The organism is Corallococcus sp. CA053C (genome assembly GCF_003611675.1).
Classification (GTDB): Bacteria; Myxococcota; Myxococcia; order Myxococcales; family Myxococcaceae; genus Corallococcus.
Map to the genome: position 1 here is coordinate 1 of NZ_RAWA01000030.1, position 43,724 is coordinate 43,724.

At 71.3% G+C, this 43,724-nt stretch carries 9 protein-coding genes; 3 read left to right on the forward strand and 6 right to left on the reverse strand.

Going from position 1 to position 43,724, the window contains the following annotated elements:
- The 4 genes from D7V97_RS06450 to D7V97_RS06465 all read right to left on the reverse strand — a co-directional run.
- On the reverse strand, positions 1 to 719 hold a 719-nt coding region (locus D7V97_RS06450; RefSeq protein ID WP_147444709.1), incomplete at its 3' end, for a hypothetical protein.
- 10 nt (positions 720 to 729) lie between these two features.
- Positions 730 to 1,887 carry an amidohydrolase family protein gene (locus D7V97_RS06455; protein WP_120609715.1) on the reverse strand — a complete coding sequence of 386 codons (1,158 nt, stop codon included), beginning with the start codon at positions 1,885 to 1,887 and terminating at the stop codon, positions 730 to 732.
- A 3-nt stretch (positions 1,888 to 1,890) separates the two neighbouring features.
- Positions 1,891 to 3,852, reverse strand: a complete 1,962-nt coding sequence (locus D7V97_RS06460) for a radical SAM protein (RefSeq protein ID WP_120609716.1) — start codon at positions 3,850 to 3,852, stop codon at positions 1,891 to 1,893.
- 7 nt (positions 3,853 to 3,859) lie between these two features.
- On the reverse strand, positions 3,860 to 6,046 hold the full coding sequence (locus D7V97_RS06465; protein ID WP_120609717.1) for a TOMM precursor leader peptide-binding protein: 2,187 nt from the start codon (positions 6,044 to 6,046) through the stop codon (positions 3,860 to 3,862).
- Between the two features lie 94 nt (positions 6,047 to 6,140).
- Here D7V97_RS06465 and D7V97_RS06470 point away from each other — a divergent pair, with 94 nt between their 5' ends.
- A complete protein-coding gene (locus D7V97_RS06470) occupies positions 6,141 to 7,814 on the forward strand; it encodes a protease pro-enzyme activation domain-containing protein (protein ID WP_158623294.1) in 1,674 nt (557 codons plus the stop codon).
- An 18-nt stretch (positions 7,815 to 7,832) separates the two neighbouring features.
- Here the strand turns inward: D7V97_RS06470 and D7V97_RS06475 are convergent, their stop codons facing one another.
- Together D7V97_RS06475 and D7V97_RS06480 are read right to left on the reverse strand one after the other, a co-directional pair.
- Complete coding sequence (locus D7V97_RS06475) at positions 7,833 to 8,717, reverse strand: sulfotransferase domain-containing protein (RefSeq protein ID WP_120609719.1); 885 nt, start codon at positions 8,715 to 8,717, stop codon at positions 7,833 to 7,835.
- A gap of 69 nt (positions 8,718 to 8,786) precedes the next feature.
- Positions 8,787 to 10,376, reverse strand: a complete 1,590-nt coding sequence (locus D7V97_RS06480) for an MBL fold metallo-hydrolase (protein WP_120609720.1) — start codon at positions 10,374 to 10,376, stop codon at positions 8,787 to 8,789.
- A gap of 349 nt (positions 10,377 to 10,725) precedes the next feature.
- On the opposite strand from D7V97_RS06480, the gene D7V97_RS06485 reads away from it, so the two are divergent.
- Both D7V97_RS06485 and D7V97_RS06490 read left to right on the forward strand, forming a co-directional pair.
- The gene (locus D7V97_RS06485; RefSeq protein ID WP_120609721.1) at positions 10,726 to 34,779 is read left to right on the forward strand and encodes a non-ribosomal peptide synthase/polyketide synthase; all 24,054 of its coding nucleotides are present in this window, start codon (positions 10,726 to 10,728) and stop codon (positions 34,777 to 34,779) included.
- On the forward strand, positions 34,772 to 43,724 hold an 8,953-nt coding region (locus tag D7V97_RS06490), incomplete at its 3' end, for a non-ribosomal peptide synthetase (protein WP_120609722.1). The genes D7V97_RS06485 and D7V97_RS06490, both read left to right, overlap by 8 nt.

Consider the following 43,724-nt stretch of genomic DNA (forward strand, 5'->3'; position numbering starts at 1 on the left):
GGCGGGCTGGGCAGCTCGCCCCGGAAGCGGTAGGTGGCGCCCGCGCGCGTCTGGTGGCCCCAGCCTCGCGAGCGCAGGTGGAAGAGCAGATCATGCGGCTCCCACTGCCGCAGCGCCGTGAGCGTCTCCTCCGACGCCGGCACGTCCAGCCCGTCCGGCACGAGGATGCCCGTCTCCGCCAGCAGGCGCACGAGCTCGCGGAGCGTGGCGGATTCGATGCCGGTGTTGAACTGGTTGAGCCGCGCCAGCAGCGTGGGGCGGGCCATGTCGAACAGCAGCGACACCACGCGCCGATCATGCAGCGCCGCGGTGGCGTGCACCGTGGGGCAGTCCAGCACCGCGTGGCCCGCCGCCATCCGCGTGTGCGCGAAGCGGGAGAGCTGCAAGGGCACGTTCGCGTCGAACGTCGCGCGCCGGCGCAAGAAGGACGCGGAGGCCGGCGTGAGCGTCATCAATAGGTTGCCGCGCTCCTCCACCGTCCACGACAGCAGGCCGCCGTCCCCCGCGAGATCCAACCAGTACCAGGCGAGCGACGCGTCCGTGCCCGCCGCGGCCGGCACCTCCGTCTCCTGGATGCCGCCGTCCGCGAGCGACTCGAAGACGGCGCGCACACCGGGGGCCAGCAGCCCCAGCCGCAGCGAACGACCCGGGCCTTCCACGCGCGCGTCGTCCGCGTCGGAGCAACGCAGCGCCACGCCTTCGGCGAGCGACAATCTCATGCTGACGGCCTCACGGTTCCGCACCGTAGAACCGGGTCGGGTTTTCCCAGAGAACCTTTCGTAGACGACTTTCGGGCATCAGGTCACGCAAGGACAGCATGGATGCCAGGACATCGTCTCCGTGATCCAGATGCGGGAAGTCGCTTCCGAAGAGCAGCCTGTCTTCGGGCAGATGTCGCATCATGTCGGGCAGGTAGGGCTCGTCCGGCTCCACGGAGACGAAGCAGTGCCTGCGCAGGTAGGCGGATGGAGCCTGTCTGACGGTGGCGGAGACCTCGGCGCCCACGGCCTGGTGCTCCGCGTCCAGGCGCCAGGACCAGTAGGGCAGCCAGCCGCAGCCCGCCTCCATCGCGCCCACGCGCAGTGTGGGGTGGCGCTCCAGCACGCCGCCCTGGAGGAGCGCGAGCAGCCCCATCATCAGCTCCATCGGGTGGGCGCAGGCGTGGTTGGCGAAGCGGGTGTCGAAGCGGTCCGCGCCGGCCGACGGCACGTAGACGTGGCCGCTGCCGTGCAGCACCACCGCGATGGAGCGGGCTTCGCACTCCGTCCAGAAGGGCTCATACGCCGCGTCCGAGAGGAGCCGGCCGCCAATGGGGTTGGGCCGCACCATCACCGCGCGCCAGCCGAAGCCCGCCACCCGGCGCAGCTCCGCCACCATGGCCTCCGGTTCGTGCCGGCTGATGAGCCCCACGCCCCGGAGGCGCTCGGGGTGGTGCGCGCAGAAGCCCTGCAGCCAGGTGTTGTAGACGGCCGCGAAGGCGGTGGCCACGCGGGGCTTCAGCGGCCAGAAGCCCTCCAAGAGCAGCGCGTACGTGGGGAAGAGGGCCGCGACGTCCACGCCGGTGCGGTCCATCTCCGCCAGGTACACGTCCGGCCGCTGGAGCAATTCGTTGCGGCCCAGCTGCCGGTAGGAGCGCGCGGAGAACTCCACCCACGCGCGCTCCGGCATGTGGTTCCACAGGGGCTTGCCGTCCACCTCCGGCAGGGGCTGCACCGGCAGCAGGCCCTGGGGGCCCAGCCGCTCCAGCCGCGCTTGGAGTGACTCCTCCGGGAGCCGTCCGGGCCGGGGGGCGTGCTTGCGCAGGGCCGGCTCCAGGTGCTCCGCCCAGAGGCTCAGCGGCTCCAGGACATGGCGGTCCGCGTCGAAGATGTGGAAGCCGTCACGCATCGCTCACCGTCCCCAACTCGCGAGCTCGTCGCGCACGTCCTTGAGCAGCGCTTCCAGCAGGCCGGTGCGGCGGGCCTGCGTGCGCAGCGCCTGCTCCTCGTCGGCGGCGAGGGCCACGAGCGAGCCGGGGTGCCCGCCCCGGGCCGCCACCGCCGCGTCGCACAGCTCGCGCAGGAATTCGTGGTGCTGCGGCTGGAGCGTCTGGAAGCCCTCGCCCCAGCGGGAGACGAAGTCCACCAGCACGTCGCGTGACGCCTCGGGCACGTCGCGGCGGTCGGGCAGGTCGCGGCTCAGCCGCACGTACAGGTCCGGGAACACGTCGCGCATCGCGGTGGCGAAGGTGGCCGGGACGTAGACAGGCTGCGTGTCCGGGACGAAGTCGCCCAGGCGTTCGGCGGCCAGCACCGCGTCGAAGTCGGTGAAGAGGCGCTCGTGCCGGCGGCGCTCGTTCTGGTTGCGCGCGAGGAAGAACACCGCGCGTGGCAGCATCGTGGGCGCGGTGCGGCGGACCTCGGCGAGCGTGTCGCCCAGCACCGCGCGCTCCGCGGACGTGAGGGTCCAGGCGTCGGTGGCCTCGCGCAGGAAGCGGTCGGTGACGGCTTCGGGCCAGGCGGGCTCCGCCACCTGGGGGAAGCGCTGGATGCCGGCGATGAAGCCGCGGATGCGCTCACAGGCGGCGTCCCAGGTGGACAGCCGCTCCACGAGGTCGCGGAAGCCTTCGAGCAGCTGCGGCCGCGTCATCCCCAGCGGCATCACGTTGAGCACGATGGCGCCCCGGTCTCTTGAGTGCGCCTTCCGGGGCGTGGCGAGCCTTCCTTCCGCGCGCAGCCGCGTCCACAGCTTCGTGCCGCGCGGGGCTTGCAGCGGCGCCACCACCACCCACGGCAGGTGCGAGCGCTGGATGTTGGCGTGCAGCGAGTCGAAGACGGCGGGCGTGTCTTGGTCGAACCCGACGATGAAGCTGCCCCGGGGCCCGATGCCGTGCGCCTGGATGCGCAGCAGGTCGCCGATGAGATCCGCGCGCACGTTCTGGTGCTTCTGCGCCTCCTTGAGCGCGGCGGGATCGAAGGACTCGATGCCGAGCACCACGGTGTAGAAGTTGGCGTCCGCCATGCCTTCCAGCAGCTGCGCGTCGCGGCTCAGGTTCATCGTTACCTGGGTGAAGAAGCGCAGCGGGCGGGGCAGGGCGCGGTTCAAGGGCACCAACCCCGCGAGCACCTCCTTCGCGTAGCCCGCGTCCCCGATGAACTCGTCGTCCGCGAAGAAGACGCCCTCCGCGCCCAGCGCCGCGTGGCCCCGGACCTCCTCCAGCACCTGGGCCACCGGCTTGTGTCGCTGCTTGCGACCGTACAGGTAGATGACGTCGCAGAACGAGCAGTCGAACGGACAGCCGCGCGTCGTCTGCACGGAGCCCCACGCGTAGCGCGGGAAGTCGGCCGCGATGCCGTCCCAGCGCGGCGGCGGGCTCTCGCTCAGGGCGGGCTTGTCGATCTGCCGGTACTCGGGCGCGTACTCGCCCTGGAGGTAGTCCGCGAGGAAGCGCGGCCAGGTGCGCTCGGCCTCGTTGACGAAGAGCGCATCGAAGAAGCCCCGGTAGTCCTCCGGCGCGGCGGAGACGGCGGGGCCGCCCGCGACCACGGTGGCGCCCCGGTCGCGGAAGAAGCCGCCCAGGAAGCGCGCCTGGTACGTGAGCGCGGAGTACATCACCGACACTCCGACGATGTCGTAGTCGCCCAGCGGCGTGTCCACGCGCAGCTGGCCGTGCAGCTCCTCGTCCCAGATGTCCACCGTGAAGGTGTCCGGCGTGAGCGCCGCGAGCGTCGCGCAGGCCAGCGGCGTCATCGTCGCGCGCTTCACGAGCCCGCGCTCGGGGTCGAAGTCCTCCGTCTCCCGGTCGACGTGGCGTCGATCCGGTCCGCACTGGACCAGCAGGATGCGGGGCTTGGGAGCAGGGGACGGCGCCATGGCGCGCTCAGAAATAGAAGGGCACGGGGTTGAGCTGGGCTTCGGTCAGGGGCGCGGCCAACCACCCCATCCGCACCGGCACGTCATACAGCCGGCCGGGGCCCAGGCGGGGCCAGAAGTGTCGCAGTCCCGGGACGATGACCTTCACCACGGACAGCCCCACCTCCGGGCGTCCCTGATCCACCACCAGCGTCTCCAGCCCCACGCGGGCCGCGCGCTCGACACAGGCCACCACGTCGTCGCGCAGGTCGTCATGCTCCACGCGCGGGAAGTCGAAGCGGACGCGCGGAGGGGCCCCCTCGTCGGGAAGCAGCCACGAGGGGTCCGCGTGCGCGCGCGTGTCCCACGGCGAGGGGGACGTGTCCTTCGGGTCGTAGCACTGGGCCACCTCCGTGAGCGCGCGCTGCACGGCGAGCTTCGCGTCGAAGTGGCTGCCACACCCGGCCCAGGCGCGTCCGCGCTCCGGGGACAACGCGAGCGCGACGAACACCGGGATGCCCAGGTCGTGCGTGAGGTCGAGCACCCACAGCCGCAGGCCCAGCGTCCGGTAGTGCGCTTCCACGGAGGCGAACCACGGCTCGTTGAAGCTGCCCAGGTCCACGCGCGGACGGCGCAGGCGGTTGTACCACCAGAGCGCCACCGCATCGCGCTCCACCAGCTCCAGGAAGCCCTGGAGGATGGCCTCCTCCACGCAGTTGCCGGCCGCGTTCCCGTTGGAGTTGAAGAGGGCGAAGGGCCCGTCCGCGGGCGACGGCGCGAAGAGGTAAGCGAACGACGTGGGCACGTAGCGGTGCTCACCGTGCGTGAGCGACCACGCCAGGCTCCAGTCCATCGGTTGATCCGCGTAGGGCCGGGGCACGGCGGTGCGCGCATCACGGTGGCTCGCGCCGTCGGGCCGGTTGCTGAACTGCGCGGCGCTGAAGTGCTGGAGCGCGTCCGGGTGCACGGCCTGGGGACCCAGCGACGACGCGGTGGCGTGGACGCGGGGCTCGTCTCCCTGGAACACGGCGCTGTAGCGCTCCAGGGCCTCGCACAGCGCGCCCGCGCGGGCCTGGGCCTCGGTGCGTCCCTTGCCGCTGGCCACGCGGTGGAAGTCGTCGGAGGCGGGCGCGTCCGTCCACGGGCACACGCGGAAGAGGGCGGACTGGACGTGGCCCAGGGGCGCGTCCCCCGGCACCGCGCGCAGGTCGCTCACCACGCCCGTCACGGGACTGATGAGGTGACGGTGGCGCTCCCACGTCTCCTCGGGCGTGAGGATGCGGTGGCCGCCATCGCCGGTGAAGCGCTTGGGGCGCGAGGCCAGCTCCAGCGGTCGCCGCGCGCGCGCCTCCATCCACGTCGGGTCGCCGCAGTCGGGACACTGCGGCCGCCGCGTCACGGCATGCGACTCCAGCTTCCAGGTGGCGAAGTCGAGCGTCCACAGCCGCGCGTGCCTCGCCGTATCCCCGTCCACCACCCACCGGGCCACGAGCGTCGCCGCGAACGACAGCCCTGCTTGCGCCGTGGTGGGCAGGCCGGTGCGCGCCAGCCGGGGCGCGTGCGTGCGTCCTCCCTTGCGCGCCAGGTACTGCTCGACGGGGCGGTTGCCCCAGAGCCGCTCCGTGAGGCACGTCCAGCACGCGCCCGCACCGGGCACGACGACGGGGCCCGCATGACACGCGGAGCCCGTGACCTTCACCGGCAGGAACGCCACGCCCGCGCTCCGGGCCGCCCGCGCGAGTTCGAGCGCCTCCGGGGACAGGTAGTCATCCACCAGCAGGACGTGGCGGTCCGCCTCCTCGCGCACGTCCAGGCCGGTGTCGCGCAGGGCGTCCGTCAGTCGCTCGACGTCCTCGCCCGCGACGGCGCGCACGGCGACGGGCGTGTCCAGCAGCCGTCCGGCCGCGACCGCCGCGTCGATGCCCAACGACTCCCAGAACCCGGCCACCTCCGCGTCGAACACGTCCTCCGCTTCCTCCACGTGTCCGCGCTCCTCCAGGAGCGACAGCGCGTAGAGCACCTCTGGCGCGGAGGCCTGTCCCTCCAGCTCGGCGATGACCTGGGCCACGGTGCGCTCGCCATCCAGCAGCGGCACGACGCGCGCGTGCAGCGCGCCCTCCAGGAGGAAATGGGCGCGCTCGCCCACGAGGAAGACGCGTCGCGCATCGAGCACCTCGACGCGCAGGTGGGGCTTGATGCGGAGGACTCGGTTCATGAGCAGGCGGGCGAGCCTAGCCGGGGCGCGGGGCGCTGGATACGACCGGGAGTGCACGGGAGGCGGCCCGGACGTGCGTGGTAGAAAGCCGGCCATGGTCAGCCTCCCCCTCCTGAAGAGCGCGCGCGTCTCCCCCATTCCCGCGAACCCCCTCCGGAGCCGCGCCCCTGCTGGCACCGTGGAGGTCACGCTGGTGCTGCGCCACGGCGCGCCCCTGCCAACGGTGGAGGAGCTGTGCGCGGAGCCTCCGCGCCGCTCGCTCACGCACGAGGAGTTCGAGGAGAAGTACGGCACGTCGAAGAAGGACCTGGCCGCCGTGAAGCGCTTCGCGGCGGCGACGGGCCTGCGCGTCGTCTCCGTGCAGCGCGACCGGGGCCATGTGCGGCTCGCGGGGACGGCCACCGCCATCCGCAAGGCCTTCGACGTGGACCTGAAGCGCTTCGAGCACGGCAAGGTGTCGTTCTTGAGTCACACGAAGCCCGTCTCGTTGCCGCGCTCCCTGCGCGACATCGTGGAGTGGGTGTTCGGCCTGGACACGCGCCCGCTCGTCACCCACAGCTCGGCGTCCCTGCCCGTGCCCGCGAAGCAGGCGGCGCAGGCGGGCCTTCGCTCGTACACGCCGGAGGAGGTGGGGCGCCTCTACCGCTACCCCGCGACGCAGGGCGAGGGCCAGTGCGTGGGCATCATCGAGCTGACCGGCGGCTACAGGAACTCGGACCTGGTGGAGTACCTGGCGAAGCTGGGCGTGAAGCGGGACGCGCCGGTGACCGTGGGACCCAACACGCCGGGCTTCAGCGTCGCGTCCAACGCGGAGGTCACCATGGACGTGGAGCTGGTGTCCGCGATGTGTCCGAAGGCGCGCGTCGTCGTCTACAACGCGGACTCGAAGGACTACTCGCTGAGCGACTACCTCCGCGTCTTCGCGATGGCCATCAGCGACCGGGAGAACCGGCCGTCGGTGCTGACCACCAGCTGGTCCTTCTACGAGGGCTCGCTCATCCAGAAGGGCGAGGAGGCGGCCTTCGAGCGGCTCTTCCGTGAAGCGGCGCTCCTGGGCATCACCGTGTGCGCGGCCTCCGGAGACCTGGGCTCGCAGGTGCCCACCGAGGGCGGCTCACCCACCGGCGCCATCACGGCGGCGGCGACGAGCTATCCCGCCGCGAGCGCGCTGGTGCTGGGCTGCGGCGGCACGACGCTCGAAGGCGAGGGCGACACGATCCGCCACGAGCGCGTGTGGAACCGCCTGGGCGAGGCCATGTCGATGAGCCCCGTGGGCGCGCCCGTGGCCGCGGGCGCGAGCAGCGGCGGGGTGAGCACCATGAACAAGCTGCCCCTGTACCAGCAGGGCATGAACGTGCCCGAGCAGGTGACGACGACGTGGAAGGACGGCGTGTTCCAGGTGGTGTCGCGCACCCCCGGGCGCGGCGTGCCCGACGTCGCGGCCAACGCCGATCTGCACACCGGCTACCAGATCTACTTCAAGGGCCAGGACGGGGTGGCCGCGGGCACGAGCGCCGCCGCGCCCATGTGGGCCGCGCTCATCGTCCGCCTCAACGAGGCCCTGGGCCAGCGCGTGGGCTTCCTCCACCCCCGCCTGTACGCGCTCGTCAGCGAGGGAGCGCCCGTGTTCAACCGCATCACCCAGGGCGGCAACGGCGCGTGGTTCGCCAGCGAAGGCGCCCTGTGGAACGCGTGCACCGGCCTGGGCTCGCCGGATGGAGAGGCGCTGCTCGCGGGCCTGCGGCGGCTCCAGCGCCGCAAGCACTGAAGCCGGCGCGCGCGCGTCTCAGAACGCGTCGTCGGTGATGCCCAGCTTCTGGCGCATGGTGTTGACGCGTGCGTCCAGCTGGGCCTGCTGCTCGGGCTTCATGGCCTGCTTGCCACGGCCCACGCCGCCCTTGAAGACGAAGCCCCGGCCCGGGGCCAGCGGCTCGTACATCGTCAAGCGCGGGTCGAAGCGGAAGTCGTTCTGCTTCATGTGCTCGAAGCCCGTCCTCTCCATCAGGAGCGGCAGGTCCTCGTCCGCCACGGGGACGCCCAGGAACGCGCCAATGCGGCGCAGACACGTCTCCCGATCCGCGATGAGGTCCGCATAGCGGATGTGCAGCACGTTGGGGTCGTTGCGGTGCGGCCACCACGAGGCCAGGTGCTTGCCCCACTCGTTGCTGCCCACCTGCTGGCGGAAGAAGCCGTCGAAGTCAAGCTGCGAGCCACTCATCAAACAGTTGTGGTGGAAGCGGGACAGGATGCTGTCGGCGGCGGCCCGCGTGACGTAGATGATGCGGCTGTTCTTGGGCGGCCTGAGCGCTCCGTAGAGCAGGTGCGTCTTCAGGATGCGCGGCTCCGCGTACCCGTCCAGCAGCCGCTCCCCGTGGGGCAGCAGCGCCAGCATGTCCACGAACGGCGCCACCTGGAGGATGTGCTCGTACTCACCCCGGCCGCGCGTGAGCAACTGGTAGACGATCTGCTGCATCCACGTCGTCCCCGCCTTGGGGAAGGTGGAGATGTAGATGTCCGTCGGACGGGGCTTCAGCCACACGTAGCGCAGCCGCAGCCAGCGACACGTGTCGAGCAACAACAGCAACACGCCGCGCAGCATGATGAAGAACGCCACCGCCACGTTCAGCACTGCTCGCAACACGGGACGGGACTGGGGAGGACGGGGAGCCATGGGGGCGAATCCATAGCAAACCCCGACCTCCTGAATCACCGGTGCGCGGACGGCCTACCGGGTCACCCGCTACTCCAGGATGCGCTCCATCCGGAGGAAGGGCCGCGAGGCGGGAATGTTCCGGCTACGGCAGACCTCGAGGAACTTGTTCGATTCGATCATCTGCGGGGCCGTCTCGTCGTACTGGAGCACCATGACGTGGCGCAGCCAGGGCTCCTGGCCCATGGCGTAGACGAAGGCCTCCTTCGGCTTCAGGTGGTTGAGGATCTCCGTGGCGCGCGCGGAGTCGGAGCCGTTGAGCCGCCGCGACTGGTCCATCTTGCGCGGCAGGGGCTGGCTGAGCAGCGGGCCGTACATCCAGCTCATCGGGCCGCCCTCGCACTCCATGCCCAGGTAGAGCTCGTCCAGGTTCCCCACCAGCTCCGTCAGGTGCTGGTACATCCGGGGCTCCAGCGCGTTGGAGTCCGCGGCCATCAGCATGGCGCGGCCGCCCAGGCGCACGAGGTGCGCCGTCTTCGCCTGCACGCTCAGGTCGCTGTGCTCGCCGATGAAGGGAATGCCCATCAGCGACCCGCCGGGGATGCGGATCTCCTGCAGGTCGTCGATCTCCACCACGTTGCGGAAGCCCGTCTTCTCCAGCATCAGGCGCAGCGACGGATCCGCCAGCGAGAACGCGTTGGAGCGCGGCACGACGATGGTGCCGATGCGGTGACGCAGTTGCAGCAGCGTCTCCATCATCAGGTGGTCCGCGTGGCCGTGGGTGATGAGGACGTAGTCGATCTTCTCCGGCAGGTCGGCGTGGGTGAAGCGCGCCTGGTCCGTGGGGAACTCGTAGCTGATGACGGGGTCGGTGAGGACGGACACCTCGCGCGTCTCCATCAGCACGCACGCGTGGCCGAAGTAGCGCACGCGCACGCCCGGGCCGGTGTACGGCTCCGGCTTGCGCGGGGCGACCTCCGTGAAGAGGTCCGCGAACGCGTCCGCCGCGGACGACGGCACGCCCAGCATCTCCGCCACCTGGCCGGGGTTGCCCGGCGTGTGGCGCATGCGGAAGAGCGCGTCGAGGCCCTCGTGCCGGAACGGCACCTGGAGCCACAGCGGCGTGTCACCTTCGAGCCGCGGGGTGCTGAAGACGTACTTGCGCGAGTCGCCCGTGACGCGCATCAGCGAGATGCTCTGCGACGACTCCTTGTAGAGGCTGCTGCGGTAGAGCAGGGGCTCCAGGATGCGGGCGTTGGCGCGGTGGGCCAGGTCGTACGTGAGCTCCACGTAGCCGCGCAGCTGATCCGGCACCTTCGCGTAGAGCGGCTCCAGGGACTCACCCTTGGAGCTGGCGAGCAGCTGCTCCAGGTCCGCCAGGGCCTTGGTGTAGGCCAGCATGTCCGCGTGGTCCTTCATGGTGCGCTCGAGCAGCGCCTTCACGTCCGCCACGCGGGAGACGGGGTGGTTGATGAAGGGGCCGCCCATCAGCGCCGGGTTCTGGAGCGCGGCGACGTGCACGTCCGGGTTCGCGACGAACGACTGCATCAACTTCAGGTGCAGCCGCGACACGTACAGCGGCGCCGTCGCGGGCGACAGCAGGTACCACCAGACGTACCACTGGTTGAACAGCGGCTCGATGGCGACATCGGGCTTCAGGTACATGGGGCGGTCGAGCATGGGATCGGAGGGGGCTGGCCAGTGAGGAGGGAGCAGGCTTCCGGCTTCCTCCGGAGTCGCTCGTGTTCCGCCAATGTTGATGATTCGCCCGGTGACTTCAAGGCGCTAACACCCCGCGTCCGGGCCGGGGCTTCAGAGATTCCCTGTTTCAAGCAGGGGCTTTTTACAGCCTGCGCCGGGGAATACGGGGCTGTTCCGACTTCGGATACAGATTTCCAGAGAAAAGCAAGAAGCCCAGGCATGACATTTCTCGCTGGGTTTGTTTGCGGATACAATCTGGCCCCTTGTGCGTGGCCCGGTCCCCCCTGGTTCAGGTCGCGCGCCGCCAGCCATCCCGAGGAAGTCCACCATGCTTTTGGCGAGCCACGCGTCCTCTATTGCGACCTTGCTGGACCTGCTCGATGCGAGGGCCGGGCAGGGTGCGGAGGCGCGGCTCTTCACGTTCCTGGAGGACGGCGAGGAGACGGCGCTGACGTTCGCGGGGCTGCGTGAGCGGGCGCGGGCGATTGGCGCCACGGTGCAGGCGCACGGCGGAAGTGGAGAGCGGGTGGTGCTGCTGTACCCGCCCGGGCTGGACTACGTGGCGGGTTTCTTCGGGTGCCTCGCCGCGGGGGCGGTGGCGGTGCCCGCGTATCCGCCGGATCCGTCGCGGCTGGAGCGCACGCTGCCCCGGCTGCGGGCCATCATCCAGGACGCGCGCGCGACGGTGGTGTTGACGACGTCGTTCGTGCTGTCGATGGCGGAGTTCCTCTTCGAGCAGGCGCCGGAGCTCCGGGACGTGAAGTGGGTGGCGACGGACGCGCTGCCCGCGAACGCGGCGGTGTCCTGGAAGGCGCCGGAGCTGACGGCGGACTCGCTGGCGTTCCTCCAGTACACGTCCGGCTCCACGGGCACCCCCAAGGGGGTGATGCTCACGCACGGGAACCTGCTGCACAACCTGGGGCTGATCCACCATGCCTTCCAGGCGCGGGCGGACAGCGTGGGCGTCATCTGGTTGCCGCCGTACCACGACATGGGGCTCATCGGCGGCATCCTGGAGCCGCTGTACGGGGGCTTCCACGCCGCGTTGATGTCGCCCTTGAGCTTCCTCAAGCGGCCCCTGGCGTGGCTGGAGGCCGTGAGCCGCTTCGGCGGCACCATCAGCGGAGGCCCCAACTTCGCGTTCGACCTGTGCGTGCGCAAGAGCACGCCCGAGCAGCGGCAGGCGCTGGACCTGAGCCGCTGGGAGGTCGCCTTCTGCGGCGCGGAGCCCATCCGGCCGGAGACGCTGGAGCGCTTCCTGGAGGCGTTCGGTCCCAGCGGCTTCCGGCGCGAGGCCTTCTATCCCTGCTACGGGCTGGCGGAGGGGACGCTCATCGTCTCCGGAGGCCAGAAGTCGGCGCCGCCGCTGTCGGTGACGTTGTCGGGCAGCGCGCTGGAGCGGCACCGCGCGGAGGAGGTGGGCGCGGATGTGGCCGGCGCCCGGACGCTGGTGGGCTGCGGCCAGACGCTGCTGGAGCAGCGCATCGCCATCGTGGATCCGGACACGCGCGAGCGGCGCGCGCCCGGTGAGGTGGGCGAGGTCTGGGTGTCCGGCCCGAGCGTGGCGAAGGGCTACTGGGGCCGCGAGGATGCGACGCAGGACACGTTCCAGGCGCGCATCGCGCATGAGGACTCGCTGCCCTACCTGCGCACGGGCGACCTGGGCTTCCTGCGGCCCGACGGCGAGCTGTACGTCACCGGGCGGCGCAAGGACCTGATCATCCTGCGCGGTCGCAACCACTACCCCCAGGACCTGGAGGCGACGGTGGAGGTGGGCCACCCCGCGCTGCGTCCCGGTGGCGGCGCGGTGTTCGCGGTGGACGTGGGCGGCGAGGAGCGCGCGGTCGTCGTGCAGGAGATCGACGTGCGCCGGCTGGGCGGCCTGCGCCAGCAGTTCGAGGCGGCGGACGCGGCGATCGGCGGCATCCGGCAGCGACTGGCGGAGCTGCATGAAGTCCAGGCGCACGCGGTGGTGCTCATCGAGCCGGGGAGCCTGCCCAAGACGTCCAGCGGCAAGGTGCAGCGTCACGCGTGCCGCACCGCCTTCCTCACCGGTGCGTTGCAGGAGGTGATGGCGTGGCGGGAGACGCCGCCCGAGCCGTCCCCCGAGCCGCCGTCCGGCCCGGGCTCCAGCCCTGTCTCGAAGGGCCCCGCGACGGCCGTGGGCGCCGTGGCGCCGGTGACGAAGGCGGGCGCCGAAACGGCGGAGGCGCTGGAGGCCTGGCTGCGCGACGTGGTGGCCCGGCACCTGCGCGTGCGCCGCGAGGAGCTGGACCTCCAGGCGCCGGTGACGCGCTACGGCCTGGACTCGCTCGCGGCGGTGGAGCTGGCGCACGAGGTGACGACGGGCACGGGCCTGACGGTGCCCATGGAGGTGATGCTCCAGGGCCCGAGCATCGCGTCGCTGGCGCGGCAGCTCGTCGCGCTCCGCGAGGCGCAGGGGCCGGGGCGCACGGCGCCGCGTCGCCTGGACGTGACGGGCGACCGAGAGGTGTCCTTCGCGCAGGCGCGGTTGTGGTTCCTGGATCAGTACGCGCCGGGCGACGTGGCCTACAACCTCCCCGCGGCGGTGCGGCTGGAAGGGGCGCTGGACGTGGTGGCGCTGGAGGAGAGCCTCGCGGCGCTCACCGAGCGGCATGAAGCGCTGCGGACCACCTTCCGCGCGGAGGACGGACGGCCGCTCCAGGTCGTCGCCCCGCATGCGGCGCTGCCGCTGGAGCGCGTGTCGTTTGAATCCCTGCCGGAGTCGGAGCGGGAGGCCGCCGCGTCATTGCGGGCCCAGGAGGAGGCGCGTCGTCCGTTCGACCTCGCGCGAGGGCCGCTGGTGCGCGCCACGCTGCTGACGCTGGAGCCGCGCACGCACGTGCTGGTGCTGGTGATGCACCACGCGGTGTCGGACGGCACGTCCATGGCGGTGCTGGTGCGCGAGGTGTCCGCGCTCTACGCGGCGCTGCGCGAGGGCCGGTCGTCGTCGCTGCCCGCGCTGCCGCTGCGCTATGCGGACTACGCCGACTGGCAGCGCGAGGGGCTCACCGGATCCGCGCTGGAGGCTCGGCTGGCGTACTGGAAGGAGCAGCTCTCCGGAGCGCCCCGGCTGCTGGAGCTGCCCACGGACCGGCCGCGGCCCGTCGTGCGCGAGGCCCGAGGTGAGCGCCTGCCGGTGGTGTTGGACCGGGCGCTGACGGACGCGGTGCGGACGCTGGCGGTGCGTGAAGGCGTGACGCCCTACATGGTGCTGCTCGCGGGCTTCCAGGCCGTGCTCGCGCGCCACTCGGGGCAGGACGACGTCAGCGTGGGCACCGCCATCGCGGGACGGGACCGCGCCGAGTTCCAGGGGCTGGTGGGCTTCTTCGTCAACACGCTGGTGATGCGCACCCGGCTGTCCGGCGCGCCCACGTTCCAGCAGCTGCTGGGCCGCGTGCGGCAGACGGCGCTGGGGGCGTACGCGCACCAGGACGTGCCATTCGAGAAGCTGGTGGAGGCGCTCCAGCCCGCGCGCGAGCGGGGCCACACGCCGCTGTTCCAGGTGATGTTCATCCTGCAGGGCGCGCAGGTGGGCGCGCCCGTGCTGCCGGGCCTCCATTCGCGCCTGTTGGACGTCCACACCGGCACGGCGATGTTCGACCTGACGCTGTCGCTCTCCGAGTCCGCGAAGGGGCTGGAGGGCTGGCTGGAGTACGCCACCGACCTGTTCGACGCGGACACCGTGGCCCGCCTCGCCGGACACCTGCGCGTGCTGCTCCAGGCCGCGGTCGCGGATCCGTCGCGCCGGGTGGACGCGCTGCCGCTGCTGGACGCCGCGGAGGCGAAGCATCTGCTGGCGCTGGCCCAGGGGCCGGTCACCGACTTCCCGTCGGACGCCACCGTCGCGTCGCTCTTCGCGGCGCAGGTGCTCCGCACCCCGGAGGCCGTGGCGCTCATCGTCGGGGACACCCGGCTGACGTACCGCGAGCTGCGGCAGCGTGCGCGGGCCGTGGCGCGGGAGCTGCGCGCGCGGGGCGTGGGCCCGGAGTCCGTGGTGGGCCTGTGCGTGGAGCGCTCGGTGGAGCTCGCGGTGGGGCTGCTGGGCATCCTGGAGGCGGGCGCGGCGTACCTGCCCCTGGACCCCGCGTACCCGGCGGAGCGACTGGCTCGGATGTGGCAGGACTCGGGCGCGCGGGTGTTGGTGGGACCGCGCCACCTGGACGGTGTGCTGCCCGTGCCGGAGGCACAGCGGCTCGTCTTGGACGCGGAGGCGGAGCAGGACGCGGGCGTGCTGCCGTCGGGGGACTTCCCGGACGCGGCGCCCCGGCAGACGGATCCGGGGACGCTCGCGTACGTGCTCTACACGTCGGGTTCGACGGGCCGGCCCAAGGGCGTGCTGGTGCCGCACCGGACGGTGATGAACTTCTTCCGCGCGATGGACGCGCACGTGTCCCCGCGCGCGGGCACCTGGCTGGCGGTGACGAGCATCTCGTTCGACATCTCCGTGCTGGAGCTGCTGTGGACGTGGGCGCGCGGCTTCCAGGTGGTGCTCGCGCCGGTGGGCCTGGAGCCCGTCGCGCTCGCGCAGACGCTGGAGCGTCACGCGGCCACGCACCTGCAATGCACGCCGTCGTATGCGCGCGCGCTCGCGGAGGAGCCCCGGGCGCTGGAGGCGCTGGGCGGGCTGGGGCAGCTGCTGGTGGGCGGTGAAGCACTTCCTGGTGCGCTCGCGGCACGCTTGCGGGCACGGGTTCCAGTCCTGCTCAATATGTACGGACCCACCGAGACGACGGTGTGGTCCTCGACGCATCGCGTGGAGGCGGAGCGCTCCGGAACGGTGTCGTTGGGACGGCCGCTGGCCAACACCGGCCTGCACCTGTTGGACGCGCACCTGCGCCCGGTTCCGATGGGCGTGCCCGGTGAGCTGTTCATCGGCGGCGAGGGCGTGGTGCGCGGCTACCTGGGCCGCCCGGACCTGACGGCGGAGCGCTTCGTGCCGGATGCGTTCGGTGGCACGCCGGGAGCGCGGCTGTACCGCACGGGGGATCGCGCGCGGTGGCGGACGGACGGGACGTTGGAGTTCCTGGGCCGCGTCGACCACCAGGTGAAGGTGCGGGGCTTCCGCATCGAGCCGGGCGAGGTGGAGTCCGTCCTCGGGCAGCACGCGGGCGTCGCGGCCTCGGTGGTCGTCGCGCGCGAGGACGTGCCCGGTGACGCGCGGCTGGTGGCCTACGTGGTCGCCCGGCCCGGACAGACGCTGGGGGAGTCCGCGCTCCGGGAGCACGCGCGGCGCCTGTTGCCGGAGTCGATGGTGCCGTCCACGGTGATGGTGCTGGACGCGCTGCCGCTCACGCCCAACGGCAAGGTGGACCGCGCCGCGCTGCCGGCGCCGCAGGCCCCGCGCACGGAGCACGGCTTCGTGGCCCCGGGCACGCCCACGGAGGTGCTGCTCGCGGGCCTGTGGAGCCAATTGCTGCGCGTGGAGTCGGTGGGGCTGCACGATGACTTCTTCGCGCTCGGAGGCCATTCGCTGCTGGCCACGCGGTTGTCCTCCGCGGTCCGGGCCGCGTTCCAGGTCGAGCTCCCCGTGCGCGAGCTGTTCGACGCGTCCACGCTTTCGGCCCTGGCGGCGCGCATCAACGCCCTCCGTCTGGGGCAGGCCGGGGTGCACGCGCCCGCGCTGCACGCGGTGGCTCGCGACGGCGCGCTCGTGCCGTCCTTCGCGCAGCAGCGCCTGTGGTTCCTGGAGCAGCTGGAGCCGGGCAATCCCGCGTACCACATCCCCGTGGCGGTGGAGCTGGATGGCGCGTTGGACGTGCACGCGCTGGAGCGCGCGTTCGAGGCGCTGGTGCAGCGGCATGAATCGCTGCGCACCACGCTGGTGGCGCCGGAAGGACAGCCGTTCCAGGTCGTGGCCGCGCCGTCCCCGGTGCCGCTCGTGGGCAGGGACCTGTCCGCGCTGGAAGACGCGGAGCCGCAGGTGCGGCGCCTGATGGCGGAGGAGGCGCGCCGTCCCTTCGACCTGGCGCGCGGGCCGCTGCTGCGCCTGACGCTCCTGAAGTGCGCGCCCACGCGCCACGTGCTGCTGCTCACGATGCACCACGTCGTCTCCGACGGCGGCTCCATGCTGGTGCTGGTGCGGGAAGTGGCCGCGCTCTACGAAGCCTTCGTGTCGGGGCACGCGTCGCCGCTGCCGCCGCTGTCGCTCCAGCCCGCGGACCATGCGGCATGGCAGCGGGCGTGGCTCCAGGGCGAGACGCTGGAGACGCAGCTCGCGTGGTGGCGCGCGAAGCTCGACGGCGCGTCGCACGTGCTCGCGCTGCCCACGGATCGGCCGCGTCCGGTGATCCAGTCCGCCGCTGGCGCGACGCTCCCGGTGCACCTGTCGCCCGGGCTGACGGACGCCGTGCGCGCGCTCGCACGGCGCGAGGGCGTGACGCCCTTCATGGTGCTGCTGGCGGCGTGGCAGGTGCTGCTGGCGCGCCACGCGGGGCAGGACGACGTGCTCGTGGGCTCGCCGGTCGCGGGAAGGGATCGCGCGGAGCTGGAAGGGCTCATCGGCCTGTTCGTGAACACGCTCGTGCTACGGGCACGGCTGGGCGAGGACCCGTCGTTCCGCGAGCTGCTCCAGCAGGTGCGTGAGACGACGCTGGGCGCGTACGCGCATCAGGCGGTGCCATTCGAGAAGCTGGTGGACGCGCTGCAGCCCCAGCGCGACCTGAGCCGCTCGCCGCTGTTCCAGGTGATGCTGGCGCTCCAGGAGGATCCGCTGCCGGAGCTGCGCCTGCCGGGGCTGTCGCTGCGCATGCTGGAGGAGGAGGGCGCGGGCGCGCAGTTCGACCTGAAGCTGTCGCTCACCGACGCGGCGTCCGGCTTCACGGGCACGCTGGAGTACAACACCGACCTCTTCGACGCGACGACGGTGGCGCGCTGGGCGGAGCACCTGGACGTGCTCCTGACGGCGGCCGTGGCCCATCCGGAGACGCGGGTGAAGTCGCTCCCGCTGATGTCGGTTGCGGAGCGTCACCTGCTGCTCGTGGACTGGAATGCCACGCAGCGCGACTACCCGACCGACTGCACGCTGCACGGGCTGGTGGAGGCCCAGGTCGCGCGCACGCCGGACGCGGTGGCGGTCGACTTCGAAGGCGCGCGGCTCACGTACCGGGAGCTGGATGCCCGGGCCAACCAGCTCGCGCACTACCTGCGCGAGCGCGGCGTGGGGCCCGAGGTCCGCGTCGGCGTCTGCGCGGAGCGTTCGCTGGAGATGGTGCTCGCGCTCCTGGGCGTGCTCAAGGCGGGCGGCGCGTACGTGCCCATCGACCCGTCGGCACCGGCCGAGCGCCTGTCGTACCAGGTGGAGGACTCGGCGGTGGCGGTGCTGCTCACGCAGCAGCACCTGGTGGAGCTGCTCCGCGTGGGGAGCACGCCCGTGGTGTGCCTGGACTCGGAGTGGGTCCACGTGGAGCGGTCGTCCCCTGAGCCGGTGGTGTCGGGCGTCGGGCCGGAGCACCTGGCCTACGTCATCTACACGTCGGGCAGCACCGGCCGCCCGAAGGGCGCGATGAACACCCACGCGGGCATCTGCAACCGGCTGCTCTGGATGCAGGAGGCCTACGGGTTGGAGCCCCGGGACGTCGTGTTGCAGAAGACGCCCTTCAGCTTCGACGTGTCGGTGTGGGAGTTCTTCTGGCCGCTCATCACCGGAGCGCGGCTGCAGGTCGCGAGGCCCGGGGGCCATCAGGACGCCGCCTATCTGGTGGACGTGATGGCGCGCGAGGCCGTCACGACGCTGCACTTCGTGCCGTCGATGCTCCAGGTGTTCCTGGAGGAGCCGGGGTTGGAGCGGTGCACGGCGCTGCGTCGCGTGGTGTGCAGTGGAGAGGCCCTGCCGCTGGAGCTGAAGGACCGCTGCCTGGAGCGGCTGGGCGTGCCGCTGCACAACCTCTACGGCCCGACGGAGGCCGCGGTGGACGTGACCTTCTGGGCGTGCGAGCGCGACGATGGACGCCGCAGCGTGCCCATTGGCCGGCCGGTGGCGAACACGCAGATCCTCATCCTGGACGCGGCGCTGGAGCCGGTGCCAGTGGGGCTCGCGGGCGAGCTGTACATCGGCGGTGTGCAGGTGGGCCGGGGCTATCTGGGGCGCCCGTCGTTGACGGCGGAGCGCTTCGTGCCCAACCCGCACGGCGCCGCGGGGACGCGGCTGTACCGCACGGGAGATCAAGCCCGCATCCTGGCGGACGGGAGCATCGAGTACCTGGGCCGCCTGGACTTCCAGGTGAAGGTGCGCGGCTTCCGCATCGAGCTGGGCGAAGTCGAAGCGGCGCTGGGCCAGTGCCAGGGCATCCGCGAGAGCGTGGTGGTGGTGCGGGAGGATCAGCCCGGCATCAAGCGACTGGTGGCGTACGTCGTGGGACAGGCCGACGCGCGGGTGTCGGTGGACGAGCTGCGCGCGGAGCTGAAGGCGAGGCTGCCGGAGTACATGGTGCCCGCGGCCGTCGTCGTCCTGGAGGCGCTGCCCCTGTCGTCGAACGGCAAGGTGGACCGCAAGGCCCTGCCCGCGCCGGAGGCGAGCACGCAAGCCGTTGAGTCCTATGAAGCGCCGAGGACGAGGACGGAGACCACGCTGGCGGGAGTCTGGGCGTGGGTGCTGGGAGTGGCGAGGGTGGGCGTGCGCGAGAACTTCTTCGCGCTGGGCGGCGACTCCATCCTGAGCATCCAGGTGGTGGCGAAGGCGGGGCAGGCGGGGCTGAAGGTGACGCCGAAGCAGCTGTTCCAGCACCCGACGGTGGAGCAGCTGGCGAAGGTGGTGGAGGCGGGGCGCGGGGCAGTGGGAGAGCAGGGCGTGGTGGAAGGCGAAGTGGCGCTGACGCCGATCCAGCGCTGGTTCTTCGAGAGGGAACTGCCGCAGGCGCACCACTTCAACCAGGCGGTGTTGCTGGAGGCGAAGGAAGGGGTGGAGGCGGAGCGGCTGGAGGAAGCGCTGCAAGCGCTGGTGGCGCACCACGATGCACTGCGGATGCGCTACGTGCGCGGCGCCTCGGGTTGGACGCAACACAACGCCGGCTTGGAGAAGGCGCGCGTGTTGGAGCAGGTCGACCTGTCCGCGATGTCCGAAGCGGATCAGGCGCGGGCGCTCGCGGATGCGGTGGCGCGGACCCACGCGAACCTGGAGCTGCAAGAGGGCTTGTTGCTGCGCGCGCTGTTGATGGAGCGCGGAGCAGGCCGGACGTCGCGGTTGCTGCTGGTGGTGCACCACCTGGTGGTGGACGGCGTGTCGTGGCGCGTGCTGCTGGAGGACCTGGGTACGGCGTACACGCAGCGGCGAGAAGGCCGCGCGGTGGAGTTGCCGCCGAAGACGACGTCCTTCCAGGCGTGGGCGCGCAAGCTGGAGACGTGCGCGCGCGGACCGGAGCTGGAGAAGGAAGCGGCGTGGTGGCTCTCGCAGTCGCAGGAAGTGCCCGCGCTGCCCGTGGACACAGCGGGCGACAACACCGTGGCGTCCGCGCGTGGTGTCGTGGTGGGGCTGGACGCGGAAGAGACGCGGGTGTTGTTGCAGGAAGTGCCTGCGGCCTACCGGGCCAGCGTGAACGAAGTGCTGGTGGCGGCGCTGGCGCGCGTGCTGACGCAGTGGACGGGGCAGGCGCAGGTGCGGGTGGACGTGGAAGGCCACGGGCGCGAGGAGCTCTTCGCGGACGTGGACGTGACGCGCACGGTGGGCTGGTTCACGTCGCTGTACCCGGTGGTGCTGGAGGTGCCGGGCGCGGCGACGCCGGGCGACACGTTGCGCGCCGTGAGGGACACGCTGCGACAGGTGCCGGGCAAGGGCGTGGGCTACGGGCTGCTGCGCTACCAGGGCCCGGCGGCGGTGGTGGCGAAGCTGAAGGGGGGGCCGAAGTCGCAGGTGGCCTTCAACTACCTGGGGCAGTTCGACGCGCTGGCGACGGGCGCGGGCGGCTTCACGTTGGCGAAGGAGTCCTCGGGCCCGGCGATGGGGCAGGGCGGACAGCGAAGCCACGTGCTGGAAGTGAACGGGCTGGTGGTGGGCGGCCGGCTGGAAGTGACGTGGACGTACAGCGAAGCGCTGCACGCACGGGCCACGGTGGAAACGCTGGCGCGCGCGTACACGGAAGCGCTGCGGTCGCTGGTGGCGGGCCGGCAGACGCAGGACGCGGCGAAGTACACGCCGGCCGACTTCCCGCTGGCGAAGCTGGATGCACGCACGCTCGCGCATGTGCAGTCGAAGGTGGACGACTTCGAGGACGTCTACCCGCTGTCGCCGATGCAGCAGGGCATGCTTTTCCACGCGCTGCTGGCGCCGAAGTCGGGCGTCTACTTCGAGCAGCTCTCCTGGGACTTCCACACCGCCCTGGACACGCAGGCCCTGCGGCGTGCGTGGGAGGAGCTGGTGGTGCGCCACGCGGTGCTGCGCACGTCGTTCCTCTGGGAAGGGCTGGAGGCACCGTTGCAGGTGGTGCGCCGTCACGTGACGCTGCCGTGGCGGGAGCTCGACTGGCGGGGCCAGACGGAAGAGGCCCAGCGGCAGCAGCTGCACACCTTCCTGGAAGAGGACCGGGCCCGGGGCTTTGATCTCGCGGAGGGCCCGCTGCTGCGCATCGCGCTGGTGCGCCTGGACACGAACGTCCACCGGTTCGTCTGGAGCTTCCACCACACGGTGCTCGACGGCTGGAGCATGGCCCTGCTGCTCAAGCAGGTCTTCGCGCTCTATCAGGCGCGGGTGCAGGGCCGCGTGCTGCCCAAGGGGCCTGCCGGTGCTGACTACCGGGAGTACATCGCGTGGCTGGGACACCAGGACGCGGCGCGGTCGGAGGCGTTCTGGCGGGCGGAGCTCGCGGGCATTCACGCCCCGACGCCGCTTCCCGGTGACACGCACGCCGGAATGTCGGCGCTTGTGCCGGAAGGCCATGGTGAGCGCTCGCTCACGTTGTCGTCGGAGGCCACCGCCGCGCTCCAGCTCTTCGCGCGGCGTCAGCAGCTCACGCTGAACACGCTGGTGCAGGCGGCGTGGGCGCTGGTGTTGTCACGCCACAGCGGCGAAGCGGAGATCGTCTTCGGCGTCACCGTGTCGGGAAGACCCACGGAGCTGCCGGGCGTGGAGGACGCTCCGGGCCTGTTCATCAACACCGTGCCCGTGCGCATGCGCGTGCCGGCCGAAGCCTCCGTGAGCCAGTGGCTCCAGGACCTTCAGGCCCGCTACACGGAGTCGCGTCCGTACGAGCACGACGCGCTGGTGCGGGTGCAGGGCTTCAGCCAGGTGCCGCGCGGCACGCCGCTGTTCCAGAGCCTCTTCGTCTTCGAGAACTACCCGCTGGACGTGTCGCTCGCGGCGCAGGGCAATCCGCTGGGCATCCGGGACGTGCACGGCGTCGAGCGCAGCAACTATCCGCTGACGGCCTCGGCCATCCCGGGCCGGGAGCTGTCGCTGAAGCTGGCGTACGACCTGCCGCGCTTCGAAGCGGAGGGCATCGAGCGGCTGCTGGGACAGTGGCAGCGGGCACTGGAAGGCCTGGTGGCGGCGGAAGGCGCGCGCGTGGCATCGGTGGACGTGCTGTCCGCCGAGGAGAAGCAGCGCGTCCTGGTGGACTGGAACCAGACCGCTTCGACGTACCCGCGCGAGGCGAGCATCGGAGACATCTTCTCCGCGCAGGTGGCGAGGCGGCCGGACGCAGTGGCGCTGGAGTCCGGTGACGAGAAGCTGACGTACGCGCAGCTGGACGCGCGGGCCAACCAGCTCGCGCACCTGCTGCGGGCACGGGGCGTGGGCCCGGAGTCGCGGGTGGCGCTGTGCCTGGAGCGCGGCGTGGACCTCGTGGTCGCGCTGCTGGGCATCCTCAAGGCGGGCGGCGCGTACGTCCCGCTGGAGGCGGACTACCCGCGCGAGCGGCTGGCTTCGATGCTCACGGATGCGGCGCCGCGCGTGCTGGTGACGACGCGCGCGTTGGGCGAGCGGTTGCCGGTGCACGGGCTGGACGTGGTGCGCATGGAGGAGGCACGGGAGGAGCTGTCCCGTCAGCCGACGCACACGCCGGAAGCGGGCGTGGGCGGAGGCAACCTCGCGTACGTGGACTTCACGTCGGGGAGCACGGGCAAGCCGAAGGGCGTGTGCACGGTGCACTCGGGCGTGCTGCGCACGGTGCTGGACACGAACTACGCGCGCCTGGGCGAGGACGATGCGTTCCTGCTCATCGCGCCGGTGTCCTTCGACGCGTCGACGCTGGAGGTGTGGGGCCCGCTGCTGAACGGCGCGCGACTGGTGGTGTACCCGCCGGTGCCGGTGGGAGACGTGAAGGCGCTCGAAGGGGTGCTCCAGCGTCATGGCGTCACGGTGTTGCACCTGACGGCGGGCCTCTTCACGCAGATGGTGGACGGCAACCTGGAAGGGTTGCGCGGCGTGAAGCAGCTCCTCACGGGTGGCGACGTGGTGTCGGCGCCGCACGTGAAGCGCGCGCTGGAGGTCTTGGGCGTGGCGGTGACGGCCTGCTACGGCCCGACGGAAGGCACGCTCTTCACGAGCTGCCACCGGATGCGGACGGTGGAGGACGTGGGCCTGGCGGTGCCCATTGGCCGGCCCATCGGCGACACGCAGGTGTACGTGCTGGACGCTCGGGGGCAACCGGTGCCCGTGGGGGCGGCGGGCGAGCTGTACGCGGCGGGCGATGGCGTGGCGCGAGGCTACCTGGGCCGGCCGGAGCTGACGGCGGCGGCATTTGTCCCGAATCCGTTCGGTCCTCCGGGCAGCCGCATGTACCGCACGGGCGACCTGGCGCGCTGGCGCGCGGACGGCGTGCTGGAGTTCCTGGGGCGCGGCGACACGCAGGTGAAGGTGCGGGGCTTCCGCGTGGAGCTGGCGGAAGTGGAGGCTGCGCTGGGCCGCTGCGAGGGCGTGCGCGAGAACGTGGTGATGGCGCGTGGCGAGGGCTCGGGCACCAAACGCCTGGTGGCGTACGTGGTGGGCGAAGGCCTGGACGTGTCCCGGGTGCGCGCGGCGATGAAGGCCCAGGTGCCGGAGTACATGGTGCCGTCGGCCTTCGTCATCCTGCCGGCGCTGCCGCTGACCGCGAACGGCAAGGTAGACCGCAAGGCCCTGCCGGAGCCGAAGGACGCAGGCGTGGAGGTCTCGGGCGCGTACGTGGCGCCGAGGACGCCGACGGAGGAGGTGCTCGCGGGCGAGTGGGCCCGGGTGCTCGGCGTCGCGAAGGTGGGCGCGCGGGACGACTTCTTCGAGCTGGGCGGCCACTCGCTGCTGGCGACGCAGGCCATCTCACGCATCCGCACCACCTTCGGCGTGGAGCTGCCGCTGCGGGCCCTCTTCGAAGCGCCCACCGTCGCGGACATGGCGGCGCGGATCGACGATGCCCGGCGCGGAGCGACGTCGGACGTGCGGCCGCCGCTGGTCGCAAGGCACTGGGAGGGCGCGGCGCCGGTGTCCTTCGCGCAGCAGCGCCTGTGGTTCATCGATCAATTCGAACCGGGAAGTGCCTCGTACAACATCCCCGCCGCCGTCCGGCTGGAGGGGGCGCTGGACGTGTCGGCGCTGGAGCGCGGACTGCAAGCGCTCATCCGTCGGCATGACACGCTGCGGACCCTGATCCGCGCGGAAGAGGGACATCCCGCGCAGCTCGTGATGCCGGACTGGGAGCTGCCCCTCACGCTCGTGGACGTGTCGGCGCTGCCCGAAGCGGAGCGTGAAACCGAGGCCCGGAGGATCGCGGGCGAGGAAGCGCGCCGTCCGTTCCACCTCGCGCGAGGGCCGCTCTTCCGCAGCACGCTGGTGCGGCTCGCGGAGCGTCAGCACGACCTGTTGCTGACGATGCACCACATCGTCTCCGACGGCTGGTCCATGGGAGTCCTCGTGCGCGAGCTGACCGCGCTCTACGAGGCCTTCCGCGCGGACCAGCCCCCAGCCCTGCCCGCGCTGCCGGTGCAGTACGCGGACTACGCTGCCTGGCAGCGAGGCTGGTTGCAGGGAGACGCGCTGCAGGCGCAGCTCTCGTGGTGGACGCGGCAGCTGGAAGGCGCGCCGTCCGCGCTGGAGCTGATGACCGACCGCCCCCGTCCGGCGGTCCAGTCCTTCCGGGGCGCGCGACTGCCCGTGGCGCTGAGCGCCGCGCTGTCCGACTCGCTGCGGGTTCGCGGCCGCAGCGAAGGCGTGACGCCCTTCATGCTGTTGCTGGCGGCCTGGCAGGTGCTGCTGTCGCGCTACAGCGGGCAGGACGACATCAGCGTGGGCACGCCCATCGCGGGGCGTAACCGCACGGAGCTGGAAGGGCTCATCGGCTTCTTCGTCAACACGCTCGTGCTGCGGACGCGGTTCGACGGCGAGCCCACGTTCCGCGACGTGCTGGCGCGGGTGCGCGAGACGACGCTCGGGGCGTTCACGCACCAGGAGGTCCCGTTCGAGAACCTGGTGGAAGCGCTGAGCCCGGAGCGGGACCTGCGCCGTCCGCCGTTGTTCCAGGTGATGTTCGCGCTCCAGCAGAAGGCGTTGACCGAACAGCGGCTGCCCGGGCTGTCCCTGCGTCCCCTCGACGCGGATGACCGCACGGCCAAGTACGAGCTGACCCTGTCGCTGTCGGACTCGCCGACGGGGTTCGCGGGGTCGATTGAGTACAACACCGACCTGTTCGACGCGGTGACGGTGGAGCGGATGGCGGGGCACCTGGAGGTGCTGCTGTCGGCCATCGCGGCGGACCCCGACGCGAAGGTGGCACGGCTGCCGCTGCTGACGGCGGAGGAGCGCCAGCGGCAGGTGGTGGCGTGGAACGCGACGCGCACGGCGTACCCGAGGGAGCAGTGCATCCACGCGCGGGTGACGGCGCAGGTGGAGCGCACGCCGGATGCGTTGGCGCTGAGCTTCGCCGGAGCGCAGCGCACGTACCGTCAGGTGGAGACGCGGGCGAACCAACTGGCGCACCGGCTGCGGAAGCTGGGCGTGGGACGGGGCTCGCGCGTGGGCCTGTGCGTGGAGCGCGGCGTGGGGATGGTGGAGGGGATGCTGGGCATCCTCAAGGCGGGGGCGGCGTACGTGCCGCTCGACGCGAGCTATCCGCCCGAGCGACTGGCCTTCATGGTGCAGGACGCTGGCGTGGAAGTCCTGGTGACGCAGGCGTCGCTGCGCGGCGCGCTGCCCGAAGGCCCGTCACGGGTGGTGGACCTGGACGAAGGCTCGTTGGACGCGGAGCCGACGCACGCGCCGGAGAGTGGCGTGGAGGCGGAGGATCCGGCCTACGTCATCTACACGTCCGGGAGCACGGGAACGCCCAAGGGCGTCTGGGTTCCGCACCGGGCGGTGGTGCGGCTGCTGGTGGAGACGAACTTCATCCAGCTGACCCAGGAGGACCGCATCGCGCAGGCGTCGAATGCTTCGTTCGACGCGGCGACGTTCGAAGTGTGGGGCGCGCTGTTCCATGGCGCGCGGCTGGTGGGCGTGACGCGGGATGTGGCGCTGTCGCCCGTGGCGTTCGCGGCGTACCTGCGGGAGGAGCGCATCAGCGTGCTCTTCGTCACGACCGCGCTCTTCAACCAGTTGGTGGCGCAGTCCGCGGAGACCTTCCAGACGCTGCGCCAGCTCCACGTGGGCGGCGAAGCGGTGGATCCGGGGGCGATGCGCACGGTGCTCGCGCAGGGAGCGCCGGGCACGCTGATGCACGTCTACGGCCCCACGGAGAGCACGACGTTCGCCACGTGGCACGAGGTGAAGGAGGTTCCCGCGGACGCGCTGACGGTGCCCATTGGCAAGGCGCTGTCCAACACGGAGCTGTACGTCCTGGACGCGCGGCTTCAGCCCGTGCCCGTCGGGGTTCCTGGCGAGTTGTACATCGGCGGCGACGGTCTGGCGCTGGGCTACCTGGGGCGGCCGGCGCTGACGGCGGAGAAGTTCGTGCCGCACCCGTTCAGCACGCGGCAGGGGGCCCGGCTGTACCGCACGGGTGACCTCGTGAAGCAGTCACCGGACGGAGCGGTGATCTTCCTGGGCCGCCTGGACTCGCAGGTGAAGGTGCGCGGGTTCCGCATCGAGCTGGGCGAAGTCGAAGCGGCGCTGATCCAGCGCGAGGACGTGCGCGAGAGCGTGGTGGTGGTGCGCGAGGACACGCCGGGCCACCGCCGGCTGGTGGCCTATGTCGTGGGCCAGCCCGGCACGGGAGTGACGGCGGAAGGGTTGCGCGCGGACCTGAAGGCCAGGCTGCCGGAGTACATGGTGCCCGCGGCCTTCGTCGTCCTGGAGGCGCTGCCGCTGACGCCCAACGGCAAGGTGAACCGCAAGGCCCTGCCCCCGCCGGAGCAGGTGGGTCCCGCGGACGAGGCCTACGACGCACCGAAGTCGAGGACGGAAGAGACGCTCGCGGCCGTGTGGGCCCGCGTGCTGGGTGTGGCGAGGGTGGGCGTGCGCGAGAACTTCTTCGCGCTGGGCGGGGACTCCATCTTGAGCATCCAGGTGGTGGCCAAGGCAGGGCAGGCGGGCCTGAAGGTGACGCCGAAGCAGTTGTTCCAGCACCCGACGGTGGAGCAACTAGCGAAGGTGGTGGAGGAAGGGCGCGGGGCGGTCGGGGAACAGGGCGTGGTGGAAGGCGAAGTGGCGCTGACGCCGATCCAGCGCTGGTTCTTCGAGAGGGAACTGCCGCAGGCGCACCACTTCAACCAGGCGGTGCTGCTGGAGGCGAAGGAGGGAGTGGAGGCGGAGCGGTTGGAAGAGGCGCTGCGAGCGCTGGTGGTGCATCACGATGCGCTGCGGATGCGCTACGCGCGCGGCGCCACGGGTTGGACGCAGCACAACGCGGGCCTTGGACACGGGGCCCTGTTGCGACGGCTCGACCTGTCGTCGCTCGCGGAGGACGAGGCGGCCCAGCAGGAGGCGGTGGCTGTCGCCGCGAAGGAGCTCCAGCAGGGACTTCGGCTGGAGGAAGGACTGCTGTTGCGCGCGCTGTTGATGGAGCGCGGAGCGTGCCGGACGTCGCGGCTGTTGCTGGTGGTGCACCATCTGGTGGTGGATGGCGTGTCGTGGCGCGTGCTGCTGGAGGACCTGGGCACGGCGTACGCGCAGCGGCGTGAAGGCCGCGCGGTGGAGTTGCCGCCGAAGACGACGTCCTTCCAGGCGTGGGCGCGCAAGCTGGAGACGTACGCGCGCGGGCCGGAGCTGGAGAAGGAAGCGGCGTGGTGGCTCTCGCAGTCGCAGGAAGTGCCCGCGCTGCCCGTGGATACGACGGGTGAGAACACCGTGGCGTCCGCGCGTGGCGTCGTGGTGGGGCTGGACGCGGAAGAGACGCGGGTGCTGCTCCAGGAAGTGCCAGCAGCGTACCGGGCCAGCGTGAACGAAGTTCTGGTGGCGGCGCTGGCGCGCGTGCTGACGCAGTGGACGGGGCAAGCGCAGGTGCGGGTGGACGTGGAAGGCCACGGACGCGAGGAGCTCTTCGCGGACGTGGACGTGACGCGCACGGTGGGCTGGTTCACGTCGCTGTATCCGGTGGTGCTGGAAGTGCCGGGAGCGGCCACGCCGGGCGACACGCTGCGGGCGGTGCGGGACACGCTGCGACAGGTGCCGGGCAAGGGCGTGGGCTACGGGCTGTTGCGCTACCAGGGCCCTGCGGCGGTGGTGGCGAAGTTGAAGGGGGCGCCGAAGTCGCAGGTGGCCTTCAACTACCTGGGGCAGTTCGACGCGCTGGCGACGGGCGCGGGCGGCTTCACGTTGGCGAAGGAGTCGTCGGGCCCGGCGATGGGGCAGGGCGGTCAGCGAAGCCACGTGCTGGAAGTGAACGGGCTGGTGGTGGGCGGCCGGCTGGAAGTGACGTGGACGTACAGCGAAGCACTGCACGCACGGGCCACGGTGGAAGCGCTGGCGCGCGCTTACACGGAGGCGCTGCGGTCGCTGGTGGCGGGCCGGCAGACGCAGGACGCGGCGAAGTACACGCCGGCCGACTTCCCGCTGGCGAAGCTGGATGCACGGTCGCTCGCGCGAGTGCAGGCCGTGACGACGGACCTGGAGGACCTCTACCCGCTGTCACCGATGCAGCAGGGCATGCTCTTCCACGCGCTGCTGGCGCCGAAATCGGGTGTGTATTTCGAGCAACTCTCCTGGGCCTTCCATGCACAGCTGGACGCGCGAGCGCTGCGGCGTGCGTGGGAGGAGTTGGTGGCACGCAATGCCGTGCTGCGCACGACGCTCCTCTGGGAAGGGCTGGACGTGCCGTTGCAGGTGGTGCGCCGTCACGCGGTCCTGCCGTGGGCGGAGCTGGATTGGAGCGGCCAGTCGTCCGAGTCCCAGCGGCAGCAGCTGGACACCTTCCTGGAAGAGGATCGGGCCCGGGGCTTCGACCTCGTGGCAGGCCCGCTGTTGCGCGTGGCGCTGGTGCGCCTGGACACGAACGTCCACCGGCTCGTCTGGAGCTTCCACCACACCCTGCTCGACGGTTGGAGCCTGGGCCTGGTGATGCAGGACCTGTTCGGCTTCTACGACGCCTTCACGCGCGATCAGCCAGCGCTGGCCACGGCGCGTCCCGCGTTCCGGGACTACATCGAATGGTTGGGTCGGCAGGAGCCGGCGCGCTCGGAGGCGTTCTGGCGCGAGCGGCTCGCGGGCTTCACTGCTCCCACGCCGCTGCCCCTGGACAAGGGCGCGGGCTTCAACGACAGCGAGGCGGTCCACCAGCACGGCTCGCAGGAGATTGCCCTCCTGGCGGAGACCACCACCGCCCTGGAGTCCTTCGCGCGTCGCCACCAGCTCACGCTGGGCGCGGTGGTGCAGGGCGCGTGGGCGCTGCTGCTGAGCCGCTACAGCGGTGAGCAGGACGTCGTCTTTGGCACCACCGTCTCGGGCCGCCCCTCGGAGCTTCCAGGGGTGGAGGGGATGATGGGCCTGTTCATCAACTCCCTTCCGCTGCGCGTGCGGCTCGCGCCGGAAGACACGCTGGTGTCCTGGCTGCGCGGCATCCAGACGCAGCAGGTGGCGCTGAGCGCGCATGAGCACTGCCCGCTGGTCCAGGTGCAGGGCTGGAGCGAGCTGCCCCGCGGACAGCCGCTTTTCGAGAGCCTCGTCGTCGTCGAGAACTACCCCATCGACGAGGCCATCCAGCAGCGGGCCCGCGGCCTGGACGTGCGCGACTTCGAGGGCCGCGAGCGGTTGACCCTGCCGCTGGCGCCCGCCGTGTTGCCCGGTGAGAAGCTGGGTCTGCGTCTGTCGTACCAGTTGTCGCGCTTCGACGCGGAAGCCATCACCCGCTTGATGGGCCACTGGCGCACGGTGCTGGAGGGCATCGCCGTCGCGGCCCCGGACTCCCACGTCCGCGACCTCTCGCTCCTCACGCAGGGCGAACGGCACCAGGTGCTCAAGGGCTGGAACACCGCCGTCGCGCCCCTGGAGGACGAGGCTTCGCTGCACGGCCTCTTCGAGGCGCAGGCGGAGCGCACGCCGGACGGCATCGCCGTGGAGCTGGGCGACACGCGCTGGACCTACGGTGAGCTGAACGCACGCGCCAATCAACTGGCCCGCCAGCTGAGGCTCCTGGGCGTCGGGCCGGAGGTCCGCGTGGGCGTGTGCCTGGAGCGCTCCCCCGAGCTGCTCATGGCCCTGCTGGGCATCCTCAAGGCGGGCGGGGCCTACGTGCCCATGGATCCCGACTATCCGTCGCACCGGCTCGCGTTCCTGTTGGAGGACTCGCGCGTCCCGGTGCTCGTCACCCGCGAGTCCATCGCCGACGAACTGCCTTCACGAGGAGAGCAGCTGCTCTGCGTGGACTCCGACGCCGCGAGCCTCGCGCGCCAGGGCACCGGCAACCTGGGCACCTTCGCCGGGGGTCGTCACCTGGCGTACGTCATCTACACGTCGGGCAGCACGGGCCAGCCGAAGGGCACCCTCATCGAGCACCGGGGCATCGTCAACACGCTGGCCCACGCCGTGCGGGACTTCGATGTGGGGCCCGGCACGCGCACGCTCCAGTTCGTGTCGATGAGCTTCGACGTGTCGCTGCTGGAGATCTTCTCCACGATCGCGGCCGGCGGGACGCTGGTGCTGGCGCCTCGCGAGGCCCTCCAGCCCGGGCCCGAACTCGCGCGGTTGATGCGCGAGCGCAACATCACCACCTCCGTGCTGCTGCCCTCCACGCTGGCGGTGCTGTCCCCCGAGGACTTCCCCACGCTGCGCACGGTGGTGACGGGCGCGGAGGCGTGCTCGGCGGAGTTGATGGATCGCTGGGCGGCCGGTCGCCGCTTCGTGAACTCCTACGGTCCCACCGAGGCGAGCATCACGGTGACGAGCGCCGTCTGCGTGCCGGGCTCCGGGACGCCGCCCATCGGCCGGCCGTATCCGAACGTGCGCGCCTACGTGCTGGACGCGACGCGCGCTCCGGTGCCCGTGGGCATCGCGGGCGAGTTGTTCATCGGCGGCGTCGGCGTGGGCCGGGGCTACCTGGGCCGACCGGAGCAGACGGCGGAGCGCTTCGTGCCGGATCCGTTCAGCGCCGAACCGGGCGCGCGGCTGTACCGGACGGGAGACCTGGTCCGCTACCGCGCGGACGGAGCGCTGGAGTTCGTCGGCCGCACCGACCACCAGGTCAAGGTGCGCGGCTTCCGCATCGAGCTGGGCGAAATCGAAGCGGTGCTGGCGGGCGCGGGTTCGGTGCGCGAGGCGGTGGTGCTCGCCCGTCAGGACGTGCCCGGCGACCGACGCCTCGTGGCCTACGTCGTGGCCCAGGAGGACGAGACGGTGGACGTGGCTGCTTTGCGGCGCCACCTGGACGAGAAGCTGCCCGAACACATGGTGCCGTCTGCGTTCGTGGTGCTGGACGCGATGCCGCTCACCCCGAACGGCAAGGTGGACCGCAAGGCCCTGCCCGCGCCGGACGCGGTGCGCGCGGAGCAGGGACCGACGTATGTCGCACCCCGCACGCCGGTGGAGGAGACGCTGGCCGCGACCTGGCGCGAGCTGCTGGGCGTGTCCCAGGTCGGCATCCACGACGACTTCCTGGAGCTGGGAGGCCACTCGCTGTTGGCGACGCAGGCCATCTCGCGCATCCGCGCCGCGCTCGGCGTGGAGCTGCCGCTGCGTGCATTGTTCGAGGCCCCCACCGTGGCCGCGCTCGCCCTGCGGGTAGAGGCCGCCCGTGCGCAGGTGTCGCCCCGGGTGCCCGCGCTGACGGCGGTGCCGCGCACCGGCCCGCTGCCGTTGTCGTTCGCGCAGCAGCGCTTGTGGTTCCTGGAGCAGCTGGAGCCGCAGGGCGCGCTCTACAACATCCCGAGCCTCCTGAAGCTGGAGGGAATCCTGGACGTGAGCGCGCTGGAGCACGCGTTCAACGCCCTCATCCACCGGCACGAAGGCTTGCGGACGACGTTCCACGCCGAGGACGGAAAGCCCTTCCAGCGCATCTCCGCCGCGCCCGCCTTCCCGCTGGCGGTGGTGGACCTGAGCGGCCTGGACGAGGCCGGCCGTGAGCCGGAGGCCTGGCGACGGGCCCGTGCCGAAGCGCAGCGACCGTTCGACCTGAGCCACGGTCCGCTCCTGCGCGTCACGTTGCTGCGCATGGCGGAGCGGGAGCACCTGCTGCTCCTGACGATGCACCACATCGTGTCCGACGGCTGGTCCGCGGGCGTGTTGGTGCGGGAGTTGGTCGCGCTCTATGCCGCGCGCATCGCGCAGCGTGAAGCGGTCCTGCCCGCGCTGCCGTTGCAGTACGCGGACTACGCGGTGTGGCAGCGCGGCTGGCTCCAGGGCGAGGCACTGGAGGAGCAGGTCGGCTGGTGGCGGCGCGAGCTGGAGGGAGCCCCGGCCGCGCTGGAGCTGCCGACGGACAAGGTGCGGCCGGCGGCGCCCACGGCGATGGGTGGCTCGGTGTCCGTGCGGTGGTCGAAGTCATTGACCGACGCGTTGAGGGCGCTGGGACGCAAAGAAGGCGCGACGCCGTTCATGGTGTTGCTCGCGGCGTGGCAGGTGCTGTTGTCGCGCTACAGCGGTCAGGGCGACATCAGCGTGGGCACGCCCGTGGCGGGCCGTACGCAGTCGGAAGTGGAAGGGCTCATCGGCCTGTTCCTCAACACGCTGGTGCTGCGCACGCGGCTGACTCCGGCCGACAGGTTCCGCGAGGTGCTCGGGCGCGTGAAGGAGACGACGCTGGGAGCGTTCGCGCACCAGCAGGTGCCGTTCGAGCGACTGGTGGATGCGTTGCGCCCGGAGCGCGACCTGGGCCGCACGCCGCTGTTCCAGGCGATGCTCGTGCTCAACACCGAGGTCGACACCGAACTGACGCTGCGCGACCTGAAGCTGCGCCGCCTGGAGCTGGAGAACCAGCAGGCCAAGTTCGACCTGAACCTGTCGCTGAGTGATGCGCCGGAAGGCTTCCAGGGCGCGTTGACGTACAGCACGGACCTGTTCGAGCGCTCGACGGTGGAGCGGATGGTGGAGCACCTGCGGGTGCTGCTGGAGGGCATCGCGGCGAACCCGGACGCGTCCGTGGGAGCCCTGCCGCTGATGGACGCCGCCGAGCGTCAGCAGGTGCTGAAGACGTGGAACCAGACGGCGGAAGCGGTGCCGTCGGAGTGCATCCACACGCTGTTCGAGGCGCAGGCGAAGCGAGTGCCCGGAGCCGTGGCGGTGGTGGCGGAGGGCCGTCAGCTCACGTACGCGGAGCTGGATGCCCGAGCCAACGGAGTGGCGAAGCGACTGCGAGCCCTGGGCGTGGGTCCCGAGGTCCTGGTCGGCCTCTACGTGGAGCGCACGGTGGAGTCCGTCGTGGGCATGCTCGGCATCCTCAAGGCCGGGGGCGGATACGTGCCCATGGACACGTCGTTCCCCACGGCGCGAGTGAAGGCAATCGCCGAGGACGCGGGGCTGCGAGTGGTGGTGACGCAGCGGGTGTTCGCGGGAGCGGTGGCGAACCTGGGATGCCAGACGCTGATCGTGGAGGAGGTCTCCGCGGACACGACGCGCGTGGAGTCGGGCGTACGGAGTGAAAACCCCGTGTACGCCATCTTCACGTCGGGCAGCACGGGCCGCCCGAAGGGCGTGGTGGTGGAGCACCGGCAGTTGGCCAACTACGTGGAGAGCATCCGAGGCCGGCTGAAGCTGACGGAAGGAATGAGCTTCGCGTCGGTGACGACGCTGGCGGCGGACCTGGGGCACACGGCCGTCTTCCCGATGCTGTGCGGAGGCGGGACGCTGCACCTGGTGGCGAAGGACGTGGCGTCGGACGCGGAAGCGCTGGGCGCGTACATGCAGGCGCACCGGGTGGAGGGCTTGAAGGTGGTGCCCTCGCACCTGAGGGCCCTGCTGAGCGGACCGAATGCGAAGCAGGTGCTGCCGCTGAAGCGCCTGGTGGTGGGCGGCGAGGCGTCGGACAGGGCGTTGGTGGAGACGGTGCAACGGCTGGCACCGGAGTGCGCCGTCTTCAACCACTACGGCCCGACGGAGACGACGGTGGGCGTGCTGACGAATCCCGTGGAAGGCGCATGGGACGAAGGCGCGGTGACGCTGGCGCTGGGCCGCCCCATTGGGAATGCACGGATGTACGTGCTGGACGCGAGCGGGCGTCCGGTGCCGCGAGGGGTGGCGGGGGAGCTGTACGTGGGCGGCGCGGTGGTGACGCGCGGGTACGTGGGCCGGCCGGAACTCACTGCGGAGCGGTACGTCCCGGACGCGTACAGCGAGGAGCCCGGAGCACGGCTGTACCGGACGGGAGACAAGGTCCGGCAGCGGGAGAACGGGAAGCTGGAGTTCCTGGGCCGCGTGGACTTCCAGCTGAAGGTGCGCGGATACCGCGTGGAGTTGGGCGAGGTGGAGGCGGGGCTGAGCGCATGCGAAGGCGTGCGCGAGGCGGTGGTGGTGGCGCGTGAGGACGTGCCCGGGGACAAGCGGCTGGTGGGGTACGTGGTGGCGAAGCCGGGCCACACCGTGGACGTCACGACGCTGCGAAGCGAGCTGAAGGGACGATTGCCGGAGTACATGGTGCCGTCGGCCCTGATGGTGTTGGAAGCCCTGCCGCTCAACGCCAACGGCAAGGTGGACCGCAAGGCCCTGCCCGTGCCCGACGCCGACTCGGAGCCGCGCGCCCGGGAGTTCGTCGCCCCGCGCAGTGAGCTGGAGCAGCAGCTGGCGGACATCTACTCCGAGCTGCTGGGAGTGAAGCGCGTGGGCATCCACGATGGCTTCTTCGAACTGGGTGGCCACTCGCTGCTGGCGACGCAGGCCATCTCGCGGATCCGGCGGACGTTCGAAGTGGAGCTGCCCCTGCGCAAGCTGTTCGAGTCGCCCACCGTGGAGACGCTCGCGGTGCTCGTGATGGAGGCCCAGGCCGCGCAGGTGGATCCCGCGGAGCTGGAGCGACTGATGGCGGAGATGGAAGAACTGTCCAGTGACGAGGCGCAGGCCCTCCTGGACGCGGAACCGGCGCACGACAGGAAGACTTCCAATGAGTGACACCTCGAAGCGTTTCTCGTCCCTGTCACCCGAGAAGCAGGACCTGTTGATGCGCAAGCTGCGCCAGAAGAGCGCGGGCGCTCCTGCCGCGACGCTGGTGGCGCGTCCCAGGAACACGGCGTCCCATCCGCTGTCCTTCGCGCAGCAGCGGCTGTGGTTCCTGGATCAGTTCGATCCGCAGAACCCGCAGTACAACATCCCGCTCGCGGTCCGGCTCGATGGCGTCCTGGACGTCCCCGCGCTCCAGCGCTGCCTGGATGAGCTGGTCCGTCGTCACGAGGTGCTCCGCACGACGCTGCGAGCGGAGGAGGGTGGCGCGGCGCAGGTCATCGTGCCCCCCGCGCCCGTGGCGATTCTCGAGGTGGATCTCCAGGCTCTTCCCGTCGAGGCACGTGAGGCGGAAGCCCGCCTGCGCGTGTTCCGGGATGTGCAGCAGCCCTTCACGCTCTCCGTGGGGCCGCTGTTGCGCGCGATGCTGCTCAAGCTCAGCGCGACGGAGCACGTGTTGCTCCTGACCCTGCACCACGTCATCTCCGACGGCTGGTCGCGCGGCATCTTCCTGCGCGAGCTGCTCGCGCTCTACGGTGCGTTCAGCCAGGGCAAGCCGTCGCCGCTGCCGGAGCTGGCGCTCCAGTACGTGGACTACGCGACGTGGCAGCGCGAATGGCTCCAGGGCCCCGTGCTCGACGCGCAGCTCGCGTACTGGCGCAAGCAGCTGCTCGGAGCCACGCAGGCCATTGAGCTGCCCACGGACCGGCCCATCCCCGCGATGCCGTCGGTCAACGGCGCGGTGGTGTCCGCGCACTTCCCCCGCGAGGTGGAGGCGGCGCTGAAGGCTCTGGGGCAGAAGGAGGGCGCTACGCCCTTCATGGTGCTGCTCGCCGCGTGGCAGGTGCTGCTGTCGCGCTACAGCGGGCAGACGGACGTGAGCGTCGGCTCGCCCATCGCGGGTCGCAACCGCGCGGAGCTGGAAGGGCTCATCGGCTTCTTCGTCAACACGCTGGTGCTGCGCTCGAACCTGGAGGGCAACCCCTCTTTCCGTGAGCTGCTGCGTCAGGTGAAGGAGACGACGCTGGGCGCGTACGCGCACCAGGAGGTCCCGTTCGAGAAGCTGGTGGAGGAGCTGAAGCCGGAGCGCAACCTCAGCCGGTCGCCGCTGTTCCAGGTGATGTTCTCGCTCCAGAACGCGGCGCCGTCCTCCACGGAGGCGACCACGGGCTCGGGACTCACGCTGCGTGCGCTGGAGACCGAAGGCAGCACGGCCAAGTTCGAGCTGTCCCTGGACATGGCGGAGACGGGGCAGGGGCTCGCAGCATCGCTGGAGTACAGCACCGACCTCTTCGACGCGGCGACGGCACAGCGGATGCTGGCGCACTTCGGTGTGCTGCTTCAGGGCATCGCGGCGCAGCCGGATGCACGCGTGCTGGACCTGCCGATGCTGGGGGAGGCCGAGCGGCGTCGAGTGCTGGTGGAGTGGAATGACACCGACGTGGCGCTGCCCGTGGAGCAGGGGATACCGGAGCGCTTCGCGGCCCAGGCGCGCCTGACACCGGATGCGCAGGCGGTGGTGGCACCGGGAGCAGCGGCGCTGAGTTACGGCGAGCTGGACGCGCAGGCGAACCAACTGGCGCACCACCTGCGAAGCCTGGGCGTAGGCCCCGAAGTGCTGGTGGGCGTGTGCCTGGAGCGCACGCCGCGCCTGCTGGTGGCGCTGCTGGGCATCCTGAAGGCGGGAGGCGCGTACGTGCCGCTGGACCCGTCCTACCCGGCGGACCGACTGGCGCTGATGGTGTCCGAGTCGCGCATGTCGCTGCTGCTGACGCAGCAGTCGCTGGAAGGCACGGTGGAAGCCCCGGGCCTCCAGCGCTACCTGCTGGACGCGGAAGCCCCCGCACGCGCGGGCCTGTCCATTGAGGCCCCGGTCCGCACGGCACAGCCGGAGAACCTGGCGTACGTCGTCTTCACGTCGGGAAGCACGGGGACGCCCAAGGGCGTGATGGTGTCGCACCAGAGCTGGGCGAATGCGTACCTGGGCTGGGAGCGGAGCTACGCGCTGAAGGAGGAATGCCGAAGCCACCTGCAGATGGCGAGCTTCTCCTTCGACGTCTTCGGCGGGGACTTGTCCCGAGCGCTGTGCTCGGGCGCGAAGCTGGTGCTGTGCCCGCGCGAGTGGTTGCTGGAGCCGAAGAAGCTGCACGGGCTGATGGAAGCGGAGCGCGTCGACTGCGCGGAGTTCGTCCCGGCGGTGTTGCGCGGGCTGTTGCAGCACCTGGAGGAGACGGGCCAGCGACTGGAGGCGATGAAGGTGCTCATCGCCGGCTCTGACGCCTGGTACGTGAATGAGTACCGGCGCATCCGGGGCGTGATTGGCGCGGGGACGCGCCTCATCAACTCGTACGGCATCAGCGAAACCACCATCGACAGCACGTGGTTTGAAAGCGACGCGCTGGCGGCGGGAGACAACCGGCTGGTGCCGATTGGGAAGCCCTTCGCGAACGTGCGGATGTACGTGCTGGACGCGGCCTTGAAGCCGGTGCCGGCGGGCGTGGCAAGCGAGCTGTACATCGGCGGCGAAGGCGTGACGCGAGGCTACTGCCACCGTCCGGAGCTGACGGCGGAGCGCTTCGTGCCGAATCCCTATGGGGCACCGGGCTCGCGGCTGTACCGCTCCGGAGACAGGGCGCGGCACCTGGCGGACGGGAACATCGAATTCCTGGGGCGCGCGGACACGCAGGTGAAGCTGCGTGGCTTCCGGGTGGAGCTGGGCGAAATCGAATCAGTGTTGGGCAAGCACCCGGCGGTGCGCACGGCGGTGGTGTTGCTGCGGGAGGACCCGCGACGCCTCATCGCGTACGTCGTGGCACCGGAGGGCACGGACAGCGTGCAGCTGCGTGACTTCCTGCGCGAGCGACTGCCGGAGTACATGGTGCCAGCGGCCTTCGTGGTGTTGGACGCGCTTCCGCTGACGCCCAACGGGAAGGTGGACCGCAAGGCCCTGCCGACGCCGGACGGAGCGCAGGAGACGGCGCACTTCGTGGCGCCGCGCACGCCGACGGAGGAGCTGCTGGCTCAGGTGTGGGCACAGGTGCTGGGAGTCGCGCGCGTGGGTGCGGAGGACAACTTCTTCGACCTGGGCGGGCACTCGCTGCTGGCGACGCAGGCGATGTCGCGCGTGCGGAGCGCCTTCGGGGTGGAGTTGCCCCTGCGCGCGCTCTTCGAGGCGCCAACCGTCGCGGCCCTCGCATCACGTGTGGACGAAGCGCTGCGTGCACGGCAGGGCGTGAAGGTGCCGCCGCTGACGCCGACGGTGCGCACGGGTGAGTTGCCGCTGTCGTTCGCGCAGCAGCGCCTGTGGTTCCTGGATCAGCTCCAGCCGGGCAGCGCCGCCTACAACGTGGCCACCGCTGTCCAGCTGGAGGGCACGCTGGACGTGGCCGCCCTGGAGCATGCGCTGACGGAGCTGGTGCGTCGGCACGAGGCCCTGCGCACCACCATCCAGGCGGCTGACGGAACTCCGTTCCAGGCCATCTCCCCGCCGGGAACCCTCGCGTGGGACGTCGTCGACGTGAGCGCGCACCCGGAGCGCGAGGCCGAGGCCCGGCGCCTCGTCGATGCGTGGACGCGTGCGCCGTTCGACCTTGCCCGGGGTCCCTTGCTACGCACGCGACTGGTGCGCACGGGCGAGCGCGAACACGTGCTCGCGATGGTGATGCACCACATCGTCTCCGACGGTTGGTCCATGGGCGTGCTCGTGCGCGAAGTCGTCGCGCTGTACGCGGCCCGGCTCGCCGGACGCCCCTCGCCGCTGCGCGAGCTGGCGGTGCAGTACGTGGACTACGCCGCGTGGCAGCGTGGCTGGTTGAAGGACGAGGTGCTCGACGCGCAGGTGGCGTGGTGGCGGCAGCAGTTGGAAGGGGCGCCCCGGGTCATCGAGCTGCCCACGGATCATCCGCGCACGGCTTCCCCGTTGGTCCGGGGAGCCCGCCGGTCCATGACCCTCTCTCCGGCGCTGCGTGACGCGCTGTGGAGCCTGGGCCGCAAGGAGGGCGTGACGCCCTTCATGCTGCTGCTGGCGGCGTGGCAGGTGCTGCTGTCGCGCTACAGCGGGCAGGACGACGTCAGCGTGGGCACGCCTGTCGCGGGTCGCAACCGCACGGAGCTGGAAGGGCTCATCGGCTTCTTCGTCAACACGCTGGTTCTTCGCGCCCGGCTGGGCGGTGAGCTCACGTTCCGGGAGCTGCTCAAGCAGGTGCGGGAGACGACGCTCGGCGCGCAGTCGAACCAGGAGGTGCCGTTCGAGAAGCTGGTGGAGGTGCTGCGCCCCGAGCGCGACCTGTCCCGCCCGCCGCTGTTCCAGGTGATGTTCACGTTCCAGAACGCCCCCCCGGCCGAGGCGATGCTCCCGGGTGGGTTGCGCCTGCGCCCGGTGGAGACCGGCACCGACGCGGCGAAGTTCGAGCTGGCGCTCTCCCTGGCGGACTCCGCCGACGGCCTGCTCACAGCGATCGAATACAGCCCGGACCTCTACGACGACACCACCGCGGCGCGGATGCTCGCCCACCTCCAGGTCCTCCTGGCGGCCATCGTGGAAGAGCCCGGCCAGCGAGTGAGCGACCTGCCCCTGCTCCCGGAAGCGGAGCGCCAGCAGGTCCTCGTGGAGTGGAACCACACCGCGCGCGACTACGCGCGGGACGCCTGCGTGCATCACCTGTTCGAGGCCCAGGCCGCGCGCACGCCGGATGCGGAAGCCGTGCGCTTCGAGGGCGAAGTCCTCACGTACGCGCAGCTCGACCGTCAGGCCAATCAGCTCGCGTGGCACCTGCGCGAGCTGGGCGTGGGGCCCGAAGTGCGCGTGGGCCTGTGCGTGGATCGCTCGCCCCGGATGGTGGTGGGCCTGTTGGGCATCCTGAAGGCCGGTGGCGCGTACGTGCCGCTGGATGCGGCATACCCGGCGTCGCGGCTGCGCTACATGCTGTCCGATGCAGGGGCGCCCGTGCTCGTCACGCTGAAGCGGTTCGCGGAAACGCTGCCGCTCGCGGATGAGCGCGTGGTGCTGCTGGACGCCGACGAGGCCCGGGTGCGCGCGCATCCGGAGACGCCGTGCGACGCGGGCGTGGCGGCGGGACACCTCGCGTACGTGCTCTACACGTCGGGCAGCACCGGTCAGCCCAAGGGCGTCATGGTGCCGCACGGCGGGTTGAACAACTACGTCGCCTGGGCCCTGGAGGCGTATGGGCTGGGGCAGGGCATTGGCGCGCCGGTGCACTCGCCGGTGGTGTTCGACCTGACGGTGACGAGCCTGCTGGTGCCGCTCGTCGCGGGGCGCGGCGTGTGGCTGCTTCCGGAGTCGGACGGGGTGGAGGGCCTGGCCCGGTCGCTGCGAGCCCGCGCGGACTACACCCTGGTGAAGCTGACGCCGGCGCACTGGGAACTCCTGCGCCAGACGCTGCCGGCCTCCGAGGCGGCGGGGCGCGTGGGTGCCCTGGTGGTGGGCGGCGAAGCCCTGCCTCCCGCGAGCCTGGACTTCTGGCGGAAGCACATGCCGGGCACTCGGCTGATCAACGAGTACGGCCCCACGGAGACGGTGGTGGGGTGCGCGGTGTACGACGTGCCGCGCGACGCGGACGTGTCTGCCGGAGTGCCCATCGGGCGGCCCATCGCGAACACCCGGCTGTACGTGCTGGATGCGCGCCTGCGTCCTGCGCCGCTGGGCGTCGCGGGCGGGCTGTACGTCGGTGGCGACGGCGTGACGCGCGGCTACCAGCAGCGGCCGGAGCTGACGGCGGAGCGCTTCATCCCGGATCCGTTCAGCGCGGAGCCGGGCGCGCGGATGTACCGCACGGGCGACGTGGCGCGGTGGCGGGCGGACGGGCAACTGGAGTACCTGGGCCGCGCGGACTTCCAGGTGAAGGTGCGGGGCTACCGCATCGAACTGGGTGACATCGAAGCCGCGCTGTCGAGGCAGGCCTCGGTGCGCGAGTCGGTGGTGGTGGTGCGCGAGGACGTGCCGGGAGACAAGCGGCTCGTGGGCTACGTCACGGGCGAGGCGGTGGACGTCGCCGTCCTGCGTGCGTCGCTCCAGGAGCAGCTGCCGGCGTACCTGGTGCCGTCGGCCCTGGTGGTGCTGGAAGCGCTGCCGCTCACGTCGAACGGCAAGGTGGACCGCAAGGCCCTCCCGGCGCCGGAGGGCGAGTCGCGCAAGGACTCGGACACGGGCGGCCTTCGCACGCCGACCGAAGAGCTGCTCGCGGGCCTCTTCGCTCAGGTGCTGGGCGTGGAGCGCGTGGGGCTTCGGGACGACTTCTTCGAACTGGGCGGACACTCGCTGCTGGCGACGCGCGTGGTGGCGCGGGTGCTCGGGCTCTTCGGTGTGGAGCTGCCGCTGCGTGAGCTGTTCGACGCGCCCACGGTGGAGAAGCTGGCGCGCAGGGTGGAGGCACGGACGCAGGCCGGTGACGCGCGGCCGGCTCCGGCGCTGGTTCGGGTGCAGCGCACGGACGCGCTGCCCCTGTCGTTCGCGCAGCAGCGGATGTACTTCCTGGAGCAGTTGGAGCCGGACAGCCCGCTCTACAACATCCCGAACGTCCTCCGCCTGGAGGGCACGGTCGACGCGGCGGCCCTGGAGCGCGCGTTCGATGCACTCCTCCAGCGTCACGAGGGCTTGCGGACCACCTTCCACACCGACGCGGAGGGACGCCCCTTCCAGCGCATCGCCCCCGAGCTGAAGTCGGGACTGCTGCGATTGGACCTGCGCGACCGCCCTGACACCGAGCGTGAGGAGGGAGCCCGGCGACTGGCGCGTGCCGAGAGTCTGCGTCCCTTCAACCTGGGACAGGGACCCCTGCTGCGCGCGACGTTGGTGCGCACCGGAGAGCGACAGCACCTGCTGGTGGTCGTGTTGCACCACATTGTCTCCGACGGCTGGTCCGCGGGCGTGCTGGTGCGCGAGCTGGGCGCGCTCTACGCGGCCTTCACCGCGGGCCGGCCCTCACCGCTGCCCGAGCTGCCGTTGCAGTACGCGGACTACGCGGCGTGGCAGCGCGAGTGGCTGCGGGACGAGGCGCTGGAGGAGCAGGTCGGCTGGTGGCGGCGCGAGCTGGAAGGAGCGTCGGCCGCGCTGGAGCTGCCGACGGACAGGGTGCGACCCTCGACGTCGACGTCCCGGGGAAGCTCGGTGCCGGTGCGGTGGTCGAAGCCGCTGTCGGACGCGCTGAAGGCGCTGGGACGCCGCGAGGGTGCAACGCCGTTCATGGTGGTGCTGGCGGCGTGGCAGGTGTTGCTGTCCCGCTACAGTGGGCAGGACGACATCAGCGTGGGCACGCCCGTGGCGGGTCGCACGCGGGCGGAGGTGGAAGGGCTCATCGGCCTGTTCCTCAACACGCTGGTGCTGCGCACCCGGTTGACGCCGGAGCTGAACTTCCGGCAGGTGCTGGGCCGCGTGCGGGAGACGACGCTGGGCGCGTTCGCGCACCAGCAGGTGCCGTTCGAGCGACTGGTGGAGGCACTTCGTCCGGAGCGCGATCTGGGCCGCACGCCGTTGTTCCAGGCGATGCTCGTGCTCAACACCGAGGTCGATACGGAGCTGGCGCTGCCCGACCTCACGCTGCGCCCGGAACCCGTCGAGGGCGAGCACACGAAGTTCGAGCTGAGCCTGTCGCTCTCCGCGTCGGACGAGGGCTTCCGGGGTGCGCTCGGGTACAGCACGGAGCTGTTCCAGCGCTCGACGGTGGAGCGGATGGGGGAGCACCTGCGGGTGCTGCTGGAGGGCATCGCGGCGAACCCGGACGTGTCCGTGGGCGCGCTGCCTCTGCTGGACACCGTCGAGCGTCAGTTGGTGTTGAAGACGTGGAACCAGACGGCGGAAGCCGTGCCGTCCGCGTGCATCCACGCGCTGTTCGAAGCACAGGTGGAGCGCGTGCCCGGAGCCGTGGCGGTGGTGGCGGAGGGCAAGCAGTTGACGTACGCGGAGCTGGACGCGAAGGCGAACCGGCTGGCGCGAGCGTTGGTGAAGGAAGGCGTGGGCCCCGAGGTGCTGGTGGGGCTGTACGTGGAGCGCACGGTGGAGTCCGTCGTGGGGATACTGGGCATCCTCAAGGCGGGTGGCGGGTACGTGCCCATGGACACGTCCTTCCCCGCGGCGCGCGTGAAGGCGATTGCGGAGGACGCAAGCCTGCGCGTGGTGGTGACGCAGCGGGCGTATGCCGAGGACGTGGCGGGGCTGGGCTGCACCACCGTCGTCGTCGAAGCGGTGGAAGAGGCGGGCGGGAGCACCGAGCGCGTGGAGTCGGGCGTGCGGAGTGAGAACCCGGTGTACGCCATCTTCACGTCGGGCAGCACGGGCCGCCCGAAGGGCGTGGTGGTGGAGCACCGGCAGTTGGCCAACTACGTGGAGAGCATCCGAGGTCGGCTGAAGCTGACGGAAGGAATGAGCTTCGCGTCGGTGACGACGCTGGCGGCGGACCTGGGGCACACGGCCGTCTTCCCGATGCTGTGTGGAGGCGGAACGCTGCACCTGGTGGCGAAGGACGTGGCGTCGGATGCGGAAGCGCTGGGCGCGTACATGCAGACGCACCGGGTGGAGGGCTTGAAGGTGGTGCCCTCGCATTTGAGGGCGCTGCTGAGCGGACCGAATGCGAAGCGGGTGCTGCCACTGAAGCGACTGGTGGTGGGCGGCGAGGCGTCGGACAGGGCGCTGGTGGAGGCAGTGCAGCGGCTGGCGCCGGCGTGCGCCGTCTTCAACCACTACGGCCCGACGGAGACGACGGTGGGCGTGCTGACGAACCCCGTGGAAGGCACGTGGGACGAAGGCGCGGCGACGCTGGCGCTGGGCCGTCCGATTGGGAATGCACGGATGTACGTGCTGGACGCGAGCGGGCGTTCGGTGCCGCGAGGCGTGGCGGGGGAGTTGTACGTGGGCGGGGCGGTGGTGACGCGCGGGTACGTGG

Bases quoted from the DNA above. Each gene is read 5' to 3' on its own strand.
- D7V97_RS06455 (WP_120609715.1), bottom strand. From the start codon at position 1,887: ATGCGTGACGGCTTCCACATCTTCGACGCGGACCGCCATGTCCTGGAG.
- D7V97_RS06460 (WP_120609716.1), bottom strand. From the start codon at position 3,852: ATGGCGCCGTCCCCTGCTCCCAAGCCCCGCATCCTGCTGGTCCAGTGC.
- D7V97_RS06465 (WP_120609717.1), bottom strand. From the start codon at position 6,046: ATGAACCGAGTCCTCCGCATCAAGCCCCACCTGCGCGTCGAGGTGCTC.
- D7V97_RS06470 (WP_158623294.1), top strand. From the start codon at position 6,141: ATGGTCAGCCTCCCCCTCCTGAAGAGCGCGCGCGTCTCCCCCATTCCC.
- D7V97_RS06475 (WP_120609719.1), bottom strand. From the start codon at position 8,717: ATGGCTCCCCGTCCTCCCCAGTCCCGTCCCGTGTTGCGAGCAGTGCTG.
- D7V97_RS06480 (WP_120609720.1), bottom strand. From the start codon at position 10,376: ATGCTCGACCGCCCCATGTACCTGAAGCCCGATGTCGCCATCGAGCCG.
- D7V97_RS06485 (WP_120609721.1), top strand. From the start codon at position 10,726: ATGCTTTTGGCGAGCCACGCGTCCTCTATTGCGACCTTGCTGGACCTG.